At 47.7% G+C, this 55,089-nt stretch carries 39 protein-coding genes and 1 tRNA gene; 22 read left to right on the plus strand and 18 right to left on the minus strand.

All coding sequences use genetic code 11. The features are described 5' to 3' along the window. Window positions 1-117: 117 nt before the first annotated feature. Window positions 118-909, plus strand: a complete 792-nt coding sequence (locus tag AS151_RS20905; protein ID WP_139240676.1) for a TM2 domain-containing protein — start codon at window positions 118-120, stop codon at window positions 907-909. Window positions 910-915: 6 nt separating this feature from the next. On the opposite strand, the gene AS151_RS14975 is transcribed toward AS151_RS20905, so the two are convergent. Then, a complete protein-coding gene (locus AS151_RS14975) occupies window positions 916-1,620 on the minus strand; it encodes a riboflavin synthase (protein ID WP_071517901.1) in 705 nt (234 codons plus the stop codon). Between the two features lie 364 nt (window positions 1,621-1,984). Here AS151_RS14975 and AS151_RS14980 point away from each other — a divergent pair, with 364 nt between their 5' ends. The 3 genes from AS151_RS14980 (at window position 1,985) to AS151_RS14990 (ending at window position 4,328) form a co-directional block, all read left to right on the plus strand. Next, entirely contained in the window at window positions 1,985-2,491 is a 507-nt protein-coding gene (locus AS151_RS14980; protein WP_071517870.1) for a bifunctional nuclease family protein, read from the plus strand. A 123-nt stretch (window positions 2,492-2,614) separates the two neighbouring features. Beyond that, window positions 2,615-3,748, plus strand: coding sequence for an aldo/keto reductase (locus tag AS151_RS14985; RefSeq protein ID WP_071517902.1), 1,134 nt, complete (start codon window positions 2,615-2,617; stop codon window positions 3,746-3,748). A 22-nt stretch (window positions 3,749-3,770) separates the two neighbouring features. Next, entirely contained in the window at window positions 3,771-4,328 is a 558-nt protein-coding gene (locus AS151_RS14990) for a hypothetical protein (RefSeq protein WP_139240678.1), read from the plus strand. Between the two features lie 239 nt (window positions 4,329-4,567). On the opposite strand, the gene AS151_RS14995 is transcribed toward AS151_RS14990, so the two are convergent. Next, window positions 4,568-5,584 (minus strand): extracellular solute-binding protein, encoded by a 1,017-nt coding sequence (locus tag AS151_RS14995; protein ID WP_244533032.1) that lies wholly within the window; start codon window positions 5,582-5,584, stop codon window positions 4,568-4,570. A 139-nt stretch (window positions 5,585-5,723) separates the two neighbouring features. Next, entirely contained in the window at window positions 5,724-6,368 is a 645-nt protein-coding gene (locus AS151_RS15000) for a phycobiliprotein lyase (protein WP_071517873.1), read from the minus strand. Window positions 6,369-6,457: 89 nt separating this feature from the next. Between AS151_RS15000 and AS151_RS15005 the strand changes: the two genes are divergently transcribed. After that, the gene (locus tag AS151_RS15005) at window positions 6,458-7,726 is read left to right on the plus strand and encodes a BamA/TamA family outer membrane protein (protein WP_071517874.1); all 1,269 of its coding nucleotides are present in this window, start codon (window positions 6,458-6,460) and stop codon (window positions 7,724-7,726) included. A gap of 347 nt (window positions 7,727-8,073) precedes the next feature. Here AS151_RS15005 and AS151_RS15010 read toward each other — a convergent pair whose 3' ends face one another. Together AS151_RS15010 and AS151_RS15015 are read right to left on the minus strand one after the other, a co-directional pair. Beyond that, window positions 8,074-8,853 (minus strand): photosystem II S4 domain protein, encoded by a 780-nt coding sequence (locus AS151_RS15010; RefSeq protein WP_071517875.1) that lies wholly within the window; start codon window positions 8,851-8,853, stop codon window positions 8,074-8,076. A gap of 11 nt (window positions 8,854-8,864) precedes the next feature. Continuing rightward, window positions 8,865-9,377, minus strand: coding sequence for a hypothetical protein (locus AS151_RS15015; protein WP_071517903.1), 513 nt, complete (start codon window positions 9,375-9,377; stop codon window positions 8,865-8,867). A 113-nt stretch (window positions 9,378-9,490) separates the two neighbouring features. On the opposite strand from AS151_RS15015, the gene AS151_RS15020 reads away from it, so the two are divergent. From AS151_RS15020 to AS151_RS15035, 4 genes are all read left to right on the plus strand, one after another. Further along, entirely contained in the window at window positions 9,491-10,252 is a 762-nt protein-coding gene (locus AS151_RS15020) for an SGNH/GDSL hydrolase family protein (protein WP_071517876.1), read from the plus strand. Window positions 10,253-10,264: 12 nt separating this feature from the next. After that, a complete protein-coding gene (locus AS151_RS15025) occupies window positions 10,265-11,428 on the plus strand; it encodes a glycosyltransferase (protein ID WP_071517877.1) in 1,164 nt (387 codons plus the stop codon). A 57-nt stretch (window positions 11,429-11,485) separates the two neighbouring features. Continuing rightward, on the plus strand, window positions 11,486-11,869 hold the full coding sequence (locus AS151_RS15030) for a hypothetical protein (protein WP_244533033.1): 384 nt from the start codon (window positions 11,486-11,488) through the stop codon (window positions 11,867-11,869). An 85-nt stretch (window positions 11,870-11,954) separates the two neighbouring features. After that, on the plus strand, window positions 11,955-13,145 hold the full coding sequence (locus AS151_RS15035) for an FAD-dependent oxidoreductase (protein WP_071517878.1): 1,191 nt from the start codon (window positions 11,955-11,957) through the stop codon (window positions 13,143-13,145). 20 nt (window positions 13,146-13,165) lie between these two features. Here the strand turns inward: AS151_RS15035 and AS151_RS15040 are convergent, their stop codons facing one another. Beyond that, on the minus strand, window positions 13,166-16,981 hold the full coding sequence (locus tag AS151_RS15040; protein ID WP_071517879.1) for a pentapeptide repeat-containing protein: 3,816 nt from the start codon (window positions 16,979-16,981) through the stop codon (window positions 13,166-13,168). A gap of 292 nt (window positions 16,982-17,273) precedes the next feature. Then, complete coding sequence (locus AS151_RS15045; protein ID WP_071517880.1) at window positions 17,274-17,714, minus strand: hypothetical protein; 441 nt, start codon at window positions 17,712-17,714, stop codon at window positions 17,274-17,276. Between the two features lie 401 nt (window positions 17,715-18,115). Here AS151_RS15045 and AS151_RS15055 point away from each other — a divergent pair, with 401 nt between their 5' ends. After that, the gene (locus AS151_RS15055) at window positions 18,116-21,610 is read left to right on the plus strand and encodes an AAA-like domain-containing protein (RefSeq protein WP_071517882.1); all 3,495 of its coding nucleotides are present in this window, start codon (window positions 18,116-18,118) and stop codon (window positions 21,608-21,610) included. 157 nt (window positions 21,611-21,767) lie between these two features. Next, window positions 21,768-25,361: an AAA-like domain-containing protein gene (locus AS151_RS15060; protein WP_071517883.1), complete on the plus strand. Its 3,594-nt coding sequence runs from the start codon at window positions 21,768-21,770 to the stop codon at window positions 25,359-25,361. Between the two features lie 178 nt (window positions 25,362-25,539). On the opposite strand, the gene AS151_RS15065 is transcribed toward AS151_RS15060, so the two are convergent. After that, window positions 25,540-26,184 (minus strand): HAD-IA family hydrolase, encoded by a 645-nt coding sequence (locus AS151_RS15065; RefSeq protein WP_071517884.1) that lies wholly within the window; start codon window positions 26,182-26,184, stop codon window positions 25,540-25,542. A gap of 492 nt (window positions 26,185-26,676) precedes the next feature. On the opposite strand from AS151_RS15065, the gene metH reads away from it, so the two are divergent. Further along, window positions 26,677-30,321 (plus strand): methionine synthase, encoded by a 3,645-nt coding sequence (gene metH, locus AS151_RS15070; RefSeq protein ID WP_071517885.1) that lies wholly within the window; start codon window positions 26,677-26,679, stop codon window positions 30,319-30,321. Window positions 30,322-31,028: 707 nt separating this feature from the next. Here the strand turns inward: metH and AS151_RS23255 are convergent. Further along, window positions 31,029-31,856 carry a GUN4 domain-containing protein gene (locus AS151_RS23255; protein WP_071517887.1) on the minus strand — a complete coding sequence of 276 codons (828 nt, stop codon included), beginning with the start codon at window positions 31,854-31,856 and terminating at the stop codon, window positions 31,029-31,031. A gap of 240 nt (window positions 31,857-32,096) precedes the next feature. Then, window positions 32,097-32,390 (minus strand): nucleotidyltransferase domain-containing protein, encoded by a 294-nt coding sequence (locus AS151_RS15085; protein WP_071517905.1) that lies wholly within the window; start codon window positions 32,388-32,390, stop codon window positions 32,097-32,099. Window positions 32,391-32,602: 212 nt separating this feature from the next. On the opposite strand from AS151_RS15085, the gene AS151_RS15090 reads away from it, so the two are divergent. After that, window positions 32,603-33,568, plus strand: a complete 966-nt coding sequence (locus AS151_RS15090; protein WP_071517888.1) for a serine hydrolase — start codon at window positions 32,603-32,605, stop codon at window positions 33,566-33,568. Window position 33,569: 1 nt separating this feature from the next. On the opposite strand, the gene AS151_RS15095 is transcribed toward AS151_RS15090, so the two are convergent. Next, complete coding sequence (locus AS151_RS15095; protein ID WP_071517889.1) at window positions 33,570-34,397, minus strand: tetratricopeptide repeat protein; 828 nt, start codon at window positions 34,395-34,397, stop codon at window positions 33,570-33,572. A 77-nt stretch (window positions 34,398-34,474) separates the two neighbouring features. Next, window positions 34,475-34,563, minus strand: a tRNA-Ser gene (locus tag AS151_RS15100). Window positions 34,564-34,850: 287 nt separating this feature from the next. Between AS151_RS15100 and AS151_RS15105 the strand changes: the two genes are divergently transcribed. Next, the gene (locus tag AS151_RS15105) at window positions 34,851-36,038 is read left to right on the plus strand and encodes a SpoIID/LytB domain-containing protein (protein WP_071517890.1); all 1,188 of its coding nucleotides are present in this window, start codon (window positions 34,851-34,853) and stop codon (window positions 36,036-36,038) included. Between the two features lie 89 nt (window positions 36,039-36,127). Next, on the plus strand, window positions 36,128-36,745 hold the full coding sequence (locus AS151_RS15110; RefSeq protein WP_139240680.1) for a DUF4230 domain-containing protein: 618 nt from the start codon (window positions 36,128-36,130) through the stop codon (window positions 36,743-36,745). A 108-nt stretch (window positions 36,746-36,853) separates the two neighbouring features. On the opposite strand, the gene AS151_RS15115 is transcribed toward AS151_RS15110, so the two are convergent. The 3 genes from AS151_RS15115 to AS151_RS15125 form a co-directional block, all read right to left on the minus strand. After that, the gene (locus AS151_RS15115) at window positions 36,854-38,278 is read right to left on the minus strand and encodes an SAM-dependent methyltransferase (protein WP_139240682.1); all 1,425 of its coding nucleotides are present in this window, start codon (window positions 38,276-38,278) and stop codon (window positions 36,854-36,856) included. Between the two features lie 127 nt (window positions 38,279-38,405). Beyond that, window positions 38,406-38,717 (minus strand): acylphosphatase, encoded by a 312-nt coding sequence (locus AS151_RS15120; protein ID WP_244533034.1) that lies wholly within the window; start codon window positions 38,715-38,717, stop codon window positions 38,406-38,408. A gap of 36 nt (window positions 38,718-38,753) precedes the next feature. Continuing rightward, on the minus strand, window positions 38,754-40,343 hold the full coding sequence (locus tag AS151_RS15125) for a glycoside hydrolase family 57 protein (RefSeq protein ID WP_071517893.1): 1,590 nt from the start codon (window positions 40,341-40,343) through the stop codon (window positions 38,754-38,756). 185 nt (window positions 40,344-40,528) lie between these two features. Here AS151_RS15125 and AS151_RS15130 point away from each other — a divergent pair, with 185 nt between their 5' ends. After that, window positions 40,529-41,113 (plus strand): thioredoxin family protein, encoded by a 585-nt coding sequence (locus tag AS151_RS15130; protein ID WP_071517894.1) that lies wholly within the window; start codon window positions 40,529-40,531, stop codon window positions 41,111-41,113. Between the two features lie 66 nt (window positions 41,114-41,179). Then, on the plus strand, window positions 41,180-41,542 hold the full coding sequence (locus tag AS151_RS15135; protein ID WP_071517907.1) for a rhodanese-like domain-containing protein: 363 nt from the start codon (window positions 41,180-41,182) through the stop codon (window positions 41,540-41,542). Window positions 41,543-41,609: 67 nt separating this feature from the next. Here the strand turns inward: AS151_RS15135 and AS151_RS15140 are convergent, their stop codons facing one another. Together AS151_RS15140 and yidD are read right to left on the minus strand one after the other, a co-directional pair. Then, window positions 41,610-42,422, minus strand: coding sequence for an ABC transporter permease (locus AS151_RS15140; protein WP_071517908.1), 813 nt, complete (start codon window positions 42,420-42,422; stop codon window positions 41,610-41,612). A 62-nt stretch (window positions 42,423-42,484) separates the two neighbouring features. Further along, the gene (gene yidD / locus AS151_RS15145; RefSeq protein ID WP_071517895.1) at window positions 42,485-42,802 is read right to left on the minus strand and encodes a membrane protein insertion efficiency factor YidD; all 318 of its coding nucleotides are present in this window, start codon (window positions 42,800-42,802) and stop codon (window positions 42,485-42,487) included. A 59-nt stretch (window positions 42,803-42,861) separates the two neighbouring features. Here yidD and AS151_RS15150 point away from each other — a divergent pair, with 59 nt between their 5' ends. After that, entirely contained in the window at window positions 42,862-43,572 is a 711-nt protein-coding gene (locus AS151_RS15150) for a diacylglycerol/polyprenol kinase family protein (RefSeq protein WP_244533035.1), read from the plus strand. 5 nt (window positions 43,573-43,577) lie between these two features. Here the strand turns inward: AS151_RS15150 and AS151_RS15155 are convergent, their stop codons facing one another. Next, window positions 43,578-44,555 (minus strand): zinc ABC transporter substrate-binding protein, encoded by a 978-nt coding sequence (locus AS151_RS15155; RefSeq protein WP_071517896.1) that lies wholly within the window; start codon window positions 44,553-44,555, stop codon window positions 43,578-43,580. Between the two features lie 93 nt (window positions 44,556-44,648). On the opposite strand from AS151_RS15155, the gene AS151_RS15160 reads away from it, so the two are divergent. From AS151_RS15160 to AS151_RS15175, 4 genes are all read left to right on the plus strand, one after another. Next, the gene (locus AS151_RS15160) at window positions 44,649-45,401 is read left to right on the plus strand and encodes a metal ABC transporter ATP-binding protein (protein WP_071517897.1); all 753 of its coding nucleotides are present in this window, start codon (window positions 44,649-44,651) and stop codon (window positions 45,399-45,401) included. 18 nt (window positions 45,402-45,419) lie between these two features. After that, window positions 45,420-46,307 (plus strand): metal ABC transporter permease, encoded by an 888-nt coding sequence (locus AS151_RS15165; RefSeq protein WP_071517898.1) that lies wholly within the window; start codon window positions 45,420-45,422, stop codon window positions 46,305-46,307. Window positions 46,308-46,757: 450 nt separating this feature from the next. Next, window positions 46,758-52,784 carry a choice-of-anchor I family protein gene (locus AS151_RS15170; RefSeq protein ID WP_071517899.1) on the plus strand — a complete coding sequence of 2,009 codons (6,027 nt, stop codon included), beginning with the start codon at window positions 46,758-46,760 and terminating at the stop codon, window positions 52,782-52,784. A gap of 431 nt (window positions 52,785-53,215) precedes the next feature. Beyond that, window positions 53,216-55,089, plus strand: a 1,874-nt coding sequence (locus AS151_RS15175) for a DUF4347 domain-containing protein (protein ID WP_139240684.1), incomplete at its 3' end; no start/stop codon positions are given.

A 55,089-nucleotide genomic window follows, 5' to 3' on the forward strand; every position in this document is an offset into this window, starting at 1 on the left:
GACGGCGGCTAAAGCCGCACGGGTCGCTTTTCATCCCTGCTTTAAAAAGTCAGGGCTTTCAAGCTCCCGATTCATGCCGGTAAAGCCAGCTATGCCAGCGATTTGTATGCTTTGGGCGTGACCTGCGTTCGCCTGCTAACGGATATGCCGCCTTTTGACTTGTTCGACAGCAACGAGGATACTTGGGTTTGGCAGGATTATTTGGTGGACAATCACATTAGCGAGTCTTTGGGCTACGTTCTCGATAAAATGCTGGCAAGGGCTCTTAGCCAACGCTACACCAGCGCCCAACAGATTTTAGACGAGCTCAACCGTCATTCTCCCACGCGATCGTCGTCAGTGAATAGTGAGAGGAGCAATGCTTCTGCCTCAGCAGCGTCGGTATCCGACCCCATTGAACCAACCATCTTGCAACTACAACCAACGCCGCGTCTGAAAATCACTTATTTGCTCTGGGCTGTGGGGTTGATTGCTGGTAACGTAGCCAATCCCCTGCGCGGTTTGCATCGTTTCTACAACGGTAAATTCGTGACGGGATTCCTGTGGATGTTGCCTTTGGTGGGAGATATTGGCACGATCTTGGATTTGTTTTTGATTCCATCGCTGGTGCAAGAATATGAAAGTCGCACCAAAGCCAAATACGGTTTGTCACCCCGAGGGGTTCCCCTAGAATCTTCTCCCGCCATCACGGAAACGATGACTTCTCCCACACACGAGGATTTAAAGCTCAAGGTATTGCAAACAGCTAGAGACAAAGGGGGTGTCGTTTCTGTTGAACAACTGGCGGTGGATACGCAAATTGCTGTCCAGGATGTGGAGATGCTCTTGCGAGAGTTGGAAATGGAAGGTTTGGCTGAGGTGAACAGCGACGAAACGGGTACGTTGGTGTATTGGTTTCACGATGTTTAGAGAGTGTCAACAGTAGCCATTTTCGGCTAAAAATTCTGGGGTTAGGTCTTCTCTAGCAGCAGTATGGGGAGATGTGGAGTTGGGTTGTACGTGTTGGCGCAGGAGTTTTTCGGCGTATTTGCCGAGGAGGTCAGTTTCTAAATTAACCAAACTTCCCGGTCGGAGGTGGCATAGGTTGGTGTGGTGGTAAGTATGGGGGATGACAGCGACGCGAAACCAATTGCCCCCATCGTCGCAGTCCGATATGGTTAAACTAATGCCGTTAATCGCTATACTACCTTTGGATACGATATAGGGAGCGATGTGTTTTTGCCAGGTTTGTATGTGGTCGGGGGCTGGTCCAAACACTATTTCCCAAGCAGTGGCGGTTTCCACCACAGTTTCCAAACCACCCATGCCATCGACGTGGCCGGAAACGAAATGGCCGCCGAGTTTGCTGCCGACACGCAAGGCGGATTCTAGGTTAACGGGTTGGCCGGAAGCGTTGCCCAAAGTGCTGCGGCGGAGAGTTTCTGGGGAGACGCTGGCGATAAAGCCCGATGGTAGAATTTTTTCTACGGTGAGGCAAATGCCATCTACAGCAATGCTATCGCCAATAGCTAAATCTTCGGCGATCGCGGCGGGGGCATGGACGGCTTCCCACGAAATTTCTAGGCGATCGCTGCCGATTGCATTGATGGTCCCTACAGTTTGTATAATTCCGGTAAACACAGCCAACTCCTTGTTTGCAAACACCAGCTGACAAAAATCCCCGTCAGGTAGGGGGAACCACCAAAAATCTAGCACAGCAGCGATATAGATGGACCAAGCAGCATGGCACTCGGTTGGCTATTCACTCCGATCGAGATGGCTATAAAATAAAATAGAGAATACTGTGGGGACTGTTCTAGGTTGGTTCGTTGGGTGCTGTAGCTTGACGACAGCAAAGGTTCCCGATGGAACGGTTAAAACCCGCATCCTATATAGGAAAAGCCCTATTGTATTTCCTAGAATTAGAGGTAGCTTCCCATCGACCCTTCATGCTTTTCCTTGGAACGAAGCGTGCTTTTGCCGATGTTTTCACGAGGCTGAACCCATGATTGAAATGAAAGTTGCTGGTATTGCTCTAGATGCAGCTACCAGGAGTCCCATTGTACTGCTCAAAGATAATTCCGAACGCCGCGCCTTGCCGATCTATATCGGTCAAGACCAAGCTAGAGCCATTATTGGTGCGATTGAAAACCAAAAACCACCGCGTCCGCTAACCCACGACCTCATGGCCAATTTCTTGGATGAGTGGGATATGGTACTGGAAAAGGTGGTGGTCCATGCCCTGCAGGACAATACATTTTATGCCTTGCTGATGATTCGCCAAGGGGATACCAAAAAAGAAATTGACGCCCGCCCTAGCGATGCGATCGCGTTGGCTTTACGTACGGATAGCCCCATCTGGGTCATGGAAGAAGTGATTGCTGATGCTTCGATTCCCGTTGACCGGGATGCTGATGAGGCGGAACGCCAAGCGTTTCACGATTTTGTTTCCAATTTGCGACCGGAGGATTTTATTCAACGGGGCGGTTCCGCAGGGGCAGAAAGTCAGTAACCCAGCTTCCTCCCCAGGCAAGGCGAAACTTGAAGTTCGTCATTGGTCATTGGTCGCGACCTGACCTATCAAGGTTCGGGCTAATGGCTGATGGCGATTGGTGTTTTTTTAGATTGGATCAACATGCACTACAAACGCTTTGGCCGCACCAACCGTCTCATATCGGTTTTTTCGGTGGGAACGATGCGATGCCTTCGTAGCGAAGAAATGGCAATAGCTACTGTCCGCGAGGCTGTCCGCCAAGGCATCAACCATATCGAAACGGCACGGGGGTACGGTCGCAGTGAGGTGTATCTGGGCAAGGCGTTGCAAGCTGGTTTGCCCCTACCGCGCCGGCAGTTGTTTGTCACTACCAAAATTCCGCCCCTGGAAAGCGCCGACCAAATGGAGCGCTATATTGACGAATCCCTGCAACGGCTGCAGCTTGACTTTATCGACGGACTGGCTGTTCACGGTATCAATACTTGGGACCACCTCGATAGGGTGCTGGCTGCCGATGGTTGTCGCCGCGGATGGGAACGGGCTTTGGCTGATGGTCGCGTACGCCATGTGGGTTTCTCTACCCACGCGCCTTTAGAAATTGTCCAGCAATCTATCCTATCAAATTTATTCGATTTTGTCAATCTGCATTATTACTATTTTTACCAGCGCCTCCATAAAGCTGTGGATCTTGCCTGGGAGCAAGATATGGGGGTATTTATTATCTCCCCTGCCGATAAAGGGGGACAATTGTTTGCGCCACCGGCCAAACTCCAGCAGTTGTGCCAGCCTTTTACACCGTTGGAACTAACCTATCGATTTTTGTTAAGCGATCGCCGGGTGACTACCCTCAGCGTTGGTCCTGCCAATCCCGAACAGTTGCAAGAAGCCGTTCGACTGGGCGATCGCAGCGAACCGCTAACGGCGCAAGAAGCCGCCACCCTACAAAAACTCAAATCCACCGCCGATGCTGCCTTGGGAAGCGACAAATGCAGCCAATGCTACCAATGCCTCCCCTGTCCAGAAGAAATTAACATTCCCGAGGTTTTGCGACTGCGCAATTTAGCCGTAGCCTACGACATGAGCGAATTTGGCAAGTATCGCTACCGTATGTTTGAAAATGCCGGTCACTGGTTCCCTGGTCGTAAGGGCAACCGCTGTACTGAATGTGGCGATTGTCTGCCTCGCTGTCCGGAAAATCTGGATATTCCCAAACTCCTAGGAGATACCCACGAACGCCTCAAGGGTCGCGAAGGTCGCCGCCTGTGGGAATTTTAAATGCCGTACAAGGATGCACATCATGCCTGTCTTTCGCTCCATCCACCATATCTGCCTGCTTGCTTTTCTGGGAGGGAGCTTTTGGCTGTCTCCTACCGCCATCGCACAACCCAGTGATGGGGATAATTTCCCCAAATATCCTACTCCCCTAGTAATTCCTTCCCTGGAACCGCCCAATTTTGAGCCTTTGCAAGCAGGAGAAACCAATCAAGACCGTTCCCTGCGGACGATCGACGATATTTCTCGGGAAGGACTGACCCCTCCCAGTCTGTGGTGGTCCCGCGAACAGCTGCAGTATCAAGTTCTAGAAAATTGGATCGTCTCCCCGGAAACCCAGCAGGTGGATTTGCTGGTGAATCGCCAGGTATGGAGTTTTATGAAGTATCTGGCACGCTATCAATTTGTCAACCGTATGGGAACGGCCGCACAGGATTTTGGCTACAACATCCGTGTATTTAACCGCCAGCAAGATTTGTTGGCTGTATACAACTGCAGTACGGGGGGCGATTTTTGTCGCGTTTGGATCGATACTGCTGGCAAAGGTGGTAGTTTGCGCGGCAGCGGCGGTTTTGATTTTTAATTGAACTCCCCACTTCAAAAAATAAAATTTTCCTGCTTAGATGTTTGAGCGAAGGAGTCTCAACCGAAACCTTCCCCTGCGCTAGGGGCTTTGAAAAATTTTCCTTTTGGGGAAACTGGGGAAAATTGGCTTCCTAGCTAAGCCAGGATTGTCTGCTTCTATAATAGAAAGATACCAGAAAATCCAAAATTTGTCAATATTTCGATCCCAAATTCCCCTTCCTTTTCCTGTTGCCGGCATCAAACTTGGCTGCGAACCTGCTGCCAAAGAGCCTGATAGTCCTTAACTAGTTCCCGAGATAGGGGTTCCAAGAATTCGCTGCTGTCGAGAATCCCTGGCGAGGGAGCTAGAACAGAACGGTATGATTCGGGAATTTCCTTAGCATCGCTGGCAGAGAGAACGGGAGACGATCCTTTGCTCAGCAACGCCAGTTGCAAAGCAATTTCCGGTTGCAAATAAAAATCCAACCATTGGTGGAGCGTAGATGTCAGTGGGGAACTTGCCGATGGCTCTGGTAAAGCCGGACATACCCACACATCTTCCCATAAAGCCGTTCCCGAGGTTGGCATAGCGATCGCGATTTCCCGGTGGCTGGACAAAGCCGGCAAAATATCGGTGGACCACCCCACTGCCACCCAGGTATCCCCGAGAATCAATGGTTCTAGATAGGTAGTGGAATTGTAAAACTTCACCTGTTGGTGTAGCGATCGCAGTTCGGATTCTAACTGGGGAACCTCTGCCAGGGAAGTCTGATTGTAAGAAAACCCCAACTTTTTCAGGGTCAACCCAATCGTTTCCCGGGGATTGTCCAAAAGCGAGAGGCGTTGTTTGAGTTGGGGACGCCACAAATCCGACCAATCCTGGGGTAGCCAGTCTAGTTTGTCCTGGCGGTAGGCAATGACCGTACATCCCCAGCGATAGGGAACTCCCCACACTTGACCGTTTTCGTCGAGATGGCCTTGCCGGTTGCGGCGAACTGGGGTTTGCCAGCGTGGGGAAAGCTGCGACCAACGGGTAAGGTGGTCGGTTTTGACCGGATGAATGAGGTTTTGCGCGATCGCTTGGCTGAGCCAGTAATCCCCCAAAGTAACCACATGGGGACGGCGCGGGGTCCTTTCGGAAATGTCCACCCGTTGTTGCCAAGTTTTTAAAAAAGCAAACAAATCCTGCAATTGCTGTTCCGATTCTGCATGGAAGGGAACCTCGGCGGCAGGTTGAAATTTATTTAAAATCCGCAGGGGAACGGAATTTTTCAAAAAGCGGACACGAAATGCATTTTGGCTGCTGCCACCGCATCCGGAAAGGAGGAACCCCAGAGCCAGCAAACCAGTCCCAAAAAGAAAATCGCGGCGATACATAGTTTCAAGGGGTCTGTAGACGATGGATTGGTGCGAGCTATCCCTCAGCCTGTCGCTGTTCCAAGCCAAATCCCACCAAATTGACCGTGGTGGGAGGTTGGTTTTGGTGGGGGGGACGTTCGTAGGTAATAATGGTACGCAGGCGCTGGTCGGGAGCAATAAAACGCATGCGATCGACCGCCACGGAACGACGGTAAAATGTGGTCATTTCCAAGGCTTGGCGGGTGGGTTGGTAGGTAAACCGTCCGGCAATCGCACCTGTTTCCGAGTACCCTTGGTCGCGTAAGTAGTATCCCCGAATTACTTCCTCGTCGCGTTCGGATACTTCCGCTGCTGCTGGAACCGGGATGGGGGAAGTTTCCCACCTATCGGATGGCAGGTAGCGGTCCGGGACGAACAAGGCATTTAAACTCATAGAGACCTGTTCGCCGGTTTCCGACACCGTATCAAAATGAATGGCAAAGCCGGGGATTTCTTTATTTTGAGGAATTTTGGGCTCTATTGCTTTGACTTGCGCCCCACCAAGGGAGGATATGATATTTTGCTTGTATGCCTCTTCGAGAGGCCGTACGGTGAACTCCGTATGGGAGCGTTCGATTTCGTTTTTGAGCGTATAGTGATAGGTTCTTTCCGTGGTCCAGCGACCGGAACAAGCCGTAAAAAAGTCTGGAAAACTGAGCATTCTTTTTTCTTGAGTTCTAAAATTTTTACTTTTTCCAAAGACAAAAGTAGGTAAACCTTTTGATATGGCATACCAGGAGTGAACGGAATATGCGATCGCTAAAAAACCATTCTCCCACAATTTTTACCATTGTCCTAGCCAGCAGCACATCCCTATTGGCTGCCCCCAGCTACGGACAAACGCCACCTAGTTCCCATCCTACCCCAACCAGCGAGTCCCTGGCCCCACCAACCAATCCGGCTCTGCGGGAAAATGCCAGCCATTTGCTGCAACCGGAGGATACGGGGACCTTGGCTGCTCCCATTGCTCAAGAACCGCCAGGCAACGACGATGGTGGTGGATTTTCCATTTTTGCTTTTCCCAGCAACAGTTCTGCCAAAGGCTGGTTCGGACAAATTGAGGCCAGTCTGGGAAATATAGAAGCCAGTTTTGAAGCTGGCGAACAGACTTTCGGCTACGAGTTGGCATACGACAAAGACCCCACCATGGAGGAGGTGGGATATCGCCTGTCGTTTTTTAACAGCCGTTCCCCCGAAGGCGTTTTTATCCACGGCGGTCAAGATGTGGAACTGGTCCACGAACATACTCCCTGGGTGCACCGGTTGGGAGGGGAAGTGGAAGTTTCCCAAAAGGTCCATCCCGATGTTACCCTCAGCGCCGGCATTGGCTACCAACGGGTGTCTGTCCGCAACCGCGCTTTTACCGATGAAGTTCAGGAACGGGATGAGTTTGGCAATCGCCTTACCTTCGGGGAAGACGGTCAAGACGACTTGGTAACCCTCAATTTTGGGTTGGTGGGAGAAAGTCTCAATCGAGAAGTGTTTCCCACCAGTGGTTCCAAACTCAAGGTAGGGGTGGAACAATCCCTTCCCATTGGCTTTGGCGATATTGCTTTCAATCGCATTACCGCCGGCTACAGCCAGTATGTTCCCTTGGCGGAAGAACAAACCCTACTGTTGAATTTGCAGGGGGGTCATACGATTGGCGATTTGCCTCCTTACGAAGGGTTTAGCTTGGGAGGTAGGAAGTCTGTACGCGGTTATAGCGCCGGCGAACTGGGAACTGGACGTACATTTTTGCAGGCGACGGCGGAGTATCGTTTTCCTTTGTTTGGTGAAGTAGATTTGCCGCTGTTGCGGACAATTAATGGCGCTGCTTTTGTGGATTTTGGTACGGATTTCGATACGGCGGAAACGGTGAAAGGCGAACCGGCAGACGAACGGGATAAAGCCGGAACGGGTTTTGGTGTCGGTGTTGGTTTGCGGGTAGATTCGGAGTTTGGTCCGTTACTGCTGGATTTGGGTGTTGCCGACCAAGGAGACGTTAGCCTCCACTTTAGTTTTGGAGAACGATTCTAAGAGCATTTCTGAAAAAGAACGATTGTCTAAGATTTTCTTATTGCTCTGGTAGGGGTGCTTTGCGAAGTGCCCCTACAAAAAGGAATTAGATGATACGATTTCTGAGGTGGAATTTGGTGTTGCTATAGGGTAAAAGGGGCAACTACGGGGGATTTCCCTACAAAAAATGGTGATTCTTGCGGAGCGAATCTGGTATAAAATATCAGGGGGACTGGCGCGTTGGATTTCTTGCAAGATTTAACAAATGAGCGGCGATTTTTATTTTGCTAAAATTTCTAGAAATGTTATAATTTAAGGTTAGGGAATTTTCCTTCGATCGGACTCCCCATCTTCTCTTTGTTTTCCCTTCAAACATACCGTGTCAACTGCACCCGATATCGATTCTTCTTAGTGGTACTGACGTCACCGACTTCTACCCTACCTTTGCTGCGTACGGAAATTAAATCACCGGGGGAGATGCTGTGGCTGGCGGTGGTAACGAGTTTCCAGTTGACGCGAACGTCGCCGGCGGCGATGAGGTCTGACATTTTGTTGCGAGACATGCCAAATCCGGCAGATGCGATCGCATCCAGTCGCATGGAAGGTTCTACGGTGGTCATTTCTTTTTTCTTGGGAGGACGAACTTTGAGTTCTTTCCAGTCAATTTGGCGGGTTTTTACCGGAACCGATCGCACTTGGGTCAAACTAAGTTCTAAAAATTCAGCAATTTCGGGAACTACAATAACTTGAGCGCCGCGTTCTCCCAAAATAATAATATCGCCGACTTTTTCCCGAACTATCCCCGTCCCTAAAATAGCGCCGAGAAAATCGCGGTGGGTGGCGGTATCGAAGAGAAAATTGCCGCTAATGTCGAGAGGCGTGAGGGGAACCATGGAAGCATCCAAAGGAAGTTCGCAACGCGCGATCGCCATGCGTTGGCGTTCGGCTTGGGGATATCCTCCGGCAGCTAGCAGGTGAACTTCGCTCAACTGACCCAATACTTCCTGGATTTCCACCACTTCTGGTGGCGAGAGAAAATCCGTATAGGAAACTTCCCAGGTACGCAGTGCGTTTTCCGCTAAATCGATCGCTCTTGCTAGAGTTTCCCGATGTTCGACGCCTTTGAGTAGGTCCTCTCTTGGTAGCATGATGGCAAAAATTAGGATTCGGGTGCTTGATAGCCTTGCAAGTTTTCTGGTTCGTAGGAACGCAGCAAATTGGTGGCGCGACGGGTTTGGGTGTCAGATCCTTGAACGACAATGATATATTTTCCGGCATTAAGACGGTTGCGGTAGGTGAGTGCATCGCCACCGCCAATGGCTACTCCCACAGCTCCTCCGACGAAGGCACTTCCCATACCACCACCAATCGCGCCTAAAAAGCCACCAACGACGTGGTTACCAATTTCGCCGGCCCAGGCAAAGGTGTTCAAGCCGGTGATATAACTGAAGGTAAACCCGGCCACGAAGCCAAAGGGAATCAACCAGGTAGCCAAAAATTTGCTTTGATTTAAGGCTTGTTCGTTGGGGTCAATTAACCCAAATTCATCGGCGGTTTTGTATCCTTTTCCCAGAATGGTGACTTTCTCCATGGGAAAGCCTTCTTGCTCTAAAGCTGAGTAAGCGGCTTCCGCCTGAATGCGATCGGCGAGTACGGCTACTAAATAGTTCATGGGAAATTTTTTCAATGGGCTTTGGTTTCTATTTTTAAAATAGCAAAGATGGGGAAGATGGGATAGGAATAGATGGGGGAATAGCCAAGTGTAGGTTCGTTGGTGTTTTGGTTATGAGCAGAAAAAATTGGGTAGCGATCGCGATCGGTACTATCCTAGTAGCGTTGATGGTTGTGGGATGCTGGCCGGGGAATAGAATGTCCAACCAGGTTTTAGAAAACAATGGTCATGCGATCGCGGTGATGCCGTTGGGAGATTCAATTACCAAAGGACCGTATACTCCTGGTGGCTATCGCCTGCCTTTGTGGCAAATGCTGGTAGAGGAGGATGGGTATGCCATTGATTTGGTGGGGTCTTTGCAAGATGGACCGCCGGAACTGCCGGATCGAGACCACGAAGGTCACTCGGGATGGCGGATCGACCAAATTCGCAAACGGATTGCTGGCTGGCTGCGGCGATCGCAACCGGAGGTGGTTGTGCTGCTGATTGGTACCAACGATATGGCCCAAGGATACCAGTTGGATACGGCGGCGCAACGTTGGTTGGCTTTGATACGGGATATTCACCAGCAACAACCGCAAACGAGTATTTTGGTGGGGTCGCTGCCACCGCTGGAAGATCCTACCCTCAACGAACGAGTGGAAGCTTTTAATGTAGCGATCGCGGATTTGGCGGCGCGGGAACGTTCTAACAATGTTCCCCTAACCTTTGTAGATATTTACGATTACGTTAGCGTTGACCAACTGGCGGATGGCATTCATCCCAATCGGGAAGGCTACCGGCAAATTGCCACTGCTTGGCGATCGCCACTGGCAGAAATTCTGGATCGGCGGCCAAACACTCCGGAAGAAAATGCTGCCAGATTTTTTCAATAACACCAATCGAGGATGGCTTCCGTGAAACCAGCAGCCAATCATATTTTTCTCTTTCTAGAAATTTTCTCCATTGAGGGTGGCATTCAATCCTACGTTAAGGATATCCTCCACGCCTACAAACTGGCCGTTAGGGATTTGGCGTCACCTCCGCTTCCCCAAGCTGCTAAGGCAGAGGTTTTGCTGTTGCGGGATTCCCCAGACGGCGACAATCCTTTTGCCAGGGATACCGATGTATTTGCTTTTCACTATTTAAAAACGCTTTCCCCTTGGCTGGGAAGGGTACGACTGGCGAGTTGGTTGCTGTTTTTATTACTTTGGCGGCGTCCGCAGCGGGTATTTTGCGGCCATGTGAATTTGGCACCGATGACCCAGTTGTTGTGTCGGTCTTTGGGAATTCCCTATACCGTGCTTACCTACGGCAAGGAAGTTTGGGAACCGCTTTCTCCTGCTTACGTACGCGCCTTGCAAAAAGCACACAGCATTTGGACCATCAGTCGCCACAGCCGCGATCGCGCTTGCGAGGCCAACCATCTCGACCCGCGCCAGTTTCGTATGGTTTCCTGCGTGGTGGATGGGAAACGGTTTACCCCTGGAAAAAAACCCCAGAGGTTGGTAGAACGGTACGGATTGTACGATGCGAAGGTGTTGATGACCGTGGCGCGTTTGTGGTCGGGGGATATTTACAAGGGGGTAGATGTGACCATTCGCGCGTTGGGGAAAATTGCGGCGGTTTTCCCCGAGGTGAAGTATTTGGTCATCGGTCGCGGCGACGACCAACCGCGTTTGGCGCAATTGGCGGAAGATTTGGGAGTGCGCGATCGGGTGGTGTTTGCTGGTTTTGTAGCTACAGAAGAACTCCCGGACCACTACCGGGTGGCGGATGGGTACGTCATGCCATCGCGGGAAGGATTTGGTATTGTGTATTTAGAAGCAATGGCCTGTGGGGTGCCGGTGGTTTCTGGGGATGCCGATGGTTCTGCCGATCCCCTGCAAGACGGTCGGGTAGGCTGGCAAGTTCCCTATCGCGACCCAGAAGCTGTGGCGGCGGCTTGTGTCGAACTGCTGCGCGGCGAGGACCAACGCTGTCAGGGGGATTGGCTGCGATCGCAAGCTTTGGCCAAGTTTGGTAAAGATGCTTTAACGGAAAAAATCCAAAGGCTCTTGCAAGAAAGCTAGGATAGGAATAAAACACCCTGCCGATTTTTTTAGGTGACCACCGTGAATCGCGACAACATGAAAAGCATACGTGTGAACTTTTCGGGAATTGGTTTCTGGCTAGCCATTATCGTCGGAATTATCTTTTTGAGTTCCATCGGTCTTGGCTGGCTGGTAAAAGGCACGTTTCAGTTTTTGCTGATTTTACTTCTGTTCGTTTTTATTGCCCCTAGTTTAATTCTTTTGGGGGTGCGTTGGTGGTTCAGCCGCCAGTTGGTTCAAGATAGCTGTCCGGTTTGCGAGTACGAATTTACTGGTTTTCGCAAATATGAGTTTAAATGTCCCAGCTGCGGCGAACCCCTGAAGGTACAAGATGGGAAGTTTCAGCGCCTAACCCCACCAGGAACCATTGATGTGGATGCGGTGGAAGTATCCGCGCGTCAGATTGACAGCAATTCCTAAACTGTTTGCTGCCGGTTATGGGGAAAGGCACAGTTGGGTTTTGGCTGGTGACAGGACCATGCGATCGCATCTGGGATCAAAGAATATGCCACAGAAAACCTATGACTGGCTGGTGGTGGGTGGCGGCCTCACTGGCGCTATGTTGGGGTACGAATTGGCACGCGCTGGGTTTGCTGTTGCCTTACTAGAGCAACAAATTTCCCCGCACAATGCGACGCGCTACAGTTATGGTGGCATTGCGTTTTGGTCGGGAACCGATCGCAGGGTGGGAGGCGTTTCTATGCGGCAGTTGTGTTGGGAAGGTCGCGATCGCTATAACCAGCTTTGTGAGGAATTGCCGGGGGAAATTGCGTTTCGGGAGTTGAATCTGCTGCTGACCATTACACCGAACAGCGATCCGCAGCAGGTGGCACAATCCTATACCAAGTTTGCCATACCGCCGCAGTTGCTGGATGTCCAACAGGCTTGCGAGTTGGAACCGCTTTTAAATCCTAACGCGATCGCGGGTGCTTTAACGGTACGCCATGGTCACGTCCATCCAGAAAAGTTGGTGTTGGCGCTGTACGAGGGAATCAAGCAGTTGGGTGGTGAACTCATCTGCGATCGCGCTGTAGACCTGCAACGAGAAAGCGATCGAATTCGGGGAGTGCGGGGAGTTAAAACTACCTACACAGCCAAACAAACTGCCATTTGCGTAGGTGGCATAGCGCGTGCCTTTTTAGCCAAAGTCGGCATTCACGTTCCGATTTACTTTACCCACGCCGAAGCGATCGAAACGCCACCAGCGAATGTACAATTGCGAACTTTGGTGATGCCAGCCGAGTTGCAGCGGATACAATTAGAAGCCAAAGCCACGCAGCCACAAGCCGAACCCTTATGGAAACAACCGGGAAACGAACCCGTACCAGCCATTTTGGATACCGGTGCCGTCCAGTTTTTCGATGGCAGCTTTCGCCTCGGTCAAATTTCGCGAGTTCTCACCGACCCGCAAGCAAAAGTCAATTTAAAGCAAAGCGAAGCAGAGATTCGTGCCAGTATTAGCCAGATTTTACCCTCATTGGCAACTTTACCAGGAGAGTGCCATCGGTGCCTGGTGGCATTTAGCAGGGATGGGTTGCCGTTGGTTGGCGAACTTGATGGCTTTGAGGGAATTTCGCTGTTTGCTGGCTTTAGCAATCCCTTTGTTTTGGTACCAGCGTTGGCACAGCGGTTTGCACGGCATGCGGCAGGAGAAACAGATGAGATAATTTCTCAATTGTCGCCAAATCGTTTGTAGCGTGGATAGGAAAAGAAAAACTAAGATGGGCATCCATCATTTCTAACCGTACCATCTGGCATGGTCGTATTGCAAAAAATTGCCCCTTCTAAATTGGCATTTGTTAGATCGGCATCTGTTAAATCGGCATTTGTTAAATTAGCCTCCGTCAAGTTGGCACCTGCGATACCGTTATTATCATTTATCATCTTAGAATCTGTTAAAATGGCATCTGTTAAATTGGCACCTGTTAAATCAGAATCCGTTAAATCGGCATCTGCTAAATTCGTATTTTCTAAATCAGAATTTATTAAAATGGCATCTGTTAAATTGGCACCTACTAAATTAGCATCTTTTAAATTGGCATTTTTAAAATTAGCACTTGTCAAATTGGCAAATGCTAAGGTGGCATCTTTTAAATCGGCATCGCTTAAATTGGCGTTCTGTAACTCGGCATTCTGCAAGTTTGTTTCATTACCAACTAACTTGGTACTACGTAAATTGGCATTGTTTAAAATTGCACGTTCTAGATTGGCATTGTTTAAGTTAGCCCCTTCCAGATCGGCCTTTTCTAGGTTAGCACCCTTTTTAAGATGCTCTGGTAGTGGTAGTAAGAACAACTGCTCGTCCAAGGCTTCATTACCCAATGTAAAACCTAATTGTGCTCCTTCTAAATCAGCTCCTGCTAAATTGGCATCAAACAACGTAGCTTGACTGAAATCAGCTGCTGTCAATGTAGCATTTTGAAAATTGGCACCCGTTAAGTCAGCACCACGGAGGTTTATTCCCTCTAAATTCATTCCTTCAGCGTGAATTCCCACCAAGCTTCCTTGTTTTTGGCGTAACTGTTCCAAAGCCAATCGTTGAACGCCAGGAATTCGTTCGGAATCGGGATGTACGTTTTCCCCAGCCCTATATAGTTGTTCTGGATTGAAATTTGGCTTGAGAATATTGTTCGCAAAAGTAACGACAGCTACTAAAATTGACAATCTTCCTAAATTTTCCAGCAAAGGAAAAATATCTAGCTCTTGCGTCCATTGATTGGCTTTTTCTATGCCAGGTTCAATTTTAAACCAAAGGATGTATTGCCACCAATACTGCTGCCGTTCCATCTGTCGTCTTTCGTGTTTGTAATGCTCAAACATTTGTCGATAAAGGTCGGCATCGATTTGATATTTTTCAGCAGCTTCATTGGCAAACCGATTGAGTCTATATTCTCGATTGACCCGGTTTCTAATCGAATCGATTGTGGCAAATTCATTTTTTATACTGGCAATATTATTGCGGATATCTGCAATTTCCGCAACGTCCTGAGCTCCCATAAAAAGTCCTTCAAAAACCCAGTTATCCAGTGCTTTCCCTTTTAGCGATACAGAAACTGGTTCTGTGGAAATGGTTTGGGGTTTTTCTAGATAAAGCCATTCACAAAAAGCACCTTCTAAACGGGTTTTTGAAGAGAGTTGTACATCCTGAATGTAAATTCCTGTTAAGTTGGCATCTCGAAGATCGGTTCCATGGAGTTTGCTCCCCACCAAGTTAACATTGGTTAGATTGGCTCCTCGTAAATCGGCGTGACAAAGGTTGCTTCCTGCAAAACTCGTGTTGGCTAGGTTATAGGTAAGAGAACTGCGCCAAAACTCTAGGGGATACAGCCAAGCTGCCAACCCATTGGTAGGGAAGCAAATCCAAAATTGTAGGGAACTGCGATGGAAGTGCAATCCCTTTGGCAAGGCTCTCAGACCATCTGCCAAATTGTCGGGAATGTTCCAATGACTCAGGCGAATCCCTTGCAAATCGAGATAGTCAAAGTTTTTTAGCTTGGGATCGAATATGACTGCACGAATAAATTTTTTAATAGATTTGGGTAGTCGGTGATACCGTTGTATGACTCGCCTGGCTCTGCGCGATTTTGGTCGTTGCAATCCTGTTGGTGTCGGTTTGGCTAGCAATTTGCGAATGCTAGGATAGCGCAGGTAGCTTTTACCAAAACGACAAGTTTCTAGTTTGGTTGCTCCGTACCAGCAGGCATGAGTTAAATCTGCTGTTTGAAAATTGGCATTTTGCAGTCTGGCAAAGGAAAAGTTTGCTGCTATTAAATTGGCTCCTTGAAATTCAGTAATGAAGGGTTTAAACAAATGGCAAAAGAAAACGCCGCGATCGCGAAGTAGGCGATAATTTTCACGATCTTGTATAGCTTGCCATCCCAAGTAAAGTCCTAGAAACGTTGCCAAAATAAGTGCCAACCACTCTATTAAAAAAGTTAGCCATTCAAATTCTGCATATGCAGCAAAATATAACACATACCCGGAGTTTAAAAAAATCAGTGTTATATTGGCAGAAGAAATACAATAAAATACTACCCTATTGGATAGAAAAGATTTTAATTCAAAAACCAAAGTTGCTGTCCAAGTAGACCACAAAATAAAGAGTATAATAGATGCGACTGAAATTGGTATTATATCAGCATCAACCAAATTCAAGTTATCGATATTTTGATAATTAAAGAATACAACCAATCCTAGAAACAGAATTGCTAGTTTGATAAACACTGTCATTAATAAATTTAAATTTGCCAAAATTTTAAAAATTCGTAATATAGCAAAAATAGCAATCGTCCAGACAACACCACTTATAACTGGCTGCTCGAAAGTAACGAGTAAAATCGCAAATCCTGTTATGAAAACTCCCAAAATAGATTCACTAATATTTTTAAGCAAACTTGTTGTCAAAAAATGAGCGCAACCAAGAACTGTTAAAATAATACAAGTCATAAAAGTTGCCTTTTGTTCTACTTGAGTAGAGTTTAAACTATTTAGTATAAAGTATGTAAATACTGTGGCCAAATAAATAGCACAAATACTAAATAAAGTAAGCAAAAAATATAAGTAAGCGATGACAAACCATCTAGCCCATTTGTAGTGAATTCCAGTTTGAATGTTGCGAAAATTTGTTTTCTGGCAGTTTGCTTGGTTAAAGTTTGTACTTTCAAGCCTGGCACCACAAAAATCTATATTTTCGATTTTTACTTTATAAAAACTTGTTTTAGATCTTGTAAAAACTAAAATAAAAATTGGTAGAAACACTAAACTAATTATTAAAACTACTTTTAGCAATCTGTCTCGAAAATAAGGGGCATAGAACATAAAATCCCAAAACTTTAAAGATATAAATAATAAAGATATTAATATTATTGTATAGATCGTAGTTAAGGGAATTTTTTGAAAAGCAAAACCTGTACCTATTTTACTGCCTGCAAAAGTGGAATCTCGCAAAACCGATTCTCGAAAATTGGTACCATAAATGCTGGTATCGCTAAAATTGCAATTTTGAAGAACAGATTCCCGAAAAATAGCTCGCTTGAGCGTGGCATTGCTCCAATCAATATTTTGTAGGTTTTTACATTCTGAAAAGGAGACACCATAGATTTTCGATTCGCAAAAATTGGTATCGTACAGCGATGCGTTATTGAATCGAACTCCTTTGCCTTTTAAAGTTGTTTGGTTGAAATTGGATGAGGTAATAGAGGCTTTTATAAAATCGGTTTCTTGAAAACGACTCCCTGTAAACGTCACTCGGTTGAGCGTCGCTTGCTGAAAAGTGGTGCCTTTTACCTTGGCTTGCTGAAAATTGATATCTTCTAAATTGGTTCCTCGAAACTTAACCCCGTTTAGGTTGGCTCCTTGGAAATTGACATTTTGGGACTGGCTGCCGCTAAAGTCAGCGTTTTGTAGGTTGCATCCTTCTAAGGACTGACTGACAACACGTATATTGCGAAAATCGCGATCGCCTTTACCATAGGCTGAAAGAATTTCCTGGGTATCGACCTCTCTAAGGTCTCTAGATGCAGACTCTGCCATCAATTTTCCTTTTATACAGAAAATGAACTGGTATGTTTGTTGTCTCTCAAGAACCAATCTCACGAAATAGTAGCTAGGATTATACCCGAAAAGCGATCGCTACGCCTGAAAACGATACAAATCGTTACAATAAAAACCGAGCAACAATGACGTTCCTCGGTTTTCAGTAGCATTGAGGCGAAAAAGCTACTTGGGGATAAAAGGAAAAAAAGAAAAAAGATTTCAACCAAGCGATCGATCGCCAAGGGAACATCCAGCTACAATAATCTAGCCATGCCAAGCGAAAAAAATATTAAGGACGTTCTTGCGTAATCTTAAGTTCGTAGGGATTTTGAAGGCTGCTTTCCACTTCACCCACATATACTTCGTATCGACCAGCCGACCAATACCCGGAATGTTCTGCATTTTCACCAGAAACCGGATCGGTTTGCGAACAATACCTAGCTTTGTTATCTGTATTGAGGGGACCTACCATCAACAGCGTTGGTTTGCCTTCTCCTTCCACATAGAAACGTAGGTAGGTAAAATCCTGCTGCAGGTTAATAATAAAATCTGGCTCTTCTCCATGGTATCCGCAATCTTGGCGATCGCCACCAGAAGTTTCCGTTAAGGTGAGGGGGTCAGAAAAATTAGCCGAAACATCTATCACTTCCTGAGCGCGTGCCGCCGCGCCTACGGTTAGCATAGCACCAACCAGGGTAGATGCAAGCAAACGGCGAGGTTGAAGTTTCACGATCGCATCCTCCGTACAATTTGATTACCAATCGTCTATTCTAGAGATCTATGACGGCTTTTCCCTACATAGGTTCCAATCACCACCGGTAGCCATCACCTCCAAGGTTCCGTTTGGCACCATATACTTAGTACATCTTCTCTAGGTATTATTATTTTATCTTGATATAATCGAAAGTATTATCTGGTATCAGCTGGGTCTATTATTCATCAAAATAAGCAAAAACAGCGATCGCCTTGCAATTTGGTTGTTTATTCCTGCAAAAGCAGCCATTAAAGTTGTTTTCGTTCCCTTCGAGTTTCTAGAGATTTTAACTATTGATACGAACAATATATTTTTACTTTCGCAATTCATTTTGGAAATAATTTTAACCAAAGGACTTATTTTCCGGGAAACCAACCATGCAAAACCTTTATCAAGTTGGCGGTAGTTTAGATAGCAACGCAGCCAGTTATGTCAAACGGCAAGCTGACGAGGACTTATACCAAGCCTTACAACGGGGAGAATTTTGCTATGTTTTAAACTGCCGCCAAATGGGAAAATCCTCCCTGCTAGTGCAAACGCGATCGCGCTTGGAAAAAGATGGCTTTCGCTGTGCCACCATAGACATGAGCCGTATCGGCAGCGAACGCATCGAACCCGAACAGTGGTACAAAAGCATTATCGCCGAACTGTGGCGAAGTTTCAACTTACTAGGAAAAATTTCCTTAAAAACCTGGTGGTCGGAAAACGAACATGCCTTCGCCATCGAACGCCTCAGCTACTTTATCGAAGATATCATTTTACCACAATTTCCCCAGGAAAACATAATTATTTTTATCGATGAAATCGATAGCATCCTGGGATTACCTTTTTCCGTAGATGATTTCTTTGCCTTTATCCGTTTTTGCTACAACCAACGCGCCAACAATCCCGAATACAAACGACTGACATTTGCCATTTTTGGGGTAGCTACCCCATCCGATTTAATTCGCGACAAACAACGGACTCCCTTCAACATTGGAACAGCCATTCAACTGGAAGGATTTACCTTTAACCATCAATTGCAAAAAGCTTTGCTACCGGGGTTAGTAGCGAAAAACAACAATCCAGAAACCCTCCTCAAAGAAATTTTAGCGTGGACCAGCGGTCAGCCATTTTTGACCCAAAAACTATGCCAACTGCTCGTCCAAACAACAGAAATAGAATACGAAGGCCAATTCAATATTTTACCAAAATCCAAATCTTTGGTCGTAGAACTGCTGGTTAAAACCCGCATTCTCAACAATTGGGAAGCGCAAGACGAACCAGAACATTTACGAACCATTCGCGATCGCTTGTTGTCCAAAGAAAACTATCAAGCAAGATTGCTATCTACCTACCAACAAATATTACAAGGCATTCCCATTCCCGCTGACGACTCCCAGGAACAAATGGAATTGCTTTTATCGGGATTAGTAGTCAAAAAACAGAGATACTTACAAGTCAAAAACCGCATCTACCAAGAAATTTTCAACTTAGAATGGGTAAAACGGCAGCTAGCGAACCTGCGTCCTTACTCGCAAAACTTACAAGCTTGGCTGGACTCGAACAAAACCGACCAATCGCGTTTGTTGCGGGGAAAAGCCTTGCGAGACGCACAAATCTGGTCCCAAGGCAAAAGTTTGAGCGATGTTGACTATCAATTTTTAGCCGCCAGCGAAGAATGCGATCGCGCCGAAGTCCAACAAGCCTTAGAAGCCGAAAAACTCTCCGAAGTTGAAGCCAGACTGGAACAAGAACGAAAAACCGCCAAATTGCAGCGTTGGTTGCTCTCCAGCGTCACCCTTGCCTTTGTCGCCGCATTAGGATTTGGTGGTTTTGCTTATTCGCAGTACAAACAAGCACAAGAAAACGAACGCAAAGCCAGAGTCCGGGAAATCGAAGCATTAGCCTCTTCAGCCACAGGCAACTTTGCTTCCGACCAACGCTTGCATGCTTTAATTCAAGCCATCAAAGCCAAGCATAACCTCCAGCAATTGGAAACCATCGACCCGCAAATTGCCGAAAAAGTTAACGTTGCCTTGCGAAAAACCGCTTACGGTGCCACAGAATACAATCGTTTGAGTGGCAACACCACCCGCGTTTGGGATATTGCCTTCAGTCCCAACAACCAGTTAATCGCCGCAGTCAGCCAAGACAACATCATTCGCATTTGGAACCGGAAAGGAGAACTGCGCCATACCATTACCAAAGCCGGCAACGAGTTACGCGCGATCGCCTTTCATCCCCATTCCCAAAAAATCGCGATCGGCAATAGCAGCGGTTGGGTGAGATTATCCAACCTCAAAGGCGAAGTTATCAAAGAATTTCAAGCCCATTCCCAAGAAATTTGGGACATTGACTTTCATCCCAAGGGGCATCTTTTGGTCACAGGCAGCAGCGACAACAAAGTAAAACTGTGGCAACTAGACGGAACCCACCAAAAAACCTTCTCCGGACACCAAAAACAAGTGAGGAAAATTACCTTCAGTCCCAACGGCAACCTCCTAGCCTCCGCCAGCAACGACAAAACAGTCAAACTTTGGTCCCTGCAAGAGGGTTTGCAAAAAACCTTTTCCTACCACGACGCCGAAGTCATCGCTTTAGCCTTTCATCCCAACGGTCAAAAACTGCTTAGCGGCGATAACGAGGGAGTCCTGAAACTGTACGACATTCACAGCCGGCAAGTCAAAACCATTGGCAAACACGACTCCAGTATTTTTGCCGTTGCTTTTGGCACCGATGGCGAGTTAATTGCCTCTGGCAGTTGGGACAAAACCGTACGTTTGTGGCGTCCCGACGGTCGTTTGTTGAGAACCTTTCGCGGACACGAAGCCGCCGTTAGCGACCTAACTTTCAGTCCCGACGGCAACACCTTGGTATCTGGTGCTTTCAACGGCGAAGTCAAACTTTGGCAATACAGCGCACCTTTTTTAAAATTGTTGCAAGGACACAGCAAGGAAGTTCGCAATACAGTTTTTCACCCCGACGGTCAAATGTTGGCATCGAGTAGTTGGACGGGAGAAGTGAATTTATGGGGAATTGATGGTTCTCTGTTGGCAACGCTACCCAAACAGAAAGCAGGGGTCATTGGTCTGGACTTCCATCCCCAAAAAGAGATTTTGGCAACGGGAAGTTGGGATGAAACCATTACCTTGTGGGATGTGGCAGATAGAACCAAGATAAGACAATTTCAAGCACATGCTTTGGGGGTGAATCAAATTGCTTTTCATCCCAATGGAAATCTACTGGTTTCTGTTGGCAACGATAATCAAGTCAAACTTTGGAATTTGGACGGTACCCTGCGGCGAACTGTGGCGAAGTTGCCAGAGTCAATCACAGCGGTTGCATTTCATCCGGATGGCGATTTCATTGCCGCTGGCAGTGAAGACCAAAAAGTGAGGGTATGGCGGCTGGATGGAACCTTGGTGAAGGTATTTTCCGGTCACGAAGGCGCTATTTGGGGGGTTGATTTTCATCCCAATGGTAAGAAAATAGTATCCGCCAGTACCGATGGAACGGCAAAAATTTGGGAAATCAACGGCGATGGGGTTACCACGCTAACAGGACATGACGGCATTGTAGACCAAGTTGCCTTTCACCCCAACGGCGAAATGGTTGCCTCTGCCAGTTGGGATGGCACCCTTAAATTATGGCAAACCGACGGCAGGGAAATCAAAACCCTGGACAGACACACCGAATCCGTCCGAACTCTAGCATTTAGTCCCGAGGGTCGTTGGTTGGCTTCCGGCGGTGACAACAGCAGGGTGTTCCTTTGGGATATGAATCGGGTGTTAAAATTAAATGAGTTTGCTTATGCTTGTCAATTGGCGCGGGATTACTTGCAAACCAATCCCCAGGTGAAACCGCGCGATCGCAACTTGTGCAATTCTTAATCTATCGAAACAACTGGTAAAGTTGCCGTTGCCAGTTGGGGAAATGCATACAAAAAATTCATTTTTTGGTTGAAAATTGGGAAATTTGTGCATTTATAACTCAGTAACGACCTATGGCCAATTGAGATACATCTAGAGAATCTCCCTTTCTAAATTTATGACTGTTTATCAAGTTGGCGGTAGCCTGGCTAGTAATGCTCCTAGTTACGTAGAAAGACATGCAGATACTTACTTGTACGAAGGTCTCAAACAAGGCCAATTTTGCTATGTCTTTAACTCCCGTCAGATGGGAAAATCATCCCTGTTGGTTAGAACTTACCATCGCTTGCAAGAATCGGGATTTCGATGCAGTACCATAGACATGACTCGTTTGGGAAACGAAAATATCACCCCTTCCCAGTGGTACAAAGGAATTGCAGCAGAACTGTGGCGTGGATTTGACCTGCTAGGAACCATCAATTTAAAAACTTGGTGGCAGCAGTTGGAAGACATGTCTCTGGTCCATCGACTGAGTGCTTTTGTGGAAGAAATTCTACAGCAGTATCCCCAGGAAAATATTTGTATTTTTATCGATGAAATTGATAGTATTCTGAGCTTACCTTTTTCTATTGATGATTTTTTTGCTTTTATTCGTTTTTGTTACAACCAACGTGCCAATTCGGCTGAATATCAGCGGTTAACCTTTGCTTTGTTTGGTGTCGCCACCCCTTCCGATTTGATTCAAGACAAGCAAAGAACGCCTTTTAACATCGGTACGGCAATTGAGTTGGGAGGATTTCACCTTGACGAAGCGCAACCTTTGTGTTGTGGATTTCTAGAAACAGCCGAACGTCCTCAAGTGGTGTTACAAGAGATTTTACATTGGACTGGGGGACAACCTTTTCTAACTCAAAAATTATGCTATTTGGTGCTGCAAGCGTTGCAGGCTTCTCCCAGTCAAGAATCCTATATTACTAAAAATCGAGAATCGTTTTGGGTGGGATTGGTAGCAAGAACCAAAATTATCCATCGTTGGGAATCGCAAGACGAACCGGAACATCTGAGAACCATACGAGACCGGTTGCTTTACAACGAAAAATATGCCGCTAGACTGCTGGGAATTTATCAAAGAATTTTGCAAGGGGAAACGGTGGTGGCGGACGATTCTCAGGAACAAACCGAACTGATGCTATCGGGTTTGGTGGTTCGAGATGGCGGCATTTTGCAAGTGAAAAATCGTATTTATGCTGAAGTGTTTAATGTAGATTGGGTAAAACAGCAGCTATCCCAACTACGTCCTTACTCGCAAGCGTTGAAAGCCTGGGTTGCCTCTAACTTTACAGATACGTCGCGCTTGCTGCAGGGAAAAGCCTTGCGAGATGCTCAAAGATGGGCGCATGGCAAGAGTCTCAGCGATTTGGACTATCAGTTTTTGGCTGCTAGCCAGCAGCACGATCGCGCCACGGTACAGCAGGCTCTGGAAGCGGCACGCGCTCAAGAGGTAGAAGCGAGACTGACGCAAGAAAAAAGAAGTGCTCGTTTGCAACGACTGTTATTGATTGCCGTTAGTTTTGCGTTAGTTATCTCTTCTAGTTTGGGAGCTTTCGCGTTTCACATGTATCGCAACGCTCGTCAAGAAACGCGGAGGGCGAAAATTAACGAGATTAAAGCGATCGCGACTTCTGCCGAATCCTTATTTGCATCCCAATACAATCTCCAAGCTCTGAAAGAAGCTATTAAAGCGACCAGACGTGTACGACAAATGGATAATATTGAAAAGTTCAATCCCGAGTTGCAGAGGCAAGTGCGACAGGTACTACGGAAAACGGCTTATCAAGTACGTGCCTACAATACCTTGACCGGTCATGATGGGACGGTCTACGAAGTATTGTTTTCTCCAGACGGCGATGCGATCGCTTCTGCCAGTTGGGATGGTACCATCAAGCTATGGAAACCGGATGGCACCCTCATTACTACCCTGCGAGGACACGAAAAAGGGATTTTTGGCATTGAATTTAGTCGCGACGGTCGGTACCTAGCCTCTGCCAGCGATGACAACACTGTCAAGCTCTGGAAAATGAACCGTTCGGATGGTGACATTCAATCGGCAACTTTGGTGAGAACGTTTCGAGGACATGAAGACAGCGTTCACGAAGTGACCTTTAGTCCCGATGGCAACATTATCGTTTCCGGTAGCAACGACCATACCATCAAAATTTGGAAACGGGATGGTAAGCTTATAAAAACCATTCCCGCACATGAAAAATCAATATTTGGTTTGGATTTTCATCCCAACGGCAAAATATTTGCCTCTGGCAGTTGGGACAATACCATTAAAATTTGGAGACGCGATGGCACGCTTTTACAAACCATTGACCAACATCAAACTGATGTGAATGAAATTGCTTTTCATCCCAGTGGCAAGTTTTTAGCTTCCGCCAGCGACGATAAAACGATTAAATTTTGGACTCTGAATGGCAGGGAGATCGCAACTCTTCGCGGCCATCAAAACGATGTGAATCGATTGGCTTTTGACAAACAAGGACAGATTTTAGCAAGTTCTTCCGATGACGGTACGGTGAAAATCTGGGATCTGACAAAAATTCAAAATTTCGATCGTTTCCCATATAAAGATAACTGGGATATTACTCCGGTCAATACATTTCGGGGACCGAAAAGTGCCGTATGGGGAATTGATATTAGTCCCAACAATCGCTTGATTGTATCTACTGGAGCTGATTTTACGGTGAATTTGTGGCGTCGCGAAGAAAATTTGCTCACTCGGCTTTCAGAACATCAAGACCAAGTAACAGCGGTGGCTTTGAGTTCGGTGCGTTCTAACTTAATCGTAACCGGAACCCAAAATGGTGTCATCAAATTTTGGCATCGCGATGGGAAGTTATTACGTACGATTGATGCCCATGAAGAATTGATTTTGGGAATTACGTTCGGTCCCGACGGTCAATCCCTCGCTTCCACGAGTTGGGATGGAACGGCGACTTTGTGGAATTTGGATGGTAGCAAACAATTGACACTCAAAGACCATGATGGTGGTATCAATCAATTATCGTTTTCGACTGATGGAAAGCTGATGGCAACCGGTAGCGATGACGATACTATCAAGTTGTGGCGGCGAGATGGTACGCTGTTGAAAACGCTCACCAGACATGAAGAGGATGTGAATAGTGTGGTGTTTTCTCCCGATGGGGAATTTATAGCTTCTGCTAGTCGCGATCGCACTATCAAGCTGTGGACGCGAAAAGGGAAGTTTTTAAGAAGGTTGGGTACCCATGAAGATACCATTTATGCGGTGGCGTTCGGTCCCGATGGGGAATTGTTGGCTTCTGCTGGTCGCGATCGCGTGGTAAAAATCTGGAAACCCAATGGTAAATTGGTAGCAACTTTAAAAGGACACACCGACCGAGTGCGAGATGTGGCTTTTACTCCCGACGGTCGGTTTATTATATCGGCTAGTTGGGACAATTCCTTGCGAATTTGGCGGCGAAATGGTTCTTTTGTTACGGCTTTGCGAGGGCATCGCGATGGCGTTAGTCAGCTGGCAATCTCCCAAGATGGCAAAACGCTGGTTTCGGCTGGAGGTGGCGACCAAGTAGCGATTGTCTGGCAGTTGGATCGAGTGTTGGATTTCGATCGCTTGTTAAACTATAGCTGCGATTGGATACGCAATTATTTGAAAACCAATGCGGAAGTTCCCGAAAGCGACAGGAATTTGTGTGAGGGGTTGGGGGCTCATCCCACATCCGATACGTAAAAACCACATTTTAAGGGGGAGGAGTGGGAGGAGTGGGAGGAGTGGGAGGAGTGGGAGGAGTGGGAGGAGTGGGAGGAGTGGGAGGAGGGGGAGGAAGACGATAGGAAGTATTCCTTGGGGGATTTTTCGGGTCTTTACAGTGCGGATTTGGGATGAAAAGTGCCTGTGACTTTTTCCTCTAATCTCGCTGAATTCTCACCGCACGCATTCCTACTGCCTTGGCACCTTCGATGTCTTCCGACCAGCTATCTCCCACATGCCAAGCGGCTGCCGGGTCGCACTCGTGCTTTTTTAGGGCTTTTTGGAAAATGGTAGCCTCTGGTTTGGCAGCACCAACTTCTGAGGAAATGGTGACCGATTGGAAAAAATCTCCTAACTTTAATTCTTGCAATACATTGTGCAGGCGAGAATCAAAATTACTAATCACACCCAATTCAATTTCCATATCTTGCCAGCGTTGGAGCGATCGCGGTACATCATCGTATACCACCCAGGGTTCGCCACTAGCAAAATGGGCGTATAACTCCGCAAAAAACGTCGAAAAATCGCTAAAACGTTCCAACCCCCCCGCCTGTTGAAACGTTTGTGCCACAATGGCTCGCCACCATTCATATTCGCGCCTGCGAATTTCCCGGGTACTGGCCCCAGGAAACGCCAGGGGGTCAGCCGCCTTAAAACTCTTGTAAAACGCTTGATTGATAACACTGGGACTCAAATCAACCCCATAATCCCGTGCCAAACGCGCGTAAACGTCTCCCACGCTTGGCTGTACGCCAAACAGCGTACCCACCGCATCCAGGAAAATAGCTTTTGGTTTTTCCATAAGCAACCACGCAAGAATTTAAATTTCTTTTAAGTATCTGAGAACAAGTGGGGAGCTCGGGAGTATGGAAAACCGGCACGGTCCGCTCTTTTCCAATTTACCCAATACGGCCAAATCCTGCTAGTATGCGATCGCAACTGGCCAGCAATCGGATTTTCCAAAAATCGCAATCTTTTGTAATCTATACAATAAATATAATGTAACAATTATAACCAGTCGTTGGCTAAATTCATTCACAAAGTGCAGGTATGGCGTCCCTAGCCAGACAAAGCAAACATATCTGCCATATTTGCGACCAAACAACAGAAATATCTTCTAGGGGGAGCCATCCTTAGAATTCCCCACCACCAGTAACCCCCGGTTGGGGAAGCAACCATGGCTATACTGTAGGAACGAATTCCTACCTTTGGCAGCATCCCCAAAAACCAGGAACAGCCCTCGCGGCGATTCCCAGGGAACTTGCCAAAACATTGCAGAATTTTGGAAGGCTATATGAACAGTCCTTTTCTCGAAAGACTCCACAGTCCCGAACGTCCCGTCATCGTCTTCGACGGTGGCATGGGAACTAGCTTGCAAGCACAAGAACTTACCGCGGAAGACTTTGGAGAACCAAAATACGAAGGGTGCAACGAATATCTCGTTCGTAGCAACCCCAAACCCGTCGAAAACGTCCACCGTTCCTTCCTAGAAGCCGGTGCCGACGTCATCGAAACCGACTCCTTCGGCAGCAGCTACATCGTTCTCGCCGAATACGACCTATCGGACCAATCCTACGAACTCAGCAAAGAATCCGCCGAACTAGCCAAACGCATCGCTGACGAATATTCCACCCCGGAAAAACCCCGTTTTGTCGCGGGTTCCATGGGACCGGGAACCAAACTCGCCACCCTAGGACACATCGACTACGACACCATCGAAGACGCCTTCACCATTCAAGCGAGGGGTCTGTTCGACGGCGGTGCCGACCTGTTCTTGCTGGAAACCTGCCAAGACGTACTGCAGGTCAAAGCCGCCCTCAACGCCATTGAAACCGTCTTCAAAGAAAAAGGCGAACGGCGACCCATCATGGTATCGGTCACCATGGAAACCACCGGCACCATGCTGGTCGGCAGCGACATTAGCGCCGTGGTCTCCATCCTGGAACCCTATCCCATCGACATCTTGGGACTGAACTGCGCCACCGGACCCGACCTGATGAAAGACCACATCCGCTACCTGTCGGAAACCTCGCCCTTCGTCATCTCCTGTATTCCCAACGCCGGTTTGCCAGAAAACGTTGGCGGTCAGGCTCATTACAAACTGACCCCCACGGAACTGCGGATGGCATTAATGCACTTTATCGAAGACCTCGGCGTTCAGGTAATCGGCGGGTGTTGCGGAACCCGTCCCGATCACATCGAACAGCTAGCCGACATTGCCAAAACCCTCAAACCCAAAGAACGTCCGGTGCGGGTCCGTACCAGTACCGAGGAATATCCCCCTCGGGAAATTTTCAACTACGAACCTTCCGCCGCCTCCATTTACACCAGCGAACCCTACAAACAGGACAACTCCTTCCTGATTATCGGCGAACGTCTCAACGCCAGCGGTTCCAAAAAATGCCGGGACATGCTGGACGCCGAAGACTGGGATGGTCTAGTCTCCCTCGCCAAATCCCAGGTAAAAGAAGGGGCCCACGTACTGGACGTGAACGTAGACTACGTGGGTCGCGATGGGGTCCGCGACATGCACGAGGTGGTCTCTCGCTTGGTGAACAACGTCACCTTGCCCCTGATGCTAGACTCCACCGACTGGCAGAAAATGGAAGCTGGCTTAAAAGTGGCCGGCGGTAAATCCCTGCTGAACTCCACCAACTACGAAGACGGGGAAGAACGCTTCCTACAAATTCTGGATCTAGCGAAAAAATACGGCGCTGGCATTATTATCGGTACCATCGACGAAGATGGCATGGCCCGTACCGCCGAGAAAAAATTTGAAATTGCCCAGCGAGCTTACCGTCAAGCGGTAGAATACGGCGTTCCTGCCCACGAAATCTTCTTCGACCCGTTAGCGTTGCCCATTTCCACCGGTATTTCCGAAGACCGGAGCAACGGGAAAGCTACCATCGAAGCCATTCGTCTCATTCGGGAAAATCTCCCTGGCTGTCACATTACCCTGGGGGTTTCCAACATCTCCTTTGGTTTAAATCCGGCAGCACGTCAGGTACTTAACTCTGTCATGCTGCACGAAGCCATGAGCGTGGGATTGGACAGTGCTATTGTCAGTGCCAGCAAGATCCTACCTCTGGCTAAAATTGAGGAAGAACATCAAGAAGTCTGCCGCGATCTAATTTACGACCGGCGGCAGTTTGACGGGGATATTTGTACCTACGACCCCCTCACCAAACTGACAGAACTCTTCCAAGGCAAAACTGCCGCGAAGAAAACCAGCAACGATGAAAATCTTCCCATCGAAGAGCGTCTCAAACGCCACATCATCGATGGGGAACGCCTGGGGTTGGAAGATGTGCTGACAAAAGCCATGGAAACCTATCCACCCCTAGACATTGTCAACAACTTCCTGCTCGATGGCATGAAAGTCGTCGGCGAACTGTTTGGTTCCGGACAGATGCAGTTGCCTTTTGTGCTGCAGTCGGCGGAAACCATGAAGGCTGCCGTGGCGTTTTTGGAACCCTACATGGAGAAAAACGAAGCCGGCGACAATGCCAAAGGTACGTTTGTCATTGCCACAGTGAAAGGGGACGTTCACGATATTGGCAAAAATTTGGTGGATATTATCCTTTCCAACAATGGCTATCGGGTGGTGAACTTGGGCATCAAACAGCCAGTGGAAAATATTATCCAAGCTTATCGGGAACACAACGCCGACTGCATCGCCATGAGCGGTCTGTTGGTAAAATCCACGGCGTTTATGAAAGAAAACCTGGAAATTTTCAACCAGGAAGGTATTACCGTTCCCGTGATTTTGGGGGGTGCGGCTTTGACGCCGAAGTTTGTCCACGGTGACTGTCAGGAGACTTATAAAGGAAAAGTCATCTATGGTAAAGATGCGTTTGCTGATTTGCACTTTATGGACAAGCTGATGCCGGCGAAGGCTGCCGACCAATGGGACGATTTTCAAGGCTTCCTGGGTGAGTTCAGCGAAGGTGACAGCAGTAATGGTGATGGTGCCGCTGCTGCCACGAAAGAAAAATCGGCAGAAACTGCCGAGACGGGAGATAGCAACAACGGCAAATCTAAATCCAAGTCCAAGCAGCAGGAAACTACCCCAGCACAACCGCAAGAGGTGGATACCCGCCGTTCGGAAGCGGTGGATCCAGATATCGAACGACCCACACCGCCTTTCTGGGGAACGAAGTTGCTGCAGCCGGAGGATATGCCGCTGGATGAGGTGTTCTGGTATTTGGATTTGCAGGCTTTGTTTGTGGGACAGTGGCAGTTCCGCAAAGCGAAGGGACAATCTCGGGAAGAATACGACCAGTTCCTCGAAGAGACGGTGCATCCAATTTTAGAGCACTGGAAAAAGCGGATTGTGGAGGAAAATCTGCTGCACCCGCAAGCGATTTACGGCTATTTCCCCTGTCAGTCGGAGGGCAATACGCTGTATCTTTACGACCCGCAGGACCCCCAAGCGAAGAAAGAAATTGCTAAGTTTGAGTTTCCCCGACAAAAATCTATGCGGCGTCTGTGTATTGCGGATTTCTTCGCTTCTAAGGATTCTGGCATTATCGATGTGTTCCCTATGCAGGCGGTAACGGTTGGGGAAGTAGCGACGGAATTTGCTCAGAAGCTGTTTGAAAGCGACTGCTATACGGATTATCTATATTTCCACGGTATGGCGGTGCAAACGGCGGAAGCGATGTCGGAATGGGTCCACGCGAAAATCCGCCAGGAACTTGGTTTCGCGGATGAGGAACCCCAGACGGTTCGCGATGTGTTGCAGCAACGCTATCGCGGTTCCCGTTACAGCTTTGGCTACCCTGCCTGTCCGAATATGCAGGACCAGTACACGCAACTGGAGTTGTTACAAAGCGATCGCATTGGAATGTATATGGATGAAAGCGAACAGCTTTATCCAGAACAGTCTACAACAGCGATCGTAACTTACCACCCGGTGGCGAAATACTTTAGTGCCTAGAAAAATAATTGGGCTTTGAGTTGGCTTTCCCCCAGTTTGGCTGGGGGATTTTTTTGGTAGACGCTCCCATTTCCTGAATAGTCTGCAAGAGATAATGGGAGCGTTTTTGTAGGGGTGCCAGGCGTGATACCAAATCCGATTCTCTCAACCACAAACGTAACCCGAACCATCCCCCTTTACAAGTGGGACTACAGGGGATTCTAACCCGGTTTTCTTATCGGGTCTTGCCAGGACGGATTTGGTATGAGAACCCCTACCAGAGAAATCGGGGAATCCTAAAAAATCATTGTTTTTCAGAAATGGGATTCTACCAAATCCGACATGGAAAAACCACAATTTTTTGGTAGTGGGGGGAGGCACGGGGGCGCTACCCCTATGCTTCGGCAGGCTCAGCACAAGCATTTTTGTGGGTTTATGTACATCAGACTTGGTATAAGAGATAATCGGGGTGCTTTTGTAGGGATGATTTGCGAAGTAACCCTACTTCCCTTCCCACCGGCCCAAAAAGTCACGCAAGTTGCTATCTTTTTTTTGATGGCAAAGCGATCGCGATGGCTAATATAGAGGAAAATAAAAATTTGGAAGCGCCAAAGGGAATAAAAATAAACCCTCAAACCTCAAAACTCATACCAAGTCCACCTCAAACAGACGCGCTGTTCCATCCATGGAACGTTCTTTTTCTTACATAAAACTGCATTTATTCCAGGTTAAAGCTTACAAGCATCTGTGCGAGAAAAGAGAACAAACAACCACAACAGAACCCAACACAAACAAATTCTTCCTACCCCCGGCAAATGCCCTGCAGGCTGGAAATTCCCATCCAAACACAGTTCTTCATACGACTTCCACTTGCCATTTTCTCGCCAACCGACAATATCCGCAAACTTTTTCACGGTCTCGTAATCCTCCTCTCCTCCCAAACTTTGATAAATTTTCTTTTGAACGCTAAAGCCAAATTTGCCGTTGCTATACTTGACCCACAAACGGTCGATGGTTTGCAAATCTTCACAGGGGAAATCCTCTATATCCTCTGCACGCAAACAACCTTCCTTTTCTCTGCCAGCAACTTTTAGCATAGCCTTTGCCGTTTCTTCATCGGCTTGTCGCCACTTTTGCTTCGCCAGCAAATCTCGCAATTGGGTATAATCGTATCCCACTGCACTTTCAGGGGAAACATCTTCTTGCTGTTGGGGTTGACTTTGAGAGTCTAACTTTTTGTGAAGCCCAGCCACTTCTTGTCGTACGTTGGTGATTTCTTGTTGCAACAAACCAACTTGTTGTTGTAGCTGTTGCTTTTTGTCAAGTTCTTGCTGTAATAGGTGATATTTATAAAAAAGTACGATATACTGCCGTTGTAATTGTTCGTATTTTTGTAGAATCTTTTGTTCCCAACGTTCTCTTTGCGAGAGAACTTCTTGGAAGGCTTGAAAAAAACCCTCCCAAGTCGGCGAAAACGTCACTAAGGGGTAGCCACAGTTGCTACAAAACTGTTGGTCTTGGGCACCTTCTTGTTCGCAAATTCGACAGGTTCCCATGAGAGACAACGCTACTTCACCCTATTTTTTAGTATAACATAGCTGGGATCGCAGACAAAGAAAAGGCATCGCGGTCAAATGACTGTACGCAATGCTGTCCCCCTTAAATGTTACAGTTTGTGAATTTCTGGATGATGGAACGTAGTAGGACTGCCCCTACCGATTAATTGTCTCAATTGTCTCATATACACGCCAAGTGAAAACGCTATATATCGTAAATGAACTCGATCTTGGTTTTCTTTACCAAGCGATCGCTCCATCGAAAATATGTTCTGGAATATACTCAGATAGTGCTTTTTCAGTTACAATATAAACTTTTCGTCCTAATACACTTTCCCAGTCGCATAGCCAACCACCTGGAAACCAAGGCGTAATTTGATCCAAATCGGAATCTACCAAAAAATCGATATCGCTGTGTTCGTGAGCTTCTCCCCGCGCCATCAACCCAAAAACCCGAATGTTGAACGCACCGTATTTGGCAGCGATCGCAATTATATCCTCTCGTTGATCCAGCAATAAATCTTCAATTCCCAATCCCGTTTTGGCTGCCATGAAATACTCCACAGAAACTCCCATTCTACAAACAAATTTCCCACCAATAATGTCAACCCCGGCACCACATTTTCGCCAGCTAACGTATCTGCTACACACTGCTAGTAGCCAACAGTTGCTTCCTATAGTAAAATCTTAGTTGTTCCGGCGGATTTGAACGGGAATTTCCCTTGGTTCAACGTTTGCACCGAATTATGCCTTTTTTCCAAACCGACGAACAACTGCAAGACCAAAAGCATCGCATTTTGCAAGCCACCTGGGAACAGTTTCCCCAACTGGCTAAAAATCAAATTGCCTTTAGCTGGGTAGTTTACGACCCTCCCATTCCCGTCAATACCGGAGGCGCGCTGAATCCAGAAACGTTTTGGAACCAGCCAGTCAGGGGAGTTCACTATCGCGGCGAAGAACGCATCTATCCCGCTAGCGTGGTCAAAATTTTCTATATGGTGGCTGTTTACGAATGGTTGCAAAACGGCATGATTCAATCTTCGCCGGAATTAGAACGCGCCGTTCGCGATGCCATTGTTGACTCTAGTAACGATGCCACGGGGTTGATGGTGGATATGCTCACGGGAACCACCAGCGGACCGGAGTTACCCCCCGGACCGTTTGAGACTTGGAAGCAACAACGCAATTTGGTGAACAACTATTTCCAATCGTTTCAATGGGAAGAGTTTGAAACTATTAATATCAATCAAAAAACTTGGGGAGACGGTCCTTACGGTCGGGAACGTCAGTTTGTGGGAGAACTGATGGAAAACCGCAATATGCTCACTACTAATGCCACAACGCGCTTGTTGCATGCAATTATCGGCGGTGTGGCGGTTTCTTCCCAAGCGTCGCAAGAGATGATGCGTCTGATGCGGCGTAGTCTCAACCCAGCGGATTTGGATGCGAATCCAGAAAACCAAGTCCGTGGTTTTTTGGGGGGTGGTTTGACGGAGAATATTGCGGGAATCAAACTTTGGTCGAAGGCTGGGTTAACCAGTAGCGTTCGCCACGATGCTGCTTATATTGAAATTCCGGGATATCGTCCTTATTTGTTGGTGGTGTTTACGGAAGGGAAGAAAAACAGTCAAAGTGAGGAGATTTTGCCTTTTGTTTCCCAGCAGTTTGTGGAAGCGACGAAGTCTCTGGGAGAAATTACAACCAGTCATTGAATCAATTTCCATCCAGTAGTTTTTCGGGAACATCCCAGCCGAGTTCCTTGGCTTTGCGAAAATATTGCTGTGCCATTTCGGGGTCGTTAATGGTTTCCGATTTGTGGTAGCACATTCCCAGGTAAAAATTTAGTTGGGGGTCATCTCCCAACTGCTGGTATACTAGTTCAAAAGCATCCCTTGCCTGTTGCCATCGTTGCTGTTTGTAGTAAGCCATTCCCAAATAGTAACGCGCATCCACAATCCAGGGAGAATCGTTTTCTTGGTACAGGGTAATGGCTGCTTGTAAAGGCTCGATCGCTTGTTCTGGTTGTTCTGTATTTAAATAAACCAGACCTAAACCATAGTATCCTTCTGGATTGTCCGGTTCGATCGCTTTTAAACGTCGATAAGCAAATTCGGCTTGCTGGTAATTTCCCCGCATTTGGTAGACAACGCCAAGATTTTGATAGGCTGTACCGTTGGCTGGAGATGCGCCAAGCGATCGCTGGTACCATTCTATAGCTTTTTCCAACTCTCCTTGCGATCGCAACAGATGACCCAAATTATCCATGGCATCGCAAAACTGTTCGTCTTGCGCGATCGCTTCCTGGTACAAAACCTTGGCTTCTTCTAATTTTCCTTCTGCAGTTAGTTCGATGGCGCGATTGTAAAAAACCCGCGCCTGTTCGCTATCAGTAGGACAGGCAACCGCTTGCGATGTTGATTTGATGGGAATTTCTACTTGCTCTGTTTCCTCAGCAGCCGCAACACCTGCATATCCCCAAACTGACATCGTGGCGCAGGCAAAAAATACCGCCGCCTGCCGTGCCAACGGCCGAATCCTCATTTCTTGCTTCTCCTAGGAAGTGGGGATAATTCTGCGATCGCTGCGGGGAACAAAACCGAAACTGGCAAACTTGGCAACGGAGAGGGAGGGATTCGAACCCTCGGTACGGTATTCACCGTACAACAGATTAGCAATCTGCCGCTTTCGACCACTCAGCCACCTCTCCAAGGTGTTCACCATTATTATATTACTATACCATAACTAGCTATGTACACCCCCTAGGGGGAAAAATTTCGTTTGATAGCATCTGGGAAAGTTTTAGTAAGAAGTAGCCATCGGGAATCTTGAATCTAGGTTCTCTAGCGATCGCCAAAAAATTTTTCCACTTGGGGGGTTGACTGGGAGATTTTTTTGATATAAGTGGGCTCAGGTCGCGTATATTAACTTTTGAGAAGTTGGGGTGTGTCTTGCCAGCTTGACCAAAGCTACTACTTGTCGTGAGGAGTGTATTTTATGAGTTCTATTCCCTGCCAGGTTCGCGCCACCCAACCGCAGAAACGTTGGCTTCGTCCTGGCAAACCCAAATTTTGGTGGTTTACTTTTCTGTTTTGGTTGCTAGTCACAACACCAGCCAACGCCGCTGTTTTTTTGCGCGTGGCGATTGAAACCGGTGCCAAACAGGTACAAATAGGTACTTCGACTGCGGCAACTGTAGAAGACAGTCGTGGCAATACATTGGGAGAAATTGAGGGGATGACTTCCTTAGCTGCCATCAAGGATCGTTCTGGCATCTCCCTGCAACGCTGGCGATCCGGACAGTTGCGCATCGATCCCCAGGCAAATGGGTACGTTTATATTGGCGATCGCTGGTACCGCGGCGAAGCCATTTTGGTCCCCACAGGCAACGGCGTCACGGCAATCAATTACGTAGAATTGGAAGACTATCTCGCCAGCGTCGTGGGAGGTGAAGTTCCCACCAACTGGCCGGTAGAAGCACTCAAAGCACAGGCAGTGGCAGCGCGTTCCTATGCTTTGTACAAACGCCGCCACCAAAGCAATGCCTTGTACGACCTGGAAGACACCACCGCTTCCCAAGTTTACAAAGGTCTCGAAAGTGAAACCAACACCACCCGCCACGCGGTGACTGCCACGGAAGGTCAGGTACTAACCTACAACCACCGCATCATCGAAGCTGTATTTCACTCTTCTTCCGGCGGTCACACCGAAAATGTAGAAGACGTATGGAGTTCGCCGCGACCCTATCTGGTAGGAGTGCAAGACTTCGACCGCGGCGCGCCAGTTTTCCAATGGACGGAAGTGCTTTCGCAGTCGGATATTAACCGCAAAATTTCTGGAATTGGCCAAATTTTATCCATGACGCCAGAAGCAACCACCCCCCAAGGTCGGGTTAGTACCATGCGTATCGAAGGTTCTCAGGGAAGCAAAGTTGTCGATGGGGATGAATTGCGCCGTATTCTAGATTTGCGCAGTAGTTTATTTACAGTGGTTCCCCAGTACGGTAGCAGCAAAAGTGCCGGTTCGGTTCCGGTTGCTTTTCAAATCAACGGACGCGGCTTCGGTCACGGCGTGGGATTGAGTCAGTGGGGGTCGTATTTTCTGGCTTTGCAAGGATACAACTACCGCCAGATTTTGGGTCACTACTACCGCAACACCACCTTGGCAAGAATTCAACCTCGCTAGGGACGTTCGTGGGAACTTTTCTGGAAATTTGCTACTGTGAATTCTATGAGTTATTGTTTTCCATCGACCCACGTTCGCGAGGTGCGGCCATGAGAAGAGCCACCATGCCAACGCTGTTTTTGGCTTTGGCTTCCATAGCAACGTTTTTCTTTCTCCACCACCGCTATCAAAAGCCGGCCGTGGAAAGCGAAATCGAAGCCATTTTAGCAGGAACCACAGAAGAACTGGCCAATTTGGAAACGGCGCGGCTGAAGACGGTTACTGTGGTTTCGGTTTCCAAACCCAATAAGTTGAAAACTTGGATGGGAACTGTCCATGTGGGGTCTTTGGAAATGGCTTACAAAGCCTTTGGTTCGGTTCGCGCTGGCATCGATTTGCAAGAAGGCTACAGCATTTCGCAGGTAGGGAAGACGACTTGGGTACATCTCCCAGCGCCTAAGGTTCTTTCTACTTCCATTGATGTACGCCAAAGCCAGCCTATTCTTATCGACCGCCGTTGGTTGGCACCACCGGCAGAGGCGGAGTTGGTCACCGAGGCCCAGGAAAAAGCGGTGAGTGAGTTGGAGGCGGCAGCCTGCAATGGGTTGTTGGACCAAGCCGGCGATCGCGCCGAACAGCTGATGGAACAGTTGTTAAGCCAAGCAAAAATGGAAAACGTACAAGTTAAAGTAGCGGCACCCAGTTGTTCTTTGCAGGCAAGAAAATGAATTATGTTTTGTTGGGAAAAGGATAAATCCAGGAGATTGCCGCTATAGAGAAAATCAAATTCGATCGAACAAGGTAGAAATTCCCAAAAAACCAGCTAATAACATCGATTAGTCTTTATTTTTGGATTTTTTGTTGGGGTCAAGCAAGCCAGAAGGCGATCGCACGCTTTTGGGAATTTGCGATCGCAGGATACCGTTTTGGTACCAGCCACACCCCAATTCAAATTCTCCGTAGCGTACGTGAACGTACCCGGGAGTCACATCGGCGTTCAGAGGTTGGGACTCTCCCGCCAAAAAGCGCCAAACCACCGCTTCCTCAGTAAGTTCGATAACATGGCGTTGCAGAAAACCACCAAATCGCTGCAAGGCAAAGGTGGTGGGTTTGTATTCGCCGCGTACCACCCGCAACAGGGAAATACCGATATTTTGAGTTTCCGGTCGTTGCAGGGGTTGGCAGTTGGCTGTCGAGAGCCAGACTTTTTCCTTACTTTTCACCCAAGCTTGTTGGTTTTGAAAAATTGCTTCCTGACAGCCAAAGCGATCGCAAAACCAACGTATCCCCTCGCGATCGGGAACAGCGCCTCCCAAAATCACTGGGGATGGGGTAGGCGGAGAACTCAATTGCGCTGCCGTCCGCCGGATTGCTGCCACGAAAAAGCCACCTGTATTGTTAAAATGGGGAAAATAACGCTGAGCATTGGCAATATCTTCGCGAAAAGTTTGTCCCTGCCACTGGCGCAACCCAGGCATGGCTGTGAGTTCGGGAATGGGAACTGGTTCCACATAGCCGCGATCGCCCAACACCCGCTCCAAAACCGTCTCATTTTCTTCCGGAGCAAAGGTACAAGTACTATAAACAATGCGTCCCCCTGGCTTAACCAACTGCAAAGCGCGCTCCAACAACTGGCACTGTACGGAGGCCACATATTGACTGTAACCAGCTCGCCATTCTCCCCTAGCTTGAGGCTTTCTTTTGCGCAGCGTCCCTTCACCAGAGCAAGGCGCATCCAACAAAACGCGATCGAAAGAATGGGGGAGAAATTCAAGAAAACGTCCGTCTTGATTGGTCGAAACCACATTCAGCAATCCCAAACGTTCGATGGTCGTGCGCAAACTCGCCAGGCGGGGAACTTGTACCTCATTAGCAACCACCACACCATCTTCTCCCATTTGCAAGGCAATTTGCGCCATTTTGCCCCCCGGTGCCGCACATAAATCTAAAATGCGATCGCCTGGTTGGGGATCGAGCAATCGTACCGCCGTGAGGGCAATTTCTTCTTGGACCTGAAACCAGCCAGCAATAGAAGGCAACGTAGTTCCCGGTTTTTCCCAATTGTAGGTACGAAACGCCCAGGGATACCAACCCAACGGTTCAAAATCAATATCGCGGTCCTGCAAATATGCCGCCACCGCCTCCGGAGTGGTTTTGTGCGGGTTCACCCAAATACAAATAGGCAGCGGTTGCTGTAGCGATCGGCGAAAAGCTTCCGGATCGTCCAGAATGGCAGCATAGCGCTCCACCAGTTTTTCCATACCTGATGTAATTTCCGATTTTGGCAATATGAGTTCTCCGAAATCTCCCAAAAACAAGTAGAAAAAAGGGAACCAGAACAAAATATTTCCCGATTCCCGAGATACCTACTGGCACCATCTCAACCCTCTAGTAGCGGACTTCAAAGCCGCTGAGTCCTTGCGGTTCTTCATTTTCCACATTCACTTCGCGTACGCGCGCCGCCGAACTGCCTTGGTGGCACCATTGAATCATTTCCTCCACCAACGTAGGTTCGCCTTCAAAAACAGCTTCTACCCGTCCGTCGGGTAAATTGCGCACCCAGCCGCTGACACCGGTACTGGTGGCTTTATGCCAAGCAGCGGCCCGGAAGCCGACCCCTTGTACCCGTCCGGAAATGTAAACATGAGCGCGCGTGAGTTTGGTTTGGGGTTCCGATGGAGACATATTGGGTAAAGTCATTGCTAAATTCGCCTTAGAGGAACGCTGCAAAACACGTTAGAGAGGACGGTAGACGCGGTAATCAATTTTGGGAAAGATGTTGTCCAAGGTTTCTACCTTTTCCAACCAACCAGCATCAATTTTGCCAGATTTAATCTCCTCATAGAGTTTGTTAAACCGCATCAAATGCGATCGCGTGCGGCGGACCGCATAAGGTACCATAGTTCCCGTACGCATAATAAACGCCCAGTCAGAAGATTGTGCCAGCAACAGTTCCCTGGCCGCTTGATTTAAAGCACGCCACTGGAGTTCATCTTGGGGTTCGTAGGTAGATAGTTCGATCGCACGTTCGGCAGCCTTGTGCAAGTGGGGATAAATCCAAGAATTGGTTTCGTTCAGCCAATATTCGTGGAACCCTTTAAACCCCCAACTCGATTGGGAAGGACGGCAAACCTGCTGGGTAGGGTGAGCTTGCAAATAATCCGACAAATGGGTCATCTGATAGGTATCCTGGTCGTGCCAGCTTTTGCGGAATAGAAAATCCAAAAACCACGGTCCCTCGTACCACCAGTGACCGAATAACTCCGCATCGTAGGGAGAAACCACAATCGGCGGACGTTGCATCACCCCGTACAGGTACTCTACCTGCCGTTCGCGGTTAAACTGAAAATTCCCCGCATGTTCTGCCGCCTTTTCCCGGGCCCAATACGGGTCGTACAGCTGTTTGTCGCCCAAATCGCAACCGCGACCGGTAATTTTATGGTACTTGATACCGGTATTTTTGCGCTGCCCGTTGGGCATAATATAGGGTTTGATGTAGTCGTATTCCGCTTCCCAGCCCAAATCTTTGAAAAATTCGCGGTAAACCGGGTCGCCGGGATACCCTACTTCCGAGGACCAAACCTGCTGGGAAGACTCGTGGTCGCGGCCAAAAGCCGCCACCCCAGTTTCGGTAAAAATCGGCGCATAGGTACCAAAACGCGGCCGAGGACGGGCGTATAGAATACCGTGACCGTCAGTGATAAAATAGCGCAAACCGGCATCCGCCAGTATCCGTTCCAGACCTTCATAGTAGGCACACTCGGGAATCCAAATGCCTCTGGGTTTTTGCCCAAAAGTCTGTTCGTAATGTTCCACTGCGACCTTAATTTGCGCCCACACCGCCTGGGGATACATTTTCATCAAAGGCAGGTAGCCGTGGGTAGCACCGCAGGTAATAATATCCAGATGGTTGCTGTCGAGATACTCGGCAAACGCCGTTACCAAGTTTCCGTTATAGCGTTCCCAATAGGCACGAGCTTTGCTCAGTTCGTCAGCGTAATGCTGCGCCAAATAGCGGATATGACCATTATAGGTATTGTGTTCGATTTCTTTGGCAACAAGTTCTTCCAGTTGAGCTAAATGCTCGTCGTAGCGTTTTTGCAGTAAGGGGTCTTGCAGCATGGAAATGAGCGTTGGCGTCAAACTCATGGTGAGCTTGAAATCAATGCCATCTTGCTTTAACCCCTCAAAAACCCGCAGCAGGGGAATATAGGTTTCTGTAATCGCCTCAAACAGCCATTCTTCTTCCAGAACGTAATCGCTTTCTGGATGGCGGACAAAAGGCAGGTGAGCGTGTAAAACGAGAGCAACGTAGCCAATAGCCATAGGATTTCAACTGGTTAACGAAATCGGAATCGCGATTTATGAAAATACTACGATTCCCTTTGATTTTATGATTTAAGCGCCACATCAGCTGAAATCAGTTTTGCCACCCAACTACCACTTTCCCCTTGCTTTGGTTTACCATATTTCATAAGTAGAACTGCGCCTAGAGGGGAGTTTGAGAGATTATGGCACTTACAGCCTCTACCATGCTGGATTTGGGAACGCAAGCACCCGATTTTCAGCTTCCGGATACCGTTTCTGGTGGCACGATTTCGCTGGATAGCTTCACCCACCAAAAAGCCTTGTTGGTGATGTTTGTTTGTCGCCACTGTCCGTACGTGCAGCATATTAAAGAGGAACTGGCGAAAATCGGTCAGGATTACGCCGGTAAAGGATTGGGAATTGTTGCCATTAGTTCCAATAATATCGAAACCCATCCCGACGATGCTCCGGAGAAACTCAAGGAAATGGCGCAACAGCTGAATTTTACCTTTCCCTTTTGCTACGATGAAACTCAGGAAGTAGCCCAAGCCTATACCGCTGCTTGCACCCCTGATTTTTTCCTATTTGACAGCAACCGAAAACTGGTATATCGCGGACAGTTGGATGACAGTCGCCCCGGCAACGACGAACCGGTGACTGGAAAGGATTTGCGTGCTGCCATTGATGCGGTTCTGTTTGACCGAGAAGTGCCATCCACCCAAAAACCCAGTATGGGCTGTAATATCAAATGGAAACCGGGGAACGAACCCGCTTATTTTGGTGCTTAGGGCGAAAATAAGTTAAAATACTTACCACTCTGTTTCGTTTCGTTGTTTCCTACCTACCTGTGGCCTATGGTTGCTTTATTTGATAATCAGTCCATTCCAGAAATTTCTCCCCAAGAATTACAGCAACGCCTCAATTCACCCGATCGCGATTGGGTGCAATTGCTCGATGTACGCGAACCCCAAGAAGTTTCTCTAGCTAGTTTGGAAGGATTCCGCGTGATTCCGTTGAGTCAGTTCCGCCAGCTGGCAGAGCAACTTTTGCAGGAACTCGATCCCCACGCAGAAACCATTGCTATGTGCCACCACGGCATGCGTTCGGCACAGCTTTGTCAGTGGTTGCAAATGCAGGGATTCACCAACGTGAAAAATGTAGCGGGTGGGATTGATGCCTACGCTCGCATGGCGGATCCTTCCATTCCTCGCTACTAGGATAAAAAAGGGGGGCGATTTGCCATTGCCCCCTCCTTGACAAAAAATATTTTTTATGATATGAACATCAATCTTGTTGGTGGGAAAATTGATAGGCACCGATAAAAGAAAGGGCGATCGCGAACAAAAGTAACATGGGAATCGTATACCAGGGAAACTGCGAGATTTCGTAGGCGGCAGCTCTCATGCCGACGCTGGTATGGGTTAAAGGCAGGACAAATACGACGGTTTGTAGCAAAGATGGCAAATCGGCGGGTTCAAAGAAAGTGCCTCCCAAAAACGACATGGGAACGATGAGAAAATTGTTAAACAATCCCACGGTTTCCAGAGATTGCACTTTCAATCCTACAATAACGCCCAATCCCGAAAACACAGCACAATTGAGTACCAAAAGACCCAAAAACAAGGGATTGAGAAAGCTCCAAATCTTGCCAGTAAATAGAATGGCCACCACCAACACCGAACCGGAAGTAAGCAATCCCCGTACCACGCCAGCCATCATTTTCCCCAGATGCATGGCGAGGGGATGGATGGGTAGCAGCAGCATCTCTTCAAAGGTTTTGGTATACAAGCGATCGCCACAAATAGAAAATACCGTACCGGTAAAACTAATGGTCATGGAAGAGAGAGCCACCATCCCCGGTAGAATAAATTCTAAATAGCTCTCGCCAATTCCCGGTCGAATGGAACTTCCCAACCCCAAACCAAACGCCAAAATATAAATCAACGGTGCCACCAAACCAGATGCGGCGACCTGGAGAACCCGCACTCGCAAATCCAGCCAGTCTCCCCAAAATATGGTCAGGCTATCTTGCCATAGAGTATCTATCTGCCAGTTGCGAAAATTTCCCCATTTGCCAAGGGAAAGCGTTTTTTGCAAAGCCACGAATCTAAAATTTCAATAACGTCAATTCTCTATTTTTAGCGTTTTTTTTACAATTCTCAACAAATTGGTGTATTTTTTGTATCTTGAGACGGTTTGCTTTCCCCGTGGGAACCATGCTGGCAGGTATGGGAAGCTTCTGGAACTGGGTCGTACCCACCAGGATGGAAAGGATGGCAGCGAACCACTCGTCGAACCGCCAGCCAACTACCGTAAACAATGCCAAACCGTTCGATGGCTGTGAGAGTGTATTCGGAACAGGTGGGATAAAACCGACACCGTGGACCCAACAGGGGAGAAACCAACAGTTGGTACGCCTGAATCAACCACATCAAGAGAATTTTGAGGGTTTTTCCCAGAAAACGAAATAATGGCATAGAATTTAGCAAGAACCCCATAAGCCGTTAAAAAATCCGTAAGCTAATTCTATGGTACATTGCAAAAGGAAGAATTAGGCATTTTGCGAATTTTGGAAGGTACGCCTGGTTTTGGGATTCAAATTACGGCTGTTGGTTTGTGGCTGGCACTGGTGTTTGCGGCTGCCGCGATCGCCAAACAGATAGCATCCAACCCAGAATTGGTCCGCAAAGTAGTTCACATCGGCACCGGCAACGTGATTTTGCTGGCATGGTGGCTGCAAGTACCGGCGGAATTAGGCATTGCCGCAGCGATCGCGGCTAGCATCGTCACCCTGTTATCCTACTGGTTCCCCATTTTACCGGCCATTGACAGCGTCGGACGCAAAAGTTTGGGAACATTTTTTTATGCCGTCAGCATCGGCATTTTGGTAGCGGCTTTCTGGCATCTAGAACAACCCCAATACGCTGCCATTGGTATTTTAACCATGGCGTGGGGAGACGGTTTGGCGGCATTGGTAGGACAAAATTTCGGTCGCCACAAATATAAAATTCTGGGAAATAAAAAAAGTTGGGAAGGTACCACGACCATGGTAGCGGTGTCTTTTGTGGTGTGCAGTTCTTTGCTACTAGCCACCCAAGGTAACTGTTGGCAAACCTGGGTCAGTGCTACCCTGGTGGCGATCGCGGCAGCAAGTTTGGAAACCATTTCCCAACTAGGCATCGACAATCTCACCGTTCCCCTCGCCAGTGCCAGCTTAGCATTCTGGTTCGGTCTGCTATCCCTGTGAGACACTTAACGAAACGATTCGTACTCGCCACCCAAATTTTCCGTAATGGTTTTGGTATTTTGAACCATCATTTTGATATAACTATCGGCAGAACTCCCTTGCGGTCCAATGGAATCAGAATATAACGCCGGTTCTGCCAACTTTACCCCAGCTTCGGTCGCTACAGTCTGAATCAGTTGGGGATTGATGGTGGTTTCGGCAAAAATCGCCGGTGCATCGGTTCGCTTCACCGCTTCCACCAATTGTTGCACGGTTTTGGCACTGGGTTGTTCTTCCGTACTGATACCGATAAGCGTTCCCGTTACTTCCAACCCATAGGCATTGGCATAATATTCAAAAGCATCGTGGGTGGTAATCAATTGCCGATTTTCTTCGGGAATGGTGGCAATTTGCTGTTGGATCCAATTGTGCAGCCGTTCCAGTTCGGTAACCAGTTCGTCAGTATTTTCGACAAACGCCTCTCGGTCTTCCGGGGAAAGTTCTACCAACTCATCGCGAATGGTTTCCACCATGACGATAGCATTTTTGGCACTTCCCCAAATGTGGGGGTCAGGTTCTAGGTTTTCTCCTTCCTCGGATTTTACTTGTAGCGGCGATACGGTTTCGGCAACGGCAACTTTTCTAGCGTTGATGCCAGCGGCGTTGATGAGTTTGATTAAGTTCGGTTCCAAGTTGTAGCCGTTGTACAAGATTAAATCCGCTTGTTCAAAGGCAATGCTGTCTTGGGGAACAGGTTCGTAGATATGCGGGTCGGTACCGGGTTCTAAAATTCCCGACAGTTGGATGTCGTCGCCGCCAACGGTTTCTGCCAGGTCGGTCAAAATGGTGCTGGTGGTAACAACGTTGGGGAGGTCGTTATGGCTGTTGGCAGGGTTGTTGCTGTCGGATTGGGTACAGCCACCCAGCAACACTGGCAGCAAGCACAGTCCTACGGTTAGTTTTTGCGGCAGAGAGGTTGCAAGATAGCGTATGAATGAATTCATTTTTGCTTGGTGTTTTCATAATCTTTTCATTCTTCTATCATATTTTTTTCATTTTTTGGTATATTGAGAGAAGTGGATAAGCTGAGAGGTTTCATGAAGACGTTGACAAACAGGGAAGGGATTGCCATCGACCGGCTGTGGGTCCACTACCGCCATGTAGAGGCTTTGCGGAATATTAACTGCCAGGTGGAAGCCGGTAAGGTGACGGGGATTATTGGTCCTAATGGTGCTGGCAAAAGTACGCTGTTGCAGGCGATGCTGGGGTTGATTCCGGCAAGTCAGGGAAAGGTGATGTACCAGGGACAGCCTTTGCAGGTGCAGTTGAAACGGGTTGCTTACGTTCCTCAGCGATCGCAAATTGATTGGACGTTTCCGGCGACGGTTTGGGATGTGGTGATGATGGGTCGCGTGAAGCATACGGGTTGGTTTCGTCGTTTTTCTAGTGTGAGTCGCCGAATTGCTTTGCAGGCTTTGGAGAGAGTGGGGATGGAAGGCTACCGCAATCGCCGAATTGGCGAACTTTCTGGCGGACAGCAGCAGCGGGTGTTTTTGGCGCGATCGCTGGCGCAACAAGCAAAAATCTTTTTCTTGGACGAACCGTTTGTGGGGGTGGATAAGAAAACAGAGGGGATTTTGTTTGATATATTTCGGGAGTTAGCCGATGAAGGGAAAATTGTGTTAGTGGTCAATCACGATTTGGGCGAAAGTATTACCAATTTTGATAATTTAATTTTATTGAACCAAGATTTGATTGCTAGTGGCGATCGCGCTTTGGTGTTGCAGCCGGAAAACATGCACCGTGCTTACGGCGGTCAAGTAAGCTTTTTCTCCGAACAGGTAGCATAGCGGAGTTTCAATCTGGTTATGTTCGAGATTTTCTTAGAACCTTTGCAGTACAGTTTCATGCAGCGATCGCTAATTGTGGCGGTGACGGTGGGATTGATTTGTGCTGTGGTGGGTAGCTATTTGATGGTACAGCGGTTGGCTTTGCTGGGAGATGCCATCAGCCACTCGTTGCTGCCGGGATTGGCGATCGCTTTTTTGTTGGGGGGCAATATTTTTGTGGGTGCTTTTATTGCCGGGATTGTGAGTACCATTTTGATTACTTGGATCCATACGCGATCGCCCATCAAAGAAGACGCCGCCATGGGAATTGTATTTTCCGCCTTCTTTGCCCTAGGGATTACCCTAATTACCATTATCCAGAAAAAAAATAAAATCGACTTAAACCACTTTCTATTTGGTAATATTTTAGGCGTAACAGCAGAAGATGCCCGCAACACAGCCATTATTGGGTTTATCGTCATTGCTGCCGTGGTTCTTCTCTACAAAGAACTTTTATTTTATAGCTTCGATCGCTTGGGAGCACAAGCCGCCGGTCTGCCTGTCAATTTGCTAAACTTTGGTTTAACCATTCTCATTGCCCTAACCGTGGTTGCCAGCATGAAATCCGTCGGCGTGATTTTGGTGCTGGCTATGCTGATTATTCCTAGTTCTACCGCTTATCTGCTAGTTCCCCGCCTCCATCAAGTCATGGTATTGGGAGCGATTTTAGGCGTTTTGTCTAGCATCAGCGGCATGTATTTAAGCTACTACTACAACTTGCCTTCGGGTCCAGCGATTGTTTTGGTGGCTTTTGGTTTATTTTCCCTGACCTTTCTGTTCGGTCCCAGCCACGGCGTCTTGACCAATCGGCGGGGTAGCAACAAGCGAACCTCCATTATCCAAGAAATCAAAAAACTTTTGCAATAAGTTTTGTGAAGCTAGTCCTCTCTTAGCCAAACTTTAACCTTTTCTAAAAAAAAGCTTAATTTTCACCGGATACTTTGATTGAGGAACTGGGAATCGGAACAAACTGCCGAATTCTATAAATTCCAGGCATTTTGCTCTATCGCACTGGTTCTACTGGCGTTCTCAAGGGGTCTTCGTTTTTCCAATCGCCTGCTTCAGGAACCCTCCACTTCTTGAAACATTTGATATCCGTTCATCCAGCAGCCTATCGGCATATTCATTCACCATCTAGCTTGCTCTTACCAAAACACGGGTTCACCATTTCTGGAGGTGGGGGGAACGTTACCCCGCTTTTTTTTTGGTCGTTTTCAGTATATGGGTCCGAATCTACTGAAAACAAATTCCCAAACTTGACATCTGTTGGCTCAGAAAACCACACCACACTCACTCATAGATTGAGGAGAAGCATACATGGCTACCAGTATTTTTGATATTCAAAATACCAACAATTCCGATGGCAATTCTCCAGAGGTCGGGAATACAGTCACCACAAACGGCATCGTTACAGGGATTTATGATGGTGGCAATCGCGTCTTTATCCAAGACGGAACCGGACCTTGGAATGGTCTGTTTTTGTTTCAACCAAATACTGATTCAAATACTGATTTAGAAGTTGGCGATGAAATTAAAGTCGAAGGAGAAGTAAAGGAGTCCTTTGGCTTAACGCAAATTGCCAAAGGAACGGTCACGGTTCTCAGCCAAGGCAACGAATTGCCGGAACCAGAAGTTCTGTCTACAGGGAATGTCGGTCAGGAAAAGTGGGAATCGGTTTTCGTTCGTACCGAAGACGTGGAAGTCACCGACGCCAACCCCGATGATCCCAATAATGACTTTGGCGAGTTTGCCATCGATGATGGTTCTGGATCCGTTCGAGTGGATGACTTGGGGTCCATTACCTTCAACCCCAACGGCGGCGAAACTTTAGAATTCTTGCAGGGACCGCTAAACTATTCTTTTAGCAATTTTAAAATCGAACCCCGCAACAACGACGATTTGGGGGATATTACCGTACCCGTTTACGCAATTCAAGGAAAAGGTCACCAATCTCCCTTTAAAGACGAATCCGTCACGACTTCGGGAATTGTTACGGCTGTAGATGATAACGGATTTTATTTACAAGACCCTAACGGTGATAATGATGTAGCCACATCTGATGGTATTTTCGTGTTTACCAATTCTTCTCCCAGCGTTAGTGCTGGTGATGAAGTAAAAGTAGAAGGAGAGGTAAGCGAATTTTTTCCTGGCGGCGAAGATACGGGAAATCTATCCACTACGCAAATTACCGCCGATAATTCCAACATTACGGAAATTTCCACAGGCAACAACCTTCCCGAAGCAACAGTCATTGGCGAATCGGGTCGTACCCCTCCCACCGAAAACATCGAAGACGACAACTTTAGCGAATTCCAACCAGATGCCGATGGCATCGATTTCTTTGAATCCCTGGAAGGGATGCGAGTAACAGCAGCAGATGCAGTTGCTGTGGGTCCGACCAATCGTTTTGATGAGATTTTCACAGTAGTTGACGGTGGTAACAATGCCACTGGAATTAGCGATCGCGGTACGCTGAATATCAGTCCCAACGATTTCAATCCCGAAAAAGTCCAAATCGACTTTAACGAAAATTTGCTACCGGATGGTTTCGAGTTTCCCCAAATCAACATCGGTTCGCAGTTGGGGGATGTTACCGGCGTCATCAGCTACGACTTTGGCAACTTCCAAATTCATCCCACCCAAGCATTCAATGCCACCAACTCGGATATCGAACCAGAAACCACCAACATCGAAGCCACCGGGGAACAAATCACCATTGCCAGTTACAACGTCCTCAATCTAGACCCAAAAAAAGAAGACGTAACCTTGGTTGACGAACAAGACCCCGACGAAGTAGATGACGATGTAGAGGATGGTCGATTTGAAGCGATCGCGCAGCAAATTACCGACAATCTTAACACCCCAGACATCATCGCCTTACAAGAAATCCAAGACAACGACGGTGCCGAAATCACCCAAGAGAGTGCTGCCAACCAAACCCTGCAAACCCTCACCAATGCCATTGATAACGCTGGCGGTCCCAACTACGAATTTATCGACACTCCCGGTATCGTCCCTGCTTTTGAAAACGAAGACGGCGAAATCGTCCGTCCCACCGGCGGTCAGCCAGGCGGCAACATTCGCAACGCCTTCCTGTACAATCCAGACCGAGTAAATTTGGTAGAAGATTCGGTGGAACCCCTCACCGACCCCAAAGACCAAGCCGAAAACGAAAACAACCCCTTCTTCGGCAGCCGCATTCCCCTATCTGCTACCTTTGAATTCAACGGAGAACAGATAACTCTGGTAAACAACCACTTCTCCTCCAAAGGAGGTAGCAGTCCCATTCTCGGCGTCGAACAACCCTTTGAAGAAAGGCAAGAAGAGGTAGAAGTTAACGGTTCCCTCGACGAACGGACCAAACAAGCCAACGCCGTCAAAGACTACGTAGACGAAATTCTAAACGGAAACCCCAACGCCAATGTCGTCGCATTGGGAGATTTGAACGAATTTGAATTCGTTTCCCCTGTTGATGAAATCTTGGGTTCCAGCTTAAACAACCTCACCAAAAACTTCCCAGAAAACGAACGCTACAGCTTTATCTTCCAAGGCAACTCCCAAAGTCTGGACCACATTCTCGTTAGCGACAACCTCAAAAACGCTGTCAGCGAAGATATTGTCCATACCAACAGCGAATTTGCCGATGCCGCCAGCGACCACGACCCCTTGGTAGCCGGATTCAACCTACCACCAACAGCCACCGAAGACTTGGTCTTAACCGAAATGGGTCGTTTCACAACTGGCGTTTTCGACGAAGGAGCTGCAGAAATTGCGGCTTTCGACCCAGAAACCGACCGTTTGTTCGTAGTCAACGGCAACGACGACACCATCGACATTCTCGATGCCAGCGACCCCACCAATCCCACCAAAGAATTTGCCATCGACGTGACCTCATTTGGCAAAGGAGCCAATAGCGTTGATGTAAAAAATGGTACCTTAGCGATCGCGGTAGAAGCCGAAGATGGAACCGCCAACGGTCAAGCCGTCTTCTTCAACACCTCCCTAACAGAAAGTGACAATCCCCTGGCTCAGGTAGAGGTAGGTGTGCTGCCAGACATGCTTACCTTTACCGAAGATGGTAGCAAAGTGCTGGTTGCCAACGAAGCCGAACCCACCGATACCGCCGATCCAGAAGGCTCCATCAGCATTATCGATATACCAGAAAATCTTGGTAACCTCAGCCAAGACAACGTCACCGCAGCTGGTTTTACCGACTTCAACACTCAGAAAGAAGATTTGGTCAATGATGGCGTTCGTATTTTTAAAGGAAAATCCGTCTCCGAAGACCTAGAACCAGAATACATCAGCGTCTCTGGCGACACCGCTTGGGTAACCCTGCAAGAAAACAACGCACTTGCCAAAGTAGACCTCAACAGCAACTCCGTCTCCGACATTCTTCCCCTAGGAACCAAAGACCATAGCAAGCCTGGCAACAGTCTGGATGTCAGCGATAAAGACGACATCGATATTGACACCTTCCCCGTATTGGGAATGTACCAGCCAGACAGCATTGCTTCCTTTACCGTCGACGGCGAAACGTATTTGGTTACCGCCAACGAAGGCGACTCCCGAGACGAAGAAGAACGAGTGGAAGACTTAACCCTCGACAGCGAAGCCTTCCCCAACGCCGACCAGCTGCAACAGGAAACCAACCTAGGTCGCTTGGACGTATCCACCATTGACGGCGATACCGATGGCGATGGAGAATTTGAGCAACTATATTCCTACGGTGCCAGGTCATTCAGCATTTGGGATAGCGACGGCAACCAAGTTTACGATAGCGGCAACGACTTCGAACAAATTACCGCACAGCAGTTCCCCGACGACTTCAATACCGACAACGACGAAAACGACTTCGACAGCCGCAGCGACGCCAAAGGTCCGGAACCAGAAGGCGTAACCACCGGCGTCATTGGCGACAATACCTATGCCTTCGTCGGCTTGGAACGCATCGGCGGCATCATGGTCTACGATGTCACCGACCCAGAAAATCCCACCTTCACCAACTACATCAACAACCGCGACTTCAGCGAATCGCCAGAATCCGGCAATGCTGGCGACTTGGGTCCAGAAGGATTGGAATTTATTGCCGCCGAAGACAGTCCCATTAATCAACCTATGCTGGCTGTCACCAACGAAGTCAGTGGTTCGACAACCTTCTATCACGTGGGAACTGGTGGTAATATTCCGCCACTGCTTACCAAACTCGACAGTACCAGCGTGGCGGAAAATCAAGAAGGAATTATCACCGTCGGGAATTTGACCACCAAAGACCTTGACGACGAAAACCACACCTATAGCCTGGTAGAGGGAGAAGGAGACACCGATAACAATTTGTTCCAGATTTTCGGGAACGAGTTGGTAACCGCAGAAACCTTTGACTTTGAAGAAAAATCCTCTCTCAACGTTCGCATACGTACCGAAGATGACAGTGGCGGTACCAGCGAACAAAGTTTCGCCATTGAGGTTACTGATGTCAACGAAGCTCCTACCTTAGCCAAGGAGTTTGACGATATCAGTGCCACCGCTAACGACAACCAAAGCATCAACGTCTTCTCATTTTTCACCGATGCCGAACAGGCAAGCAACACACTTTCCTACACGGTGGAAAGTAGCAATTCGGATGTGGTTGCATCCGATTTCAACCCACAGACAGGAAAGCTTTCCTTAAACTTCCAAAACGCTGGCGTTGCTGATATCACCGTTAAAGCGGAAGATGAGGCAGGTTTGGAAGTTGCCGATACTTTCAGTGTAGAGGTAGAACCAGAACCGCAAACCGAACCCAGTAACGAACCTCCTAGTATCGACCACATTGACATCGAACAGAATATTTCTGTTGAAAATACCATCGAACTCAATTTCAATATCTTCTCGCAGGTGTTCCAGGATTCGGAAGAGTCGGAATTGGAAGCTATTCGCATCGACAGCCTGCCGGAGAATGCTACTTTGCTTCTAGGTGGTGAAGAGGTTACATCCAAGCAAATTATTGGTGCAGAAGACATTGACCGGTTGGTGGTAAAACCCGGAGAAGGATTTACGGGAAATGTAAATTTCCGTTGGAGTGCTTCTGATGGGGAACGGTTTAGCCTGTTTGGCAAAACCATCGACATTGAGGTAACGGGAGTTAGTATTCAGCGGAATGTTTCGGTTCAGAATATCGAACTCAATGTCAACACCTTTGAACGGGTCTTTGAACTCTTCAGCAACGTTTCTGGGTCGCAACTACAGTCCATTCGCATCGACAGCCTGCCGGAGAATGCAACGTTACTCCTAGGTGAAGAAACGGTTTCTGTCGGACAGGTGATTACCGTCGAACAGATTAACCAGCTAATTGTTGAACGCAGCGAAGGGTTTACCGGAACTGTTGATTTCCGTTGGAGTGGTTCTGACGGCGAATCTTTCCTCGTCTCCAACAAAACTGTCAGCGTGGAACTGACTGATGACGTTGAAGATGAAGACGGGGAAGAAGACGACGGAGAAGACCCCGATATGGAGATGGGTGATGGCGACACTGACGGTGATGTTGGTGAAGATGCCGATGACGATGACGACGACGATGACGATGATGATGATGATGATGACGACGATACCTTCGTACCGGATAATGAGGTAACCGGCAGCGACGAAGAAGAAACCTTGGAAGGTTCTGAAGGGGACGACGACATCACAGCAGCAGCCGGCAATGATATTATTGTTGCTAGTTTTGGTAGCGATCGCGCCAGTGGTGGCGAAGACAGCGATTTAATCTTTGGCAATGCTGGTAACGATTCCCTAGATGGCGGTATCGGCAACGATGTCTTGTTCGGCGGTATGGATGACGACGAACTCTCCGGCGGTGCAGGCAACGACGTTGTCAGCGGCGATTTAGGCAACGACCTGGTTTCCGGTGGCGATGGCGGCGATATCCTCATCGGTTCTCAAGGTAACGACACGGTCAACGGCGAAGCTGGTGGTGACCTGCTCTTCGGCAACCAGGGGAACGACGAACTCTCCGGTGGTGATGGTAATGACTCCCTCTTTGGTGGTCAAAACGAAGATATCATTACCGGCGGTGCAGGCGACGACTTGCTGAGTGGCGATTTAGGGTTCGACACGCTTATCGGCGGCGAAGGCAGTGACAGGTTCCTGTTGCGACCTGGTGTTGGTAGCAATACGGTAGAAGACTTTGAAGATGGCGTGGATTCCCTACGCTTGGTTGGTGGGTTGAGTTTCTCACAACTTACGATTGCTTCCACCGATGTGGGTGTTTCTATTTCTCTTGGGGAGCAAACCCTAGCCAGTCTCGTAGGGGTGCAGGCAGACGAGATAACGGAGGAGGATTTCCAACAAATGAATGCTCTGTAGAGCGTTTTTAGAGCGTTTTAGGTATTTTTGCTTGAAAATCTCTTTTTTAAGGTGGAAGATTGGCCAATGGTACTGAAATCCTATGAGATCTCTTGCGATCGCACCATAGGTTTCGTCACGGCCGCTTCCACTTTTTTTGTGTTTGGGGACACCTAGAGTTGGCGAAGGTTTCATCAATTCTTTATCGGAATTTGTACGGGATAGGGAGAAATCTTTATATTGTATTGTTCTTCCGCTCGGGTTGGCGATCTATACTGGAAATGCAATTGGGTACGCAAAAGGCTAGGCTACTGTTTTTAGGAGGCAGTTCACAAAAAGTTACAATTCTGCGAAAAATTTTCAGAATTGAGCGGAAAAATAGCTCCAACCGTAGGTAGCGATCGGTAAAATTTGGAGCATAGGGTTGTAGCAAATCAGATCCTTTAAGAATTATGGAATTCACCGCTGTTATAACCGACCAAGCAACGGAAATCCCTCGAAGTCAAGGCTTGTTCTCCAAAAGGGAAATTGCTTTTATCGATTCGGGGGTAGAAGATTACCAATATTTAGCAGCAGGTGTTATAACTGGCATTGAGCCGATTGTCTTAGATCGCGATCGCGATGGCATCGAGCAAATCACGGAAGTTCTGCAGGCAAAAGCTTCCGAGGATGTACCAACTCGCTACCAAGCCATCCACCTGGTTTCCCACGGTTCTCCCGGTTGTTTGTACTTAGGGAACAGTCGGTTAAGCTTGGAAACATTACCGAAATACTACCAGCAACTGCAACAATGGCGTCAGGTTCTAGCGGAAAATGCCGAGTTGTTGGTTTATGGGTGTCAGGTAGCTGCCACTCCAGCAGGAAATTGGTTTATTCAGCTTTTAGAACAACTTTCCGGGATGCAAGTGGCTGCTTCTGCCAAGCCAGTTGGGAATACAGATACCGGCAAAAACTGGGAACTAGAATTTGGTACTGGGAAAATTTCTACTTCTATAGCTTTTTCAAGAGATATTCAGGAAACTTATACTGGTAGCCTCGTTTCTGTTGATATAACCAGTGATGAGTACGATACTTCTAATAGTGATACATCTTTACGAGAAGCTATTGTAACCTCCCCTGATGGAAGCACGATTAATCTTGGAGCATACAACTACGAACTTACGATTACTGGAAACGAGAATGATGGAGAAAAAGGCGATTTAGATATCAATGGTAAAGAATTAACGATAATTGGAGATTCTGCTAACACAACTACGATCGATGCAAGCGGATTGGGCGATCGCGTCTTTCATGTACTAAATGGAGGAACTTTAACTTTAGAAAATGTAAAAGTTACTGGAGGCAATGTAAGTGGTGGTGATGATGGAGGTGGCATATTTAACTACGATAGTACAGTCACTATCAAAAATAGTACGGTAACCAGAAATACTGCCGATGGCGATTATAGCGATGGTGGAGGGATTGCCAATAAGCAAGGTACTCTTAATATTTACAATAGTACTATTTCTAATAATTATGCAAGCGATACAGATGATGCGAATGATGCGATATCAACTGGAGGAGGAATCAACAATTATGATGGTACGGTAACTATCGTTAACAGTACTATTTCTAATAATACTGCTTTTTCAGACACAAATGGAAATGAAGAAGGTGTAGGAGGTGGCTTATATGTCGAACAGAAGGATGGCGATCCGGTTCTAAAACTTACACACGTTACTATCGCTGGGAATAGTACCTATGAGTCTGGTGGTGGCGTTTATATCAAAAATAAACTTAAGAATAGTGGTAACCCCACCGATCTTACCATTACCAATTCAATTATAGCTGATAATTCTATAGATTCTGGTTCCGGATATGCTGACTTTGATGAAGATGGCCAAAGCACAATAACTATCGAAGGAAAAAATATTATTGAAAGCTACGACATTCCATCTCCACAAGGAAGTGGAACTATTGACAGTAGCGATCCAAGTTTAGGAAATCTTACAGATAATGGCGGTTCAACAAAAACTCATCTATTACCAGCTAATAGCATAGCTGTTAATGCAGGAGAGGACAGTGCAATTCCAGAAGACAATGCGGATTTAAATGACAATAGCGATACTAGCGAAACTTTACCACTCGATCAACGAGGAGAAACAAGAAAAGTTGGCACAGTTGACATTGGAGCTGTAGAAAATCAAAAACCCACTACCCCAACAGATAGCGACAGCAGCTACAATCAAATAGCGGAAAATGCCAGCAACGGCACCAGTGTGGGGATTACTGCCAGTTCCAGCGACCCCGATATCAGCGATACAGTTACCTACAGCCTCAGCGATGA

This window comes from Geitlerinema sp. PCC 9228 (assembly GCF_001870905.1).
In the GTDB taxonomy this organism is placed as follows: domain Bacteria; phylum Cyanobacteriota; class Cyanobacteriia; order Cyanobacteriales; family PCC-9228; genus PCC-9228.

What these genes read in the sequence shown, in the direction of transcription:
- AS151_RS14980 (WP_071517870.1), top strand. Translation starts at nt 1,985, where the DNA reads ATGATTGAAATGAAAGTTGCTGGTATTGCTCTAGATGCAGCTACCAGG.
- AS151_RS14985 (WP_071517902.1), top strand. Translation starts at nt 2,615, where the DNA reads ATGCACTACAAACGCTTTGGCCGCACCAACCGTCTCATATCGGTTTTT.
- AS151_RS14990 (WP_139240678.1), top strand. Translation starts at nt 3,771, where the DNA reads ATGCCTGTCTTTCGCTCCATCCACCATATCTGCCTGCTTGCTTTTCTG.
- AS151_RS15000 (WP_071517873.1), bottom strand. Translation starts at nt 6,368, where the DNA reads ATGCTCAGTTTTCCAGACTTTTTTACGGCTTGTTCCGGTCGCTGGACC.
- AS151_RS15005 (WP_071517874.1), top strand. Translation starts at nt 6,458, where the DNA reads ATGCGATCGCTAAAAAACCATTCTCCCACAATTTTTACCATTGTCCTA.
- AS151_RS15010 (WP_071517875.1), bottom strand. Translation starts at nt 8,853, where the DNA reads ATGCTACCAAGAGAGGACCTACTCAAAGGCGTCGAACATCGGGAAACT.
- AS151_RS15015 (WP_071517903.1), bottom strand. Translation starts at nt 9,377, where the DNA reads ATGAACTATTTAGTAGCCGTACTCGCCGATCGCATTCAGGCGGAAGCC.
- AS151_RS15020 (WP_071517876.1), top strand. Translation starts at nt 9,491, where the DNA reads ATGAGCAGAAAAAATTGGGTAGCGATCGCGATCGGTACTATCCTAGTA.
- AS151_RS15025 (WP_071517877.1), top strand. Translation starts at nt 10,265, where the DNA reads ATGGCTTCCGTGAAACCAGCAGCCAATCATATTTTTCTCTTTCTAGAA.
- AS151_RS15030 (WP_244533033.1), top strand. Translation starts at nt 11,486, where the DNA reads ATGAAAAGCATACGTGTGAACTTTTCGGGAATTGGTTTCTGGCTAGCC.
- AS151_RS15035 (WP_071517878.1), top strand. Translation starts at nt 11,955, where the DNA reads ATGCCACAGAAAACCTATGACTGGCTGGTGGTGGGTGGCGGCCTCACT.
- AS151_RS15040 (WP_071517879.1), bottom strand. Translation starts at nt 16,981, where the DNA reads ATGGCAGAGTCTGCATCTAGAGACCTTAGAGAGGTCGATACCCAGGAA.
- AS151_RS15055 (WP_071517882.1), top strand. Translation starts at nt 18,116, where the DNA reads ATGCAAAACCTTTATCAAGTTGGCGGTAGTTTAGATAGCAACGCAGCC.
- AS151_RS15060 (WP_071517883.1), top strand. Translation starts at nt 21,768, where the DNA reads ATGACTGTTTATCAAGTTGGCGGTAGCCTGGCTAGTAATGCTCCTAGT.
- AS151_RS15065 (WP_071517884.1), bottom strand. Translation starts at nt 26,184, where the DNA reads ATGGAAAAACCAAAAGCTATTTTCCTGGATGCGGTGGGTACGCTGTTT.
- metH (WP_071517885.1), top strand. Translation starts at nt 26,677, where the DNA reads ATGAACAGTCCTTTTCTCGAAAGACTCCACAGTCCCGAACGTCCCGTC.
- AS151_RS23255 (WP_071517887.1), bottom strand. Translation starts at nt 31,856, where the DNA reads ATGGGAACCTGTCGAATTTGCGAACAAGAAGGTGCCCAAGACCAACAG.
- AS151_RS15090 (WP_071517888.1), top strand. Translation starts at nt 32,603, where the DNA reads ATGCCTTTTTTCCAAACCGACGAACAACTGCAAGACCAAAAGCATCGC.
- AS151_RS15095 (WP_071517889.1), bottom strand. Translation starts at nt 34,397, where the DNA reads ATGAGGATTCGGCCGTTGGCACGGCAGGCGGCGGTATTTTTTGCCTGC.
- AS151_RS15105 (WP_071517890.1), top strand. Translation starts at nt 34,851, where the DNA reads ATGAGTTCTATTCCCTGCCAGGTTCGCGCCACCCAACCGCAGAAACGT.
- AS151_RS15110 (WP_139240680.1), top strand. Translation starts at nt 36,128, where the DNA reads ATGAGAAGAGCCACCATGCCAACGCTGTTTTTGGCTTTGGCTTCCATA.
- AS151_RS15115 (WP_139240682.1), bottom strand. Translation starts at nt 38,278, where the DNA reads ATGGAAAAACTGGTGGAGCGCTATGCTGCCATTCTGGACGATCCGGAA.
- AS151_RS15120 (WP_244533034.1), bottom strand. Translation starts at nt 38,717, where the DNA reads ATGACTTTACCCAATATGTCTCCATCGGAACCCCAAACCAAACTCACG.
- AS151_RS15125 (WP_071517893.1), bottom strand. Translation starts at nt 40,343, where the DNA reads ATGGCTATTGGCTACGTTGCTCTCGTTTTACACGCTCACCTGCCTTTT.
- AS151_RS15130 (WP_071517894.1), top strand. Translation starts at nt 40,529, where the DNA reads ATGGCACTTACAGCCTCTACCATGCTGGATTTGGGAACGCAAGCACCC.
- AS151_RS15135 (WP_071517907.1), top strand. Translation starts at nt 41,180, where the DNA reads ATGGTTGCTTTATTTGATAATCAGTCCATTCCAGAAATTTCTCCCCAA.
- yidD (WP_071517895.1), bottom strand. Translation starts at nt 42,802, where the DNA reads ATGCCATTATTTCGTTTTCTGGGAAAAACCCTCAAAATTCTCTTGATG.
- AS151_RS15155 (WP_071517896.1), bottom strand. Translation starts at nt 44,555, where the DNA reads ATGAATTCATTCATACGCTATCTTGCAACCTCTCTGCCGCAAAAACTA.
- AS151_RS15160 (WP_071517897.1), top strand. Translation starts at nt 44,649, where the DNA reads ATGAAGACGTTGACAAACAGGGAAGGGATTGCCATCGACCGGCTGTGG.
- AS151_RS15165 (WP_071517898.1), top strand. Translation starts at nt 45,420, where the DNA reads ATGTTCGAGATTTTCTTAGAACCTTTGCAGTACAGTTTCATGCAGCGA.
- AS151_RS15170 (WP_071517899.1), top strand. Translation starts at nt 46,758, where the DNA reads ATGGCTACCAGTATTTTTGATATTCAAAATACCAACAATTCCGATGGC.